Source organism: Shewanella sp. HL-SH2, assembly GCF_051164935.1.
Lineage (GTDB): Bacteria > Pseudomonadota > Gammaproteobacteria > Enterobacterales > Shewanellaceae > Shewanella > Shewanella glacialimarina.
In genome coordinates, this window is record NZ_CP195035.1 from 4,254,509 (window position 1) to 4,312,179 (window position 57,671).

The 57,671-nt window shown below is 42.3% G+C and carries 50 protein-coding genes and 2 pseudogenes (1 of these 52 cut by a window edge); 19 read left to right on the top strand and 33 right to left on the bottom strand.

Annotation, left to right across the window (positions count from 1 at the left end):
* Nucleotides 1–39 precede the first annotated feature (39 nt).
* The gene (locus ACRWP9_RS18705) at nucleotides 40–1,788 is read left to right on the top strand and encodes a GGDEF domain-containing protein (protein WP_434927240.1); all 1,749 of its coding nucleotides are present in this window, start codon (nucleotides 40–42) and stop codon (nucleotides 1,786–1,788) included.
* Here the strand turns inward: ACRWP9_RS18705 and ACRWP9_RS18710 are convergent.
* A complete protein-coding gene (locus ACRWP9_RS18710; RefSeq protein ID WP_434927241.1) occupies nucleotides 1,785–2,321 on the bottom strand; it encodes a DUF3016 domain-containing protein in 537 nt (178 codons plus the stop codon). The genes ACRWP9_RS18705 and ACRWP9_RS18710 overlap by 4 nt on opposite strands.
* Before the next feature lie 307 nt (nucleotides 2,322–2,628).
* Between ACRWP9_RS18710 and ACRWP9_RS18715 the strand changes: the two genes are divergently transcribed.
* Nucleotides 2,629–2,931, top strand: a complete 303-nt coding sequence (locus tag ACRWP9_RS18715) for a hypothetical protein (RefSeq protein ID WP_434927242.1) — start codon at nucleotides 2,629–2,631, stop codon at nucleotides 2,929–2,931.
* 124 nt (nucleotides 2,932–3,055) lie between these two features.
* Here ACRWP9_RS18715 and ACRWP9_RS18720 read toward each other — a convergent pair whose 3' ends face one another.
* Nucleotides 3,056–3,565, bottom strand: a complete 510-nt coding sequence (locus ACRWP9_RS18720; RefSeq protein WP_434927243.1) for a DUF4240 domain-containing protein — start codon at nucleotides 3,563–3,565, stop codon at nucleotides 3,056–3,058.
* 66 nt (nucleotides 3,566–3,631) lie between these two features.
* Here ACRWP9_RS18720 and ACRWP9_RS18725 point away from each other — a divergent pair, with 66 nt between their 5' ends.
* From ACRWP9_RS18725 to ACRWP9_RS18745, 5 genes are all read left to right on the top strand, one after another.
* Complete coding sequence (locus ACRWP9_RS18725) at nucleotides 3,632–4,027, top strand: hypothetical protein (RefSeq protein ID WP_434927244.1); 396 nt, start codon at nucleotides 3,632–3,634, stop codon at nucleotides 4,025–4,027.
* A gap of 102 nt (nucleotides 4,028–4,129) precedes the next feature.
* Nucleotides 4,130–4,927, top strand: coding sequence for a response regulator (locus ACRWP9_RS18730; RefSeq protein WP_226413123.1), 798 nt, complete (start codon nucleotides 4,130–4,132; stop codon nucleotides 4,925–4,927).
* Nucleotides 4,928–5,050: 123 nt separating this feature from the next.
* Complete coding sequence (locus ACRWP9_RS18735; RefSeq protein WP_188840938.1) at nucleotides 5,051–5,323, top strand: HU family DNA-binding protein; 273 nt, start codon at nucleotides 5,051–5,053, stop codon at nucleotides 5,321–5,323.
* Between the two features lie 331 nt (nucleotides 5,324–5,654).
* Nucleotides 5,655–6,341, top strand: a complete 687-nt coding sequence (locus ACRWP9_RS18740) for a TorF family putative porin (protein WP_434927245.1) — start codon at nucleotides 5,655–5,657, stop codon at nucleotides 6,339–6,341.
* A gap of 344 nt (nucleotides 6,342–6,685) precedes the next feature.
* Nucleotides 6,686–6,862: a PA3496 family putative envelope integrity protein gene (locus ACRWP9_RS18745; RefSeq protein ID WP_226413119.1), complete on the top strand. Its 177-nt coding sequence runs from the start codon at nucleotides 6,686–6,688 to the stop codon at nucleotides 6,860–6,862.
* 103 nt (nucleotides 6,863–6,965) lie between these two features.
* Here the strand turns inward: ACRWP9_RS18745 and ACRWP9_RS18750 are convergent, their stop codons facing one another.
* Nucleotides 6,966–7,928 (bottom strand): PDC sensor domain-containing protein, encoded by a 963-nt coding sequence (locus ACRWP9_RS18750; protein ID WP_434927246.1) that lies wholly within the window; start codon nucleotides 7,926–7,928, stop codon nucleotides 6,966–6,968.
* Between the two features lie 225 nt (nucleotides 7,929–8,153).
* Here ACRWP9_RS18750 and ACRWP9_RS18755 point away from each other — a divergent pair, with 225 nt between their 5' ends.
* Nucleotides 8,154–9,509 (top strand): flavohemoglobin expression-modulating QEGLA motif protein, encoded by a 1,356-nt coding sequence (locus ACRWP9_RS18755; protein ID WP_434929143.1) that lies wholly within the window; start codon nucleotides 8,154–8,156, stop codon nucleotides 9,507–9,509.
* A gap of 51 nt (nucleotides 9,510–9,560) precedes the next feature.
* On the opposite strand, the gene ACRWP9_RS18760 is transcribed toward ACRWP9_RS18755, so the two are convergent.
* The 8 genes from ACRWP9_RS18760 to metB form a co-directional block, all read right to left on the bottom strand.
* Nucleotides 9,561–9,944 (bottom strand): hypothetical protein, encoded by a 384-nt coding sequence (locus tag ACRWP9_RS18760; RefSeq protein ID WP_434927247.1) that lies wholly within the window; start codon nucleotides 9,942–9,944, stop codon nucleotides 9,561–9,563.
* 56 nt (nucleotides 9,945–10,000) lie between these two features.
* Nucleotides 10,001–11,365: an alanine/glycine:cation symporter family protein gene (locus ACRWP9_RS18765; protein WP_434927248.1), complete on the bottom strand. Its 1,365-nt coding sequence runs from the start codon at nucleotides 11,363–11,365 to the stop codon at nucleotides 10,001–10,003.
* A gap of 161 nt (nucleotides 11,366–11,526) precedes the next feature.
* The gene (locus ACRWP9_RS18770) at nucleotides 11,527–11,781 is read right to left on the bottom strand and encodes a cysteine-rich CWC family protein (RefSeq protein WP_434927249.1); all 255 of its coding nucleotides are present in this window, start codon (nucleotides 11,779–11,781) and stop codon (nucleotides 11,527–11,529) included.
* A 109-nt stretch (nucleotides 11,782–11,890) separates the two neighbouring features.
* Complete coding sequence (locus ACRWP9_RS18775) at nucleotides 11,891–12,949, bottom strand: c-type cytochrome (RefSeq protein ID WP_434927250.1); 1,059 nt, start codon at nucleotides 12,947–12,949, stop codon at nucleotides 11,891–11,893.
* Between the two features lie 9 nt (nucleotides 12,950–12,958).
* Nucleotides 12,959–13,594 carry a c-type cytochrome gene (locus tag ACRWP9_RS18780; RefSeq protein WP_434927251.1) on the bottom strand — a complete coding sequence of 212 codons (636 nt, stop codon included), beginning with the start codon at nucleotides 13,592–13,594 and terminating at the stop codon, nucleotides 12,959–12,961.
* A 268-nt stretch (nucleotides 13,595–13,862) separates the two neighbouring features.
* Nucleotides 13,863–14,747: a methylenetetrahydrofolate reductase gene (gene metF / locus ACRWP9_RS18785; protein ID WP_434927252.1), complete on the bottom strand. Its 885-nt coding sequence runs from the start codon at nucleotides 14,745–14,747 to the stop codon at nucleotides 13,863–13,865.
* 265 nt (nucleotides 14,748–15,012) lie between these two features.
* A complete protein-coding gene (locus ACRWP9_RS18790; protein ID WP_434927253.1) occupies nucleotides 15,013–17,406 on the bottom strand; it encodes a bifunctional aspartate kinase/homoserine dehydrogenase II in 2,394 nt (797 codons plus the stop codon).
* A 21-nt stretch (nucleotides 17,407–17,427) separates the two neighbouring features.
* Nucleotides 17,428–18,600, bottom strand: a complete 1,173-nt coding sequence (gene metB, locus ACRWP9_RS18795; protein ID WP_434927254.1) for a cystathionine gamma-synthase — start codon at nucleotides 18,598–18,600, stop codon at nucleotides 17,428–17,430.
* 207 nt (nucleotides 18,601–18,807) lie between these two features.
* Here metB and metJ point away from each other — a divergent pair, with 207 nt between their 5' ends.
* Nucleotides 18,808–19,122, top strand: coding sequence for a met regulon transcriptional regulator MetJ (gene metJ, locus ACRWP9_RS18800; protein WP_188840950.1), 315 nt, complete (start codon nucleotides 18,808–18,810; stop codon nucleotides 19,120–19,122).
* 173 nt (nucleotides 19,123–19,295) lie between these two features.
* Nucleotides 19,296–20,027, top strand: coding sequence for a sulfite exporter TauE/SafE family protein (locus tag ACRWP9_RS18805; RefSeq protein WP_434927255.1), 732 nt, complete (start codon nucleotides 19,296–19,298; stop codon nucleotides 20,025–20,027).
* 24 nt (nucleotides 20,028–20,051) lie between these two features.
* Here ACRWP9_RS18805 and ACRWP9_RS18810 read toward each other — a convergent pair whose 3' ends face one another.
* The 3 genes from ACRWP9_RS18810 to ACRWP9_RS18820 form a co-directional block, all read right to left on the bottom strand.
* A complete protein-coding gene (locus tag ACRWP9_RS18810) occupies nucleotides 20,052–20,993 on the bottom strand; it encodes a pseudouridine synthase (RefSeq protein ID WP_434927256.1) in 942 nt (313 codons plus the stop codon).
* A 43-nt stretch (nucleotides 20,994–21,036) separates the two neighbouring features.
* Nucleotides 21,037–21,615 (bottom strand): LON peptidase substrate-binding domain-containing protein, encoded by a 579-nt coding sequence (locus ACRWP9_RS18815; protein ID WP_434927257.1) that lies wholly within the window; start codon nucleotides 21,613–21,615, stop codon nucleotides 21,037–21,039.
* A 167-nt stretch (nucleotides 21,616–21,782) separates the two neighbouring features.
* The gene (locus tag ACRWP9_RS18820; RefSeq protein ID WP_434927258.1) at nucleotides 21,783–22,838 is read right to left on the bottom strand and encodes an alpha/beta hydrolase; all 1,056 of its coding nucleotides are present in this window, start codon (nucleotides 22,836–22,838) and stop codon (nucleotides 21,783–21,785) included.
* A gap of 91 nt (nucleotides 22,839–22,929) precedes the next feature.
* Here ACRWP9_RS18820 and ACRWP9_RS18825 point away from each other — a divergent pair, with 91 nt between their 5' ends.
* Nucleotides 22,930–23,391: a YhcH/YjgK/YiaL family protein gene (locus ACRWP9_RS18825; RefSeq protein WP_434927259.1), complete on the top strand. Its 462-nt coding sequence runs from the start codon at nucleotides 22,930–22,932 to the stop codon at nucleotides 23,389–23,391.
* 116 nt (nucleotides 23,392–23,507) lie between these two features.
* Here the strand turns inward: ACRWP9_RS18825 and ACRWP9_RS18830 are convergent, their stop codons facing one another.
* The gene (locus ACRWP9_RS18830; protein WP_434929144.1) at nucleotides 23,508–24,041 is read right to left on the bottom strand and encodes an NUDIX hydrolase; all 534 of its coding nucleotides are present in this window, start codon (nucleotides 24,039–24,041) and stop codon (nucleotides 23,508–23,510) included.
* Between the two features lie 255 nt (nucleotides 24,042–24,296).
* Here ACRWP9_RS18830 and ACRWP9_RS18835 point away from each other — a divergent pair, with 255 nt between their 5' ends.
* Entirely contained in the window at nucleotides 24,297–26,591 is a 2,295-nt protein-coding gene (locus ACRWP9_RS18835) for an aminotransferase class V-fold PLP-dependent enzyme (RefSeq protein ID WP_434927260.1), read from the top strand.
* 204 nt (nucleotides 26,592–26,795) lie between these two features.
* On the opposite strand, the gene ACRWP9_RS18840 is transcribed toward ACRWP9_RS18835, so the two are convergent.
* The 9 genes from ACRWP9_RS18840 to ACRWP9_RS18880 all read right to left on the bottom strand — a co-directional run bounded on the left by ACRWP9_RS18840 (nucleotide 26,796) and on the right by ACRWP9_RS18880 (nucleotide 35,906).
* Nucleotides 26,796–28,865, bottom strand: a complete 2,070-nt coding sequence (locus ACRWP9_RS18840; protein ID WP_434927261.1) for a PhoX family protein — start codon at nucleotides 28,863–28,865, stop codon at nucleotides 26,796–26,798.
* 334 nt (nucleotides 28,866–29,199) lie between these two features.
* Nucleotides 29,200–30,090, bottom strand: coding sequence for a cold adaptation protein AtcC (gene atcC, locus ACRWP9_RS18845; RefSeq protein ID WP_434927262.1), 891 nt, complete (start codon nucleotides 30,088–30,090; stop codon nucleotides 29,200–29,202).
* A gap of 11 nt (nucleotides 30,091–30,101) precedes the next feature.
* Nucleotides 30,102–30,863: a cold adaptation protein AtcB gene (atcB, locus tag ACRWP9_RS18850; RefSeq protein WP_434927263.1), complete on the bottom strand. Its 762-nt coding sequence runs from the start codon at nucleotides 30,861–30,863 to the stop codon at nucleotides 30,102–30,104.
* Entirely contained in the window at nucleotides 30,863–31,393 is a 531-nt protein-coding gene (atcA, locus tag ACRWP9_RS18855) for a cold adaptation protein AtcA (protein WP_434927264.1), read from the bottom strand. Before atcA ends, atcB begins: the two co-directional genes overlap by 1 nt.
* 7 nt (nucleotides 31,394–31,400) lie before the next feature.
* On the bottom strand, nucleotides 31,401–31,685 hold the full coding sequence (gene atcJ / locus ACRWP9_RS18860) for a cold adaptation protein ActJcold adaptation protein ActJ (RefSeq protein ID WP_434927265.1): 285 nt from the start codon (nucleotides 31,683–31,685) through the stop codon (nucleotides 31,401–31,403).
* Between the two features lie 465 nt (nucleotides 31,686–32,150).
* Nucleotides 32,151–33,344 (bottom strand): HD-GYP domain-containing protein, encoded by a 1,194-nt coding sequence (locus ACRWP9_RS18865; RefSeq protein WP_434927266.1) that lies wholly within the window; start codon nucleotides 33,342–33,344, stop codon nucleotides 32,151–32,153.
* A 315-nt stretch (nucleotides 33,345–33,659) separates the two neighbouring features.
* On the bottom strand, nucleotides 33,660–34,907 hold the full coding sequence (locus ACRWP9_RS18870; protein ID WP_434927267.1) for a DEAD/DEAH box helicase: 1,248 nt from the start codon (nucleotides 34,905–34,907) through the stop codon (nucleotides 33,660–33,662).
* A gap of 125 nt (nucleotides 34,908–35,032) precedes the next feature.
* On the bottom strand, nucleotides 35,033–35,521 hold the full coding sequence (locus ACRWP9_RS18875) for a GNAT family N-acetyltransferase (RefSeq protein ID WP_434927268.1): 489 nt from the start codon (nucleotides 35,519–35,521) through the stop codon (nucleotides 35,033–35,035).
* Between the two features lies 1 nt (nucleotide 35,522).
* Complete coding sequence (locus ACRWP9_RS18880) at nucleotides 35,523–35,906, bottom strand: hypothetical protein (protein WP_434927269.1); 384 nt, start codon at nucleotides 35,904–35,906, stop codon at nucleotides 35,523–35,525.
* 174 nt (nucleotides 35,907–36,080) lie between these two features.
* Here ACRWP9_RS18880 and ACRWP9_RS18885 point away from each other — a divergent pair, with 174 nt between their 5' ends.
* Both ACRWP9_RS18885 and ACRWP9_RS18890 read left to right on the top strand, forming a co-directional pair.
* The gene (locus ACRWP9_RS18885) at nucleotides 36,081–36,725 is read left to right on the top strand and encodes a DsbA family protein (protein WP_434927270.1); all 645 of its coding nucleotides are present in this window, start codon (nucleotides 36,081–36,083) and stop codon (nucleotides 36,723–36,725) included.
* A 24-nt stretch (nucleotides 36,726–36,749) separates the two neighbouring features.
* Entirely contained in the window at nucleotides 36,750–37,304 is a 555-nt protein-coding gene (locus tag ACRWP9_RS18890; RefSeq protein ID WP_434927271.1) for a protein tyrosine phosphatase family protein, read from the top strand.
* A 242-nt stretch (nucleotides 37,305–37,546) separates the two neighbouring features.
* On the opposite strand, the gene ACRWP9_RS18895 is transcribed toward ACRWP9_RS18890, so the two are convergent.
* Nucleotides 37,547–38,779, bottom strand: a complete 1,233-nt coding sequence (locus tag ACRWP9_RS18895; protein ID WP_434929145.1) for a glycerophosphodiester phosphodiesterase family protein — start codon at nucleotides 38,777–38,779, stop codon at nucleotides 37,547–37,549.
* Between the two features lie 439 nt (nucleotides 38,780–39,218).
* Between ACRWP9_RS18895 and mtgA the strand changes: the two genes are divergently transcribed.
* Complete coding sequence (mtgA, locus tag ACRWP9_RS18900; RefSeq protein ID WP_434927272.1) at nucleotides 39,219–39,893, top strand: monofunctional biosynthetic peptidoglycan transglycosylase; 675 nt, start codon at nucleotides 39,219–39,221, stop codon at nucleotides 39,891–39,893.
* 120 nt (nucleotides 39,894–40,013) lie between these two features.
* Complete coding sequence (locus ACRWP9_RS18905; protein ID WP_434927273.1) at nucleotides 40,014–41,948, top strand: B12-binding domain-containing radical SAM protein; 1,935 nt, start codon at nucleotides 40,014–40,016, stop codon at nucleotides 41,946–41,948.
* 724 nt (nucleotides 41,949–42,672) lie between these two features.
* On the opposite strand, the gene ACRWP9_RS18910 is transcribed toward ACRWP9_RS18905, so the two are convergent.
* From ACRWP9_RS18910 to ACRWP9_RS18940, 7 genes are all read right to left on the bottom strand, one after another.
* A complete protein-coding gene (locus tag ACRWP9_RS18910) occupies nucleotides 42,673–43,182 on the bottom strand; it encodes a hypothetical protein (protein ID WP_434927274.1) in 510 nt (169 codons plus the stop codon).
* 241 nt (nucleotides 43,183–43,423) lie between these two features.
* Nucleotides 43,424–43,729: a hypothetical protein gene (locus ACRWP9_RS18915; RefSeq protein WP_434927275.1), complete on the bottom strand. Its 306-nt coding sequence runs from the start codon at nucleotides 43,727–43,729 to the stop codon at nucleotides 43,424–43,426.
* A gap of 125 nt (nucleotides 43,730–43,854) precedes the next feature.
* On the bottom strand, nucleotides 43,855–44,790 hold the full coding sequence (locus tag ACRWP9_RS18920; RefSeq protein ID WP_434927276.1) for a substrate-binding periplasmic protein: 936 nt from the start codon (nucleotides 44,788–44,790) through the stop codon (nucleotides 43,855–43,857).
* 298 nt (nucleotides 44,791–45,088) lie between these two features.
* Nucleotides 45,089–45,844 carry a substrate-binding periplasmic protein gene (locus ACRWP9_RS18925; RefSeq protein ID WP_434927277.1) on the bottom strand — a complete coding sequence of 252 codons (756 nt, stop codon included), beginning with the start codon at nucleotides 45,842–45,844 and terminating at the stop codon, nucleotides 45,089–45,091.
* A gap of 307 nt (nucleotides 45,845–46,151) precedes the next feature.
* Entirely contained in the window at nucleotides 46,152–47,123 is a 972-nt protein-coding gene (locus tag ACRWP9_RS18930) for a hypothetical protein (protein ID WP_434927278.1), read from the bottom strand.
* Nucleotides 47,124–47,377: 254 nt separating this feature from the next.
* Nucleotides 47,378–50,086, bottom strand: coding sequence for a TonB-dependent receptor domain-containing protein (locus tag ACRWP9_RS18935; protein ID WP_434927279.1), 2,709 nt, complete (start codon nucleotides 50,084–50,086; stop codon nucleotides 47,378–47,380).
* 93 nt (nucleotides 50,087–50,179) lie between these two features.
* On the bottom strand, nucleotides 50,180–53,011 hold the full coding sequence (locus ACRWP9_RS18940) for a hypothetical protein (RefSeq protein WP_434927280.1): 2,832 nt from the start codon (nucleotides 53,009–53,011) through the stop codon (nucleotides 50,180–50,182).
* A 388-nt stretch (nucleotides 53,012–53,399) separates the two neighbouring features.
* On the opposite strand from ACRWP9_RS18940, the pseudogene ACRWP9_RS18945 reads away from it, so the two are divergent.
* From ACRWP9_RS18945 to ACRWP9_RS18955, 3 genes and pseudogenes are all read left to right on the top strand, one after another.
* Nucleotides 53,400–54,106, top strand: a pseudogene (locus tag ACRWP9_RS18945) (IS3 family transposase); the annotation flags it as partial.
* A 667-nt stretch (nucleotides 54,107–54,773) separates the two neighbouring features.
* Nucleotides 54,774–56,282, top strand: coding sequence for a group II intron reverse transcriptase/maturase (gene ltrA / locus ACRWP9_RS18950; protein WP_434926711.1), 1,509 nt, complete (start codon nucleotides 54,774–54,776; stop codon nucleotides 56,280–56,282).
* An 80-nt stretch (nucleotides 56,283–56,362) separates the two neighbouring features.
* Nucleotides 56,363–56,836 (top strand): annotated as a pseudogene (locus tag ACRWP9_RS18955) (IS3 family transposase); the annotation flags it as partial.
* Nucleotides 56,837–57,061: 225 nt separating this feature from the next.
* Here ACRWP9_RS18955 and ACRWP9_RS18960 read toward each other — a convergent pair.
* Nucleotides 57,062–57,671, bottom strand: the 3' portion of a protein-coding gene (locus ACRWP9_RS18960) for a TonB family protein (protein ID WP_434927281.1). The gene runs 608 nt beyond the window's last position; 610 of the gene's 1,218 nt are visible here — the last part of the coding sequence; its start codon lies beyond the right edge, outside the window; the stop codon is at nucleotides 57,062–57,064.

Genomic DNA, 57,671 nt, shown 5'->3' on the forward strand with positions numbered 1-57,671 from the left:
AGATTATGATAAGCCATCATCCGTTGTAAGATACCTCTCATGTCTTCTATCGATTTATGTAATACATTAAATGAAATCATTGATACACAAAATATTGATGCCGTGTTCCAGCCCATTTTTAATATCAGCACCAACAAGCTACATGGGTTTGAAGCATTAAGCAGAGGTCCACAACATAGTACTTTGCACTCTCCCGCTTCCCTGTTTAAAACGGCAGAACATTGCGACAAACTGAGTGAATTAGAAACGCTCTGTCGCGGTATATCAATTAACGCGTTTAAACAGCGGCAATTGCCGGGCAAGTTATTCATTAATATATCGCCAAAAGCGTTACTCGATCCTGCACATCCCAAAGGCGCCACCTTAAAGCTCATTAAGCAATTAGGCTTGTCACCCAATGATGTTGTCATAGAGCTATCGGAACAATATCCCGCAGATGATATCGACTTACTCAAATCCTGCTTAAATCATTATCGAAATCAAGGTTTCCTCACCGCCATTGACGACTTAGGCGCGGGGTATTCAGGCTTAAGACTATGGTCAGAACTCGCACCTGATTATGTTAAAATTGATCGTCATTTTATTCATCAAATAGATATTACCCCTGTAAAACAAGAGTTTGTTCGCTCAATTGTCGATTTATGCCAAAGCTTAACCTGCAAAGTGATTGCTGAAGGCATTGAAACAAAAGAAGAGCTCACTATGCTTTCTCAGTTAGGGATAAGTTATTGCCAAGGATATCTACTTGGCAGACCTGAAACCCAGCCGACACAGGAATATTATCAACCCCAGGTTATTGCGCCTAGCATGCCTCGCACCCGATACTGCGAAACAGCGGAAAGTATTTGTCATAGCGCAATTACCGCTTCAGCAACAACCCAACTAAAGCAACTTAGTCAGAAGTTTATAGACCAACCTGCACTACAAGCTATTGTTATAATCGAGGATGAAATTCCTCAGGGCATTATTAACCGCACAGCATTGTTAGAGCTATTTAGCACGCCATACGGACGTGCATTGCATGAAAATCATCCAGCAAGTGCAGTAATGGACACCCATGTATTACAAATTGACGCCAATAGGCCTTTATCTGAAGTCAGTCAATTATTAACATCAGAAAACGCTAATACAGTCGCTCAGCAATTTATTATTACCCGCAATCACAAACTCATCGGTATCGGTCATACCAAAGATTTACTGCAAAGAATCACTGAACACCGCATAAAAATGGCTCGACACGCAAACCCATTGACCAATTTACCTGGTAACGTGCCTATTCAAGAGGAACTTAAGCTGTTAAGAACTCAACGAAAACCATTCTATTTAGCCTATTTAGATTTGTGTCACTTTAAGCCATATAACGATATTTATGGGTTTTGTCGTGGGGATGAAGTTATTCAGGTGGTAGCGAAACTATTAATGCCGTATCAAAGCGACCGCTGCTTTGTAGGGCATATTGGTGGGGATGATTTTGTGATGATTTGCACTTGTGACAATACCATAGATCACAGCAAACACATTATTGAGCAATTTAATCAGCATAAGAGTGAATTTTATCGCGACGAACACTTACAAAGCCAAAGCATATTTACAGAGGATAGAAATGGACAATTGCAACATCACCCATTGATTTCATTATGTATCGGGGTATTACCTCCAAGCATTACCACTAATGCGACAGAGCATCAATTGTCGACATTAAGTGCTCAAGCAAAAAAACAGGCAAAACTCGCCGTTAGCGGACTTTACCTGTTATCGGACCAAATAATGGAATTACATGTCGCTTAAAGCGCTTTGGGTGCCTCAAGTTGTGGGGCAACCGTACGTTTTAGCCAATCATTTAGCATAGTCGTTTCCGCCGAAAAAGGACGTTCATTGATTCGACTTATACGGCTCAGAAAACTCATGTCAGTCAATTTTTCATCGCCACTAATAATGACTTTATTATCTTCCAAAATTTGATAAGTAAAGGTCATTTTTGGTGGGTATAGCTCTTTAACAACCCGCAAGTCGCCGGTTGTTGCACCAAAAGTAGGACGCATATCACCCGCTAAATCGACATTAGAAACCTGCATTTCAAGCTTTTGATTAGGCTTAAGTGTTTTCTCTGCCTGCTTATTAATATTTTTAGTTATGGTCTCAAAAAATCTATTTTCAAAACGCGATTGCAACTCATTTGAGGCCATAATGTCATTGTAGTTATCAGGCTCTAGCCACTCTACTTTAACAATGCCTGTCTCAGTGATAGGGCTAACCACTTCCTCTGCAATTGCCACGCTACTGACGAATGCCCCTACTACCAATAAATAGTTAATGTTCATAATATGCCTCCAGGCAAAATTTAAATAGATTTAGATAGCTTGTTTACTTGATGAAACTACTTTAACAAAATGAACCTGTACATTTGCTTAACATAAAGCATATTCCAAGAATATAAATTAAAGCACTGTTTTTAAACAGCTAAAAACGTAAAAATCTAACTCAGCTGTTTTTTTATGCTTCGTTCAGCTTTGGTTCAACAAACTGAAGCTACTATCACTCCAACAAAAAGACAGCATCTTTACACTAGCGATTGTTCAAGGAACTAACGTCGTGACTAATCAATATTAATGCTACGGAGTCATAACAATGAAACTGATCACTAATTCAACAAAACGTGTTTCTTTAGCCGCTTTATTCGCCACTCTTGTCGTGGGCCTAGCCGTTTCAGCTCAAAGCCAAGCCAATGAATCCAACCTTCACGGAGGCGTTATGGAGCAGCACAGCACTCAATTGAGTCAACAAATGCAAAATAATGAACAGCTATTAGAGTTAAAGTTAGAACAAAAACTTACTCAACAAGTAGCCAAAGCAGAAAGCCAGTATGTTGCTAAAATTTGTCAACAATATGATTTATCTTATGATAATGAGACATCTACTTGTATAAAGTAGCCGCGAATCCAACATAAAGCGACTCTCAATACGCATCTAAATTGCCCTGACTTGTCAGGGCAATTTCACTTATGGGGTGTGGGGCGACTCATTTAGGCCATGTTTAAACCTCAAACAGTCTGAGTTAAAATGGGAATCGCGCAGTTAATTTAGGGTAAGTCTGTTTTAACACTTTAGGCTTAGTCGAAAACTTTTTCCCCACAGGCGTATTATTGCCTGAAGGTACAAACGGTAATTCATCTTCATTACGGTTTTCATATAACTGACCCGCAACTAAATCGTAATCTTCAATAAACGGATAAGCATAATTATCTTTTAATGGCCATTGCGCCAAATCACCTAAGCTATCCGGTTGGGCAATAATTTTGTCATACCACTCTTGCCCTAATGACAAAATAAAACAACGAAACTCAGTAAAAGCATAATCAGAATCACAGCCCGTCACAATATAAGCTGCGCCCCAAATAGCCCACTGATAACTTCGGCGCAATTGCTGACCAAACATTTTATCAAATGCTTTTAATGACTCATCATCTAAAGGATCTAGTGACTGCTGTAATTGCTGTACGATTTGTTCAGAAGACTGGTCTGCATGGGTGCGGGTGACCAGTTGCCAAAATTGTGTTTCAGTCATTGAACTTTCCCAATATCCATTAAATTGCGATATTCTATCCTAAATACATCAAACCAAGTGAACAAAATGACACAGGTTAAGCGCCCCTTGGGCATTATATTACTGATTGCTTTATACAGTTTATTTACTATTATCGCCCTTTGGCGTGCAACTCAATATGCGACTTTTGACATATTAACCCTTGGTGTTTTACCCGTATTAGTGGGTCTATTGATCCGCGCGAAATGGGCTAAAATAGTGCTCTTTTTTCACCTAGGGCTGCAAACATTAGTGTTAATTGCAATGGGAACTACTGCGTTAATCGCGTATCAAATCACTCCCGAGGACGTGAAAATTGAATTTAATGGCCAAATCATTCCTATTTGGATAGTGGCAAGCGCTGCTATAAGTCTGGTCACTCTGCAGTGGTGGGCAGCACTAAACCATAAAGCGCGTCAGTATTTAAATAATATTGGCATTTAAAGACCACTTGAAACTGATTGTCGAGGACGTATTTGATAGTAATCTACTTATATGTCTATGCTATAGTCTATCTAGTGGTACAAAATAATAAGAGTTCAATAAATGCACAGTTTATCCCCTAGCGAATTATCTATTTTATTGCTTGAGCCTTCTGAGACTCAACGAAAAATAATTATGTCTCGATTACAGCAAGAAGGCGTTGTTAGCATTCAAACCGCTACAACTCTTGAAGATGCCAAAGCGATTATAGCTCGTCATAAGCCTGACTTAATTACTAGCGCGTTACACTTTCCTGACGGCGAAGCAACGGATTTACTCGCGTATATCAAGCAAAAACCAGAATACCAAGACATTCAGTTTATGTTGGTATCGAGTGAATGCCGCCGCGAGCAACTTGAAATTTTTAGACAGTCAGGTGTGGTTGCCATTTTACCTAAGCCTTTCAATTCAGATCATTTGGCTCGCGCATTAAACTCAACCATAGATTTAATCAGTAATGACGAATTAGATTTGAGCCATTTTGATGTGCATAATCTGAGAGTGTTGGTCGTTGATGATAGTCGTTTAGCACGTAACGTGATTAAACGGACCATTGGTAATTTAGGGATTAAAATTATTACTGAAGCAGAAGATGGTCAGCAGGCTATTAATCTAATGCAGCATAATATGTATGATTTAGTGATTACCGATTACAACATGCCCAGTGTTGATGGATTAGCGCTAACGCAATATATTCGTAATGAAAGCCAACAGTCACACATTCCTATTTTAATGGTATCGTCGGAGGCTAATGACACCCATTTAAGTAACGTATCCAGTGCTGGGGTTAATGCCCTTTGTGATAAGCCTTTTGAACCTAATTTAGTCAAACGGATCTTATATCAACTGCTTGAAGAGTAGCATAGTGGGTATTTGACAGTCTTTTTACCCTTTTATCGGACAAAATACTTTTAAAGCGTCAACGCTTATGGCATGTTAACCACGTTTTTAAAAACATTTCTATGGAAAGCAGAGAATATCAATATGAACAAAAGTGAACTGATTGCAAAAATTGCTGAAAACGCAGATCTAACTAAAGCAGAAGCTGGCCGTGCATTAAAATCATTTGAAGCAGCGGTAACTGAAGCGATGAAAAATGGCGAAAAAATTTCTATCGTTGGTTTTGGATCATTTGAAACCTCACAACGTGCTGCACGTACTGGTCGCAACCCGCAAACTGGTAAAGAAATTCAAATTGCCGCTGCAACTGTACCTAAGTTCAAAGCTGGTAAAACGTTAAAAGATAGCGTTAACTAAAAATAAGTTAACTGTTATTTTTAAAAGCCTCCTTTCGGAGGTTTTTTTATGCCCTATTTCTGTCAAATCGGGCAATCCTCAAATTAACATCGCCAGATCAGCTTACTGCACAACCCAAGTGCAATGCCGCACCATTACAAAGCAACCAATAGGCTTTTAACGTGTTCAAATTTTAATAATTAGTTGATATATATGATATTTAAACATTGGCACAACCTTCGCTTAACTCAGAGTAGATAAACCAACATTTAACACTCTGTCTCGATATATGAAGTTTTAAAGTCCTGACATACACAGTGTTAAATGCATAATAAAACTTTGAGGGAAGATGATGAAAAAATCACTATTACAAGCAGTTGCGTTATCAAGCACACTATTACTCAGCAGCACAGCTTTTGCCGAAGTATCCGCTAATATTGGCGCAACGTCTAACTACTTATGGCGCGGAGTCACCCAGACAGATGATGCGGTTGCTGTGCAGGGTGGTCTTGATTACGCACACGAGTCTGGTTTTTATGCTGGCACTTGGGCATCAAATGTCGACTTTGGTGATGCAGCAACCTATGAAGCGGACTTTTATGCAGGCTATGCTGGAGAGTTTGCTGAAGATTTCACTTACGACGTAAGCTATTTATATTACGCCTACCCTGATGCTGATAGCAGCTATGATTTTGGTGAAGTTTCATTTGTATTAGGTTGGAAATGGCTAGAATTAGGTTATTCAAAAGTGGTCAATGCTGATTCTGGGGTTTCTGGCGCTGACAGCGAAACTGATTGGAGTTACTTACAAGCTAATGCCAGCTTCCCTTTAACAGAGAAAGTCAGCTTAGGCGTTCATTATGGCTATTCACAGGGTGATGTCGTTAAAGACCTATTTAGCGAAACCTATTCTGATTACAACGTGTCACTGAGCGCTGACACAGATGTGGGCACAGTATCTTTCATGGTTTCTAACACAGATTTAGCAGATGACGATGCAAAAGTCGTTTTAGGTTATTCATACGGCTTTGATCTATAGCAGTACAACAATGTGAATTGTTTGCTAATCTAGTAGGTAAGCAATTTTCATTGGCATGTTAAGTTGCGTTAACGCTACCTTAGGGTGGCGTTTTTATTTTTAAACCTTACCCTAATAATGACGATTCCAATGTTCGTCAATCTTCAAATAAAAAGCCGTGTACTTTCCCTCTTTTATATCGCTCAACTAGCTTGCCGGAAAATAACTGCTAAGCTCAAATCGTGAAGGTAAAAAAAACTGTTCAGCTTGAACAATATATTTTGCTTTTCTAAGGATAATTTTTTGGTTAGAAAGAGCTCATTGGTTTAGTACTGTTGTTTACCATTGGTTATGAGGGTTTTATTATGGCTAATATCACTGAAAGAGTGCCTGACGATACAGAAATTGAAGCGATGACTTCACCAAGAAGTGCTAAAGGAGCCGAAAATTTGCAACATAAACGTCAAGTCAAAAGGCGTTTAGAAGATTTTCTTGAACAAGCACAACTTAGAAAAGCCATTGGTGATGACGACTTCTTTTAGTCATATAATCATCACACAAATAAAAAAACCATCGTTACAACCGCTGTCACTAAGCCGTTAATACGATGGTTTGTTTTTTAATAGCGGTAAATAAACTAAACTTTTAAGATAAGCGATTAAACTTTTGTTGCTGATTTTGAGTCAACAATTGCTCCGCCCTAGCCCCTAAATAAACATAAATACCTAGCCCAACTAACAAGCCAACTACAGCTAACATCATCATGATGGCCGGCTCAATATATTGTTTCTCTCCTAAAGAAGCTTTGAACATAGTTAGCAAAGCTTCTATCGAAATTGCGATTAAGATGGTGGAAATAAAACGCGTTATAGTCCGCCGTGTTGAACTATGACGAAATATATCTTTATGCATTAGCACTTCTTCTTCCAAAATCGTTTTACCCAAATCAAAAATCGCCAATGCGAGGGTCAGAAAAATAATAATACCAAAAGGCAGTAACGGATCATTTTGCGCCGGCTCAGACAGCAAGCGATAAATATCAGACACTACCGTCCACATTAATACACTCACCAAGACGAACAGCCCCAGCACAATAAAACTATATACGGCTTTAAATATTGGCGTCATTTTACGTCTTGCGCTGTCACCCATCATAAACTCAATCAACTGAGTAAGATTAATATCAACCACTACAATGACGCGCTGACTATTAGCATTTAACAGCTGTCTTGAGGCGCTTACACACAGGCCTCCACCCGTATTCGATAAATATGGGCTAGTAATATAGCGAGTACTGTCTTGCTCGGCTAAACCAGTAAAATAGGGACGATGGCTTCTGTCGGTATCGCGCCCTTTATCAGATAATTTAACTTTGCCTTTAGACACCACAAGGTTGTCGCTCACTTGAGTGCCATTTTCATCAAGTAGATACAGCAATTGCACAAAAGGGTAACTTCTAGCTAGCTCATTAAACACCTTATCTGAGGTCGGGTTCTGAAATATAGATGCGTCACTTAATCCTAATAAAATGGAATCCAATAATTCATGAATAACCGATTCATGCTCATGATAACGTTCGATAACACTTAAAAAACTCATTGCAGCCATATATCACTCCCTCTTTACCATAAGAGGTTAAAGCAGTGATTGTGCCAACTAATTACTATAATAAATTCATAACCTTAGTAATAAACACATCTTGTTTAGGTCATAAACCAGTGCAATTGCACCGATATAATCCATGGCAGATGAAAATTTTCGATTGGTGAATCAAAGCAATTAATGAGAACATTGATTAACTTTGCCCAGATTTATCAAACCATAGGTAATGCAATGTCTGATGCTTTAATTCGTTATCAACAAGATATTCGCCGCTTTTCGGATGAATTAATCCGTATACAAGCACCGATTAAAATCCTCGACACCATTAAATGGCCACGTGAAATCGAAGACAAATTTTTAGCCAAACAAACTAAAGTACTACCAGAAATAAGCACTGACTTTTACGATTCAATTCCCGTGTCTTTCAATACCGGTAAAACCCAGCAAGACTTGAAAAGTCTTCGCTCTGCGATTGAAAAGGGCTTAGGTAAGAAAGATAAACTAGGTAAAATACTCATTGCCAATGTTGACCAATATCGCATTGTGATCGACATGCTCAATAATCGTGGTAAACCCATGTTTGGCAAACTCAGCCAAGAACTTTATGGCAGTGCTAGTCATAAATTACACGGCGATCGCCATACATTACGCCAGCTAGGTGACAGGCTAAGTCATATTTTCTCATTACCCGCTGCAAGGCATATGAGTAAACAACATCCTAAAATCATCACCGCACCAGAGGCCGTAAACCAACTGAGTCAGCGACTGGTTAACTATTTTCATGATGATAAAATATACGTAAAACTCAGCGATGGTATTGTGTCAGATGCGGCGGTCGGCGGTGACACGGTTAAAATAAACACTCGCGCCATGTTCAGTGAATCAGATATGAATGTGTATGAAGTACATGAAGGTTGGGTGCATGTGGGCACCACACTCAATGGACGAGCCCAACCGCATGCTACATGGTTAAGTGTTGGTTCTCCGCGGGTTACCGCTTCACAGGAAGGTCTAGCGGTATTAATGGAGATGTTAACCCTTAGCTCTAACCCCGGAAGAGCTAGACGTATCAGTGATAGGGTGTCAGCCGTTGATATGGCGGAGCAAGGGGCGGACTTCATCGAAGTGTATCGATATTTCAGAAACCTACACTTAAGCTCAAAAGACAGTTACCGAGTCACCCAGCGTGTATTTCGTGGTGGCATGGTCCAAGGCGGCAGTTTCTTTACCAAAGATATTTCCTATGTCCGCGGCTATGTTGAAAACATCAACTTTATTCGCAGTGCTATTAGCACTGGTTTACCTGAACTTATCCCTATGCTGTTTTTAGGTAAACTGGCTATCGAAGATATTCCTGATCTCTATCAAGCTTATCAAGAAGGTGTGATTGCTGGGCCCAAGTATCTTCCACCTATGTTTGCAGACATTAGTGGTCTATATGCATGGTTTGGATTTGCTTCAGGTATTGGCAATATTGATTTAAAAGGAGTGCAACGCCACTTTGCGCGCTCTTTTGATAAGGTCACCATCAAAACCCCAGAAGCAGACTTATTTGATGATTCAGAATTTGATAATAACTCGGATTAAAATCCATAAATAAGGGCAACCATAGTTGCCCTTATTTTATTTCATGTCCTATCAATCAATAAGATATCCAGTCCCTCGACACTCAATCAATAAGCTACATTGTCCATAGCTTGAGCGTTTACACTCGTGCACTACCAAGGCATTTGCACCTCTTCGCTGGACTTGTGCTTTCAAAGACTTTATCAATGACTCATCACTGGGCGCCGTCTTATTTAAATCAGTCGGTCTATCCTGTTGACAATATGACGCGTCGACATTACCTAGGTCTTTGTATTGACGATTAAAGACGTATTGCTGGCTATAGACATCAACATCATTAGCCCTGATGTTTTGTTCACCAACATCAAATACATTAGTATTAAATTTAATTGATGAGCATCCTTGCAGTAACAATGACGCCATAAGCATTAACATTAAAACCATAAAAGCTGGCATTGCAACATCCTTATTATATGTGATCCTAATTAACGCGCACTGGGTGTGCTTTAACCTTATAACGCTTTTTTAAGCGCTTTTTGTTTCGCAAAATACTCACGTGTTAAGCCAAACACTACCGGGCTTAATAACATCAATGCGATCAAGTTTGGCAGCGCCATCATCGCATTTAACGTATCAGCTAATAGCCAAATAAACTCTAATGAACTAATCGCACCAATCGGTACGACTAAGGTGAATATTAAGCGGAATGGCTTAACCGCTTTATCACCAAATAAGTACTGCACGCACTTCTCACTGTAAAAACTCCAGCCTAAAATGGTGGTAAATGCAAATATAGCCAGTGCAATTGCCACAATGTAATTTCCCAAAGGCAAGGCATGGGAGAATGCCAGCGAGGTCAATGCCGCCCCATTTTCACCCGATGTCCACGAGCCAGTAACAACAATAGCCAAGCCGGTGATAGAACAAACAATGATAGTGTCGATAAACGTACCTAACATTGCCACTAAGCCTTGCTTAACTGGGTTGTTAGTTTTTGCTGCTGCGTGGGCAATTGGCGCACTGCCTAAGCCTGCTTCATTTGAGAATATACCACGGGCCACACCAAAACGAATTGCCGCCCATACTGCAGCGCCAGCAAATCCACCTTGTGCCGCAACAGGGTTGAATGCACTGTGAACGATAAGCTCGAACGCTGCTGGTACTTGATCAATATACACCACTAATACAGCTAGTCCGGCAGTGATATAAAACACCGTCATTAATGGCACAAGTTTACCGGCAACTTCTGCAATGCGTTTAATACCGCCCATCAACACAGCACCAACTAATACCATTAGCACCACACCGGTAATCCAACTTGGTACACCAAAGTTACTGCTTAATGCGTCTGCTACCGAATTTGATTGCACAGTATTACCAATACCGAACCCTGCAAACATACCAAAAAACGCAAAGGCTGTGCCTAACCAGGCCCATTTTTTGCCTAAGCCATTTTTGATGTAATACATAGGGCCGCCAACATGATCGCCATTGCTGTCGGTTTCACGAAATTTAACTGCTAATACCGCTTCTGCAAATTTGGTTGCCATGCCTACTAATGCAGTACACCACATCCAAAACAAGGCGCCTGGACCACCTATGACAATTGCAGTGGCAACACCGGCAATATTGCCTGTACCTATGGTTGCTGAAAGCGAGGTCATCAAAGCATTAAAAGGGCTTACATCACCTTTTTCGCTTTCATCAGTGACAGTTCTCCCTGACCATAATAATTTAAAACCTGTGCCTAATTTTAAAATTGGCATAAATTTCAAACCAATAGATAAAAATAACCCTACGCCTAATATCATCACCAGCATGGGAACACCCCAAACGATGCTGTTAATATTACTTACTAAAAGTGTGACCGCTTCCATTTAATATCCCATGATTAACTAAATTATTATGTTTATTGTTATTTATGTTTTATCAATGCTGAAATTTATCGAACTCGAAGCATTATTTTCAGCAATTTTTTAGAGTACCTTGATTAGTGTATTTTTTGCAACAATCTAGCAACTAAAAATAGGTGTTTGATTCACGATGTCGAAGGCTTAAAAATTTGTACTACGGGTAAGGCAGGTAAAGACATGCGTGCCATTTGGGCTAAACAGGATTGACAGACACATTGCTGCGCATTAATGCTGGCTTGAGGATACGCTAGCTGATAGCGCTTGATCAGTTCGACCGCTGAATAATCTGACAATACACACCAACAAGTTAAAACATCTTGCCCACTGGCCATCACACATTGGTTCATTTGATCACAGATGGGGCAGTTTTTTGCAGACAAAGTCATACCTTTGCTAGTTGTTATTAAATGCTGAATATTAATCGATAGCTGCTGAAAACTGACATCGCCCAGCTCAATCACTTCAAATTAGAACGATGTCAGTTATACACTATTTTTTTGGAAAATTAGCAGAAGAAGTACTGCCTAATACTGTTCCTGCAACACTTTGACCGTAAAAACCATCATGCTGATGATATTGGCTTTGTGTTTCAACCACATTGCCTTTAAATCTAGGGTCTTGAGGGCGATCTTGCGAATTAATATAAGCCGCGACGTCCCAAGCTTGTTGAGGAGTCAGTTGGACACTTTTACCCAAAGGCATGTTCTCATAGATAAAATCTGCCGCGGTATTGACTCTGTGCATGCCTGCGCCCCAATTAAAACTTTGTGCTCCCCATACTGGTGGCAGAGCAGCTACACCGGCAATGATTTGACCTTGACCATCTTGCCCGTGGCAAGATTGACAATGCGCTTGATATACCACTAAACCGCGTTCAGGAGAATAAGCTTGTTCGGCTTTAGGTACGGCAGGGTAACCGCGACCAGGTAATTGTGCCAATGCATCTTCATCTAAATGGATAGTCACCGCTATTGGCATAACGAAATCATCATGACGCGCACCTTTAATTAATTCAACATCACTTAATTCCGGCACGGGGCCTGCAACATTGTGCTGCAGCATCAAACCAGACATGCCCAACCAATATGAATAAGCAGATAGCGCCACTAACTCTTTACTGCCCGACTCTGGTGCTTTGCCGTTCATCGAATAAGTGAAACAACCTTGCAAGCGTTCTTCAAAGCTATTAACTTTGTCGTTTTTCTTACGATAAGCCGGATAAGCAAAATATGCTCCCCACAAAGGTGAGGCATTGGCTTTATTGCCCGCATTGAGGTGACAATTAACACAATTAAGCTGGTTGCCGACATACTTGTCACGTAGTTGCTGGGTATTAACAAATAATTGATAACCTAAGCGAACTTTATCGCCAAACTCACCTATTGGAATATCTGACAATGCCGCTGGCTGAAGGTAGGTTTGTTCAGCTTTAGGCACTGAAGGTAAAGCTTGTTGACGATCAGGTAGCTCTGTAGCAATAACAGCAGCATTCATATTCAAGCTAAACAATACTGCTGCGCCTAAGATGATGTTTAATTGGAATTTCATGGAGTGTCCTTACTTAAGCGATGCAAAATAGTGGGCAAGTTTGTCAATTTCGATTGCGGTTAATTTACTGGCAACATTACCCATCATATTATCGGCATCGCCTTTGCGGGTGCCTTTTTGCCAAGCTTCAAGCTGGCTTTTAATATAACTGGCTTGTTGGCCAGCTAAACGCGGAAATTGCTCAGCACCTATCGCAGAAGGACCATGACAAGTAAAGCAGGCGGGAATATCGCGCGCCCAATCTCCTTGATAAGCGAGTTTTTCGGCGGGATCTGCAATCGCCACTTTATCACCACGGTATCGCAGCGTAATGTCATCGACGGCTTGAGAGGCAAAGTAGTCAGCGGCTACTTGAATATTATCTCCTTGTACCGTCATCGCCATAGGCTGCATTAGTGCATTTTGCCGTTGCCCAACTTGAAACAACTTGATCTGTTTAACCATGTAGGATGCTGATAAACCAGCTAATTTAGGTCCTGCAACATCAAGTCCCTGCCCTTGAGCACCATGACAACTCACACATACCTGCGCCGGAACGGGCACAGTCTGTAGTAACTCTTTGGGTGAAGACTCTGGAATGGATGCGCTCACATGTAGACTTACCATACTGCTCACGAATGTTGCAGCGATTATTATTTTATTCATCATCTCGCCCTTAAGAAGTCCGTATCTATATTCATCGGACAAACTATAGATGATTATTTAACCTATTAACACCGACTATTTTTCATCCATTTTTAATAAGTCATCTCAACTCGGGTTAAGAGATGAATAAGCGATATTAAAAAATATAATATTCAATTGCTTACAGAAAAATTGAATTTTGCGCTGAGGTTAAATACTAATAAGCCTCCGTTGCTATTACAACGAAGGCTTAATAAGTTTAACGATTCTGTCATTAACTCAAGTGAAGTTACTTAGGGCGCACGCCTAAGGTATGGCAAATAGCATAAGTCAATTCGGCACGGTTTAAAGTATAAAAGTGGAAGTCTTTCACCCCTTCACGGGCTAATACTTTTACGGTATCAATGGCCACGTTTGCACCCACTAATTGACGCGTGGCAGGGTCATCATCTAAACCTTCAAACTGACGGTGTAACCATGCAGGAATAGCCACATTAGTCATATCCGCAAAACGCTTAGTTTGCTTAAAGTTAGTTACCGGTAAAATACCTGGCACGATTTCAACATCAATACCCGCTGTAACACAGCGGTCGCGAAAACGAAGATACGACTCTACATCAAAGAAAAACTGAGTAATTGCGCGGTTTGCTCCGGCATCAATTTTCTTCTTTAGGTGAATTAAATCAGCTTGAGCATTGCGCGCATCCGGATGCACTTCTGGGTAAGCCGCTACCGAAATATCAAAATCAGCAACTGAGCGAAGTAAACGCACTAAATCATTAGCAAAACGAGTCGGCTTTGGGCTGCCATCGGGTAAGTCACCACGCAGTGCGACAATATCTTTAATGCCTGAATTCCAATAATGTTTGGCAAGTTCAATCAGCTCTTCATCGCTGGCATCCACTAAGGTTAAATGCGGTGCTGCAATTAAATTAGTTTCACTTTGAATACGCTCAATAACACTGTGAGTGCGGTCGCGCACGCCTGAATTAGCACCGTAGGTTACCGATACAAATTTAGGGTTTAATGGTTCTAAACGACGAATAGAATTCCACAGAATGGTTTCCATTTCTGGTGTTGAAGGTGGAAAAAATTCAAATGACACTTTGATATCACTTAACTCAGATAGGCTCTGATTTAACGACTGTGAGTGCTGGGCGTGATGAAAAGCCATTTTATATTTCCTTCAACTGCTTCGATGCGAACATCGATGGATTTAATACTCGGATGATGACTGTCTATTACTTTACTGCGACTTTATAATGGACGTTTAGACGTCCATATGTCTATATAGTAATTTAACTGACCATGAAGTCAAGAATAAATATTCATTGAATACGTATAACCACGATGAAGAATGTTCAATTTGAAGATGAAAAAAAAGCAAGACTCAAAAGAGTCTTGCTTAATTGAACTGGGTTGTCGTCAAAGCAAAGTTATTATTCTTGCAATAAATCGCGACAAATATGCACTAGATCAGATTGAACAGCTGCCGCGGTGACTTCTCTACCCGCGCCTGGGCCACGTATAATCAGCGGATTACCTTGATAAAATGCACTGCGGATAACAAACACATTGTCGCCGGGCGTTAAATTGGCATAGGGATGATTACGGTCTACCCATTGAATGCCCACTTCCGCTTTCAATTTGCCACCCACTTTATCTAATGCCGCCACATAACGTAGCACTTTATTTTGCTCTGCGGCGGCCACAAATTGCTGCAACATTTCAGCATCAAGCTCATTAATGCGCTTTAAAAAGTCTGCTAATGTTAATTTAGCCAATGCTTCAGGCACTAATGAGTTTAGAGTAATGTCTTCTAACTCAATGGCTAAACCAATTTCACGCGCTAAAATAAGCAATTTTCGTTGCATATCTCGACCCGATAAATCATCACGGGGATCAGGTTCTGTAATCCCCAGCTCTTTCGCCTCAAGCACTAATTGAGAAAATGGTTTACTGCCATCATAGTTTTCAAATAACCAACATAAAGTACCTGAAAAAATGCCGCCAACCGCTTCAATCGTGTCACCGCTATTACGTAAGTCATTTAACGCATGCTGAATAGGCAACCCAGCACCACAACTGGCGTTATAGCGCCAAAATAAACGTCGATTACACAGTTGCTGCTTTAGCTCTCGATAAAAAGGCAATGGTCCTGAACCCGCCAATTTATTAGCACTGACCACATGAATACCTTTAGCAAACAATTGTGGGTATTGTAAGGTCAAGGTGGCACTGGCACTGATATCAAGCGCGACTATCTCATCGCAAGACAGTTGCTCTAATTGGTCAAACAAACTGTCATAGGTCCATTCTGTACCTTGTTGCTCATATTGTTGCTGCCAGCTGTCTAAATTAACCCCAGCGTTATCAACAAAAGCCTTTTTAGAACTCACCAAACCGACTAATTCGACTGTGGCTTCTAAGTCTTTATTTAGCCCAAAACGAGCACGTTTAAATAAATCTATCCACGCCTCACCAATATTGCCTATACCTAGCAGCAGTACGCCTATGCGCATTCTTGGGCCGGCACAGCGGCGATGTATTTTTTGAGTCAGTAAGCTAACCTGTCCCTGTGGTACTAATGTCACTAGGCTTAAGCCATCTTGATAAACAGGTTTGGCATCGCGACTTAACAAACGGGCAAAGCTTTTACGATACAATTCTGCATCGGCACTGACCAAAGCCACTAGCCCCAAGTCGCATTGCGCCTGCAATTGCGTAATACCAAACTCAGCAGTTTGGGACACTAATAAAGACTGCACTTGCTTTTGCCTTTCTAATGTAAAGGCTAATTCATACTTATGTTGCGCCAATGACCAATAAGCCAATGGCGTTAAGCCCGCTTCGGTCAGTAATGTTAACAAAGGCCCTATCGCTGCGGCGGCTTTAAAACTAAATAACACCACTTCATTTAAACTGGTTACTACAGGCGCACTAGCTGACGAACTATGGGGGGCAATCAAAGTAAAATCAGTGTGAGAGGCATAGCTTGAGCGTACGGCTAAACTCACTTCGGTATTGAACAAAGGCTGTAATGTACGTGAATGCAATACTGGAGAGCCCAGTCTAGCTAATCGATCGGCTTCAGCCAAAGACATACTTTTTAGCAGTTTGGCATCATTAATTTTATTCGGGTCAGCATTAAATACCCCTTCAACATCGGTCCAAATTGTTACCCGATCAATATCAGCCAAGCTGGCAATTAATGTCGCGCTAAAATCAGAACCATTTCGCCCAAGCAATAGTGTTTCACCCTGACTATTAGCACAAATAAACCCTGTAATGACTAAACGCTCATTAGGATGAGCCGCTAATAAAGCCTGCACTTTGGCTCGCGACTCTTCTACCCGAATATTAGGCACAGCACCTTCGTCAGCGACAAGTATTGAACAAGCGTCTACATGGGATGACGCTACACCAGATTCACGTAATAACGCCGCCATTAATCTTGCTGACCAACGTTCACCAAAACTCACCACATGGCTAATTTGATATTCATTGCGCTGTTCAAGTGATAATAAGCTAATCAATTGTGACTTGTCGGTCGACAAGCGCTCACGTAAATCACGTGCTTGCTCATTAGATAATAATTGTTCGATTAAGGTTTGCTGATAGCCGATTAATACTTGTAGCTCTTCTTGCCATAGCTGACCGGTTTCACGCAAATTGAGCAGCTTATATAAAAAGTTGGTACTTTTACCTGCCGCTGAAACAACAATTAAGTCATCGCTGTGACCATGGGTCAGTAAAATGTGGGCGACTCGGCGATAACAATCCGCATCTGCAAGACTTGAACCACCAAATTTATGTAAATGACCACGCGCCATGTATTACTCCTTAAACGACAACTACAGCGCTGCGACTGCAGCTAATGCGGCTTTAATATCTGCCACTAAATCTTCACCATCTTCAATACCAACAGATAGTCTCAATAATGTATCTTTAACGCCAGCCTCAAAACGGGCTTGGGCATCCATTGCTCTATGGGTCATAGTCGCAGGAACGGCTATTAAACTTTCCACTCCGCCTAAACTTTCAGCAACACTGAACAAGGTTAACGCATCTAAGAATGCTACAACCTCTGCTTCACCACCTTTCAGCTCGAAACTGAGCATAGCGCCAAAGCCTTTTTGCTGTTTTTTCGCAATTTCGTGTCCAGGATGATCCGTTAATCCTGGATAATATACTTTTGCGACCACAGGGCTTTGACATAGCGCATCAACTATCTGTTTGGCATTGGCTTGATGTTCACGAATTCGCACTGCTAAAGTACGAATACCACGCAGAGTAAGGTAACTGTCAAACGCTGATCCCGTTAAGCCTAAGGTGTTTGACCACCAATGCAGTAACTCGCCGATGTCTGGATCTTTAGCTACAACAGCGCCGCCAACCACATCACTGTGACCATTGATATATTTGGTCGTGGAATGGATAACGATATCAGCCCCTAAATTTAAAGGCTGCTGCAAAATAGGTGATAAAAAGGTGTTATCCACGGTAACCAATGCGCCAACTTCTTTTGCTGCAGTAGCAATGGCGGCAATATCAACCACACGCAGTAATGGATTGGACGGGGTTTCTAACCACACCATTTTAGGCTTTTTGGCAATGGCTTCCGCTAATGCTGCCGCGTTGGTTTGATCAACGACGGCCAATTTAAACTGACCTTTTTTGGCCAAGTTAGTAAATAAACGGTAACTACCTCCATAGCAATCATGTGGCACAACCAATAAATCGTCTGGGCCTAATAAATGGGTCACTAGCGTAATGGCAGCCATGCCAGTACAGGTTATCACTCCGGTAGCCCCTTGCTCTAATTTGGCTAAGGCTTCGCCTAAAATACAACGTGTTGGATTGCCTGAACGGCTGTAATCAAACTCACGCGGATTTTTATGGCCATCAAAAGAATAATTGGTCGATAAATAAATTGGCGGGACAACTGCACCATGTTGTGTGTCACTTTCAATCCCCTGTCGGACGGCGACAGTAGCATTGCTATGTTGTTTACAAGACTTGGTCATGATTGATTCCTAACATTACGAACACACAAAGAGATGTCTAGATGGCTAAATTTACCTAACTGAGCAGCTCAGGTCAACAAAAATAGACGTTTAGACGTCTAAACATAAAGAAATCTATTTGCAATGTGCACTAAAACACAGCAATAATTTGACTAGAAACTTTAAGGGTTTAAAATCTGCACCGTATTTAAAGTAAAGGGTGAGTTAATGACTGAGTGGAATGGCGACTATATTAGCCCATATGCCGAACACGGCAAGAAGAATGAACAAGTAAAAAAAATCACAGTTTCAATTCCGTTAAAAGTATTGAAAGTACTGACCGATGAGCGCACTCGTCGCCAGGTAAATAATTTACGTCACGCGACAAATAGTGAATTACTTTGCGAAGCTTTTTTACATGCTTACACGGGTCAACCATTGCCCGATGATCATGACTTATCAAAAGATGAGCCTGACAGCATTCCGCGTGAAGCGAAAGCATTGATGGACCAAATGGGTATTGAATGGGAAGACTTAGAGTAATTAATCACTTTTAAGTCATTTCACATCTGCTATTCATTCCATCAAGATGAATATCCTGCTTAGTCAGGGTAGTTATCTTGATGGAATTTTGTTTTTAGACACGATCAAACAATTGATATCAATCAATATACAAATGCTTGTGTTGAAAAACGTTAGTTACTAAGAGTCATTGCATGCCATTCATTGATCCCACCACGTTATTACTCGCCTCAGTTATTATTTTTTGCGGCGCATTAACCCAAAGCTTAATCGGTTTCGGTTTAGCCGTAGTCGCCAGTCCCTTACTGTATATTATCGACCCACAGTTAGTGCCCGTTCCAGTGATTGTGATGGGGTTTGCAATTTCACTAATGACCTTATTCAGAGAGCGTAGCCATTTAGAATTTAATGGATTGCAATATGCGTTACTTGGCAGAATTCCGGGTGGTTTTTTGGGCGCAAGCTTACTATTGCTCGCCCCCCAACCCATATTAGGACTCGCTATTGCGGGTATTGTATTTACAGCGGTTTTATTGAGTGTTTTTAAATTGTCCGCACCTGTGAATCGGATAACCTTATTTATTGCGGGTATTGTCTCAGGTATTTTTGGCAACATTGCCGCCATTGGTGGACCGCCAATGGCTATTTTGCTGGCCGGAAAAGATGCCAGCCAATTTAGGGCGGCACTATCAGCCTTTTTTATCTTTAGCTCAATGATTGCACTGGCTATTTTAGCCATTGTAGGTTTAGTTGAAGTGAAGCACATTTGGCTTTCTTTAATGCTGCTTCCATCGGTATTCGCAGGCTATGTTATAGCAGGGCGCATTGTCGGCAAAGTCGATAAAAACAAAACCCGCAAAGCCACCTTAATATTGTGTTCGTTAAGTGCGCTACTATTAACGGTAAAGTCATTAAATAGTCTTTAAAAACCTTTGTTAACATAGCTTAAATCACATAGTGAGTCCTTCACTGCACCAATCATTAACTTCATTAGTGATTGGGTCAACAAACTGCAAACGCTGCGCTAATAACTGTAATGGTTTGTCAAAATCATCATCGTCTTTAGCCTGCAGTCTGGGATAAAAACGGTCATGTAATAAAGGCATGCCTAAACTCTGCATGTGTACCCGTAACTGGTGGGTTTTACCGGTAACGGGTTCCAGTTCAAAAAGTCCTAGGTTATTGTTAATTTTGAGCAATGTAATCTCAGAATGACTATTACTAGGCCCGTCAACAATCTGCATGGTAAAACTAGGTGTTCCACGTTCTAGCCGATTCTTAATGGTCCAATGATATGGCAACATCATCTGATTTAAGGCGAAGTCTTGTGGTAACTCGGCCACTGCTTGGTAGGTTTTTTTAATTTTATCATCGAGAAAAAGTTGATGATAAGCATGTCGAGTCTCAGGATTTACCGTCATCAACATCACGCCAGCGGTGTCTTTATCAAGCCGATGAGCTGGAGCTATTGTGTCTATTCCAGTGCGAATACGTAAACGGTGTACTAAGCATTCATTCACATAATTACCACCAGGGGTAACCGGTAAAAAATGCGGTTTATAGACAATGATTTTATGATCATCTTGATAAAGAATTTGCTCGGTAAAAGGCACTTTTTTTTCAACTGCAACTTCACGATAATAATAAACCCGTTTGGTTGCGGCATATTCACTTTGGCAATCAATTAATTGGCCATCTTGCCAATGTACTTTGCCCTCTTTAATCCGTTGATCCCACGCTGAGGGTGATATTTGTGGAAACTTATCAATTAAAAAAGCCAACACTGTTGGATAAACTGTAGAGGATTCACTCGTGCGAGGTAAGACAACATAGGATGGCTGCGCCGCAATAGCGCCAGTAGGTAAAAGTGACTCGTGAGTAGATTTCGACATAAAAATTATCAGGGTACCGAATAGATACCCTTATATTATCAGGTTATACATCAACATGGGATTTTAGTAATTGCAGGACAAAGTCCATGGTTTTGTGACAATTGGGCTGATCCACCAAACGTAACTTATCACGACTATACATGGGCAAAACCTCTAACCAACGCTGACTCACCCAGGTCGCATCTTCTAAATGAATTTGTGAATACAAACCAAGTAAATCAGGGTTAACTTCATAAAACTGTTCAAGCGCTGCGCTGATAATTTCAAACTTACCCACTATCGGCTCATGGCGCCAATTCTGACAAGGAAGAGTCCGTGCTATCCATACGCCATTGTGCTGTTTAGCTGCCGATAATACTTTTAAGCGTTGCTTACCCTCTAACACAATACTTAGCGACTTATCTTCTAGTTGGTGAAAGTCGATAATTTCACACTCGGTAATACTGCGATAACAGGGAAGTTCACTTTTAGCCTTTAGCGCTGCCATGGCTAAACCGTATTCACCTTTAAGCACTGATGCCACCAGCGCCAATTCAGCAGGAAAAGCAACCCTAAACTCGAGCCGGCCATTTGGCAACAACACCGCATCTTGTATCAGTAAAGCCATTTCACGTGTTTGCATTTTCGCCTCCAACACCATCAAGGTGAAGCACCAAAAAAGCGAGCATCAATAAGATGCTGCTCCATATCAGTGTAGTCAACGATGAAAAAACCAACAGTAAATTAAGATAAATTAATGCTAATGTACGACTGAAAATGCAACTTACTTTGTTCCACAATACCAGTAATTTACCAAGCCTCAAGATGATCCATTACGGTACCATTGGCCACAATAGTTGCTAACTCATCAGCTAACTTTTGGCTCTGTTTAATACTTGTTTGCCAATAATCAATCCGAGATTGGGTATCAAGATGCTTAAAATCTTCACGATCTGGAATTTTTCCATAGGGTAGCGAGGCAATAAATTCAGCCGATGGCGCCAGAATGAGCGCGTTGTGATAATTACTGCGGGCCTTACGCCATATCAGTGACTTATCAAACCAACCAGGGCTCATATGCGGGTAAAAATGTGGATATAAGGTTAAGCCACTTTCTTTGGGTAGGGGTAAATCAAAATGATAATCGGTAATGCCACCATCGTAATACTTACCTTTTGGCAGACCATCAATGTCGCGCACTGGATCAAGTAATAATGGAATTGAACCGGTGGCGAGCAGTGCCTGGCGAATATTATTTTCAGTCAGTGCCATTTGCTTGGTTGGTAGGTCTTTTAAGCGCCCAAACGGAGATGCGGCATCTTTATGGCTCAGTAAAATACGTTCAAAATGCCATGCAATACTTTTACGGTTAACGCTATTACTGGCCGCAGCTAAGGCCAAACCAATGGCAATGCCAACCTTAGACTGGCTGCTATTCACATGACGGGCTCGACAGGCAATAATATGATCCCGAAATATCGGGTTAGCAATAATATCCGTCCCCGCTTTATCACCTAAAATACCATCAACCACACCCTGCACTTGTTGAGTGACTTGCTCTCTGGTGGGCACATCGTCATAACGCTGAGTGATATAAAAATGTTCTAATCGCTCATAGGCTGCTAAAGGGTTGTCTTGTCCTAAACATGCTAAACGCCATGCACCGGAAGACGCTCCCAGCATATATAACGGATCTTGACGGTTCTTAAAAAACTCACCAAAAATATACTTGTCTAACCCTGCAATACCAATCCACTTAGGACCGCCTGAAGCGGCTAATAGCTGGGTAAACATACCTTGCTGTAAACCTTGCGCTTCTATCTGTTTAAAAGCGGTTTCACCTGCAATAAGCCGTAATGCTGACAAATGTTGATCCTCTAATACTTGAAGAGTTAAAACAGTGATATTATTGCCATACTATGACACTTTCACTGCTGAATTATTCATTGGAACTCTTATGATTGTTGACACTTTAGCAAATCGCCATCTATATACAAAACTGCATCCACGTTTAGCCTTGGCATTAGCACACTTAGCTGAAACAGATTTTACCGCCAAAGCTGTTGGTAACTATGAACTAGACGGTAAAAACCTGTTTGTTATCGTCAATGATTATGAAACCAAACCAAGAGAAATTGAGCCATTTGAAGTACATCAGCAATATATTGATGTCCAATATGTGGTCAGTGGTGCAGAAGAGTTTGGTTATTTACCGTTAGCGGATCAAACACCGTCTAAGCCGTATTATGACAAACATGATTATGCCGAGTTTGACTTCGAATCAAATAAACAAGATGCGGCATTTATTGCCTTAAAAACCGGTATGTTTGCTATTTTCTTTCCTGGTGATATGCACATGCCAGGCACGTTTGCTACGCCGCAAAAAGTCCGTAAAGTGGTTATCAAGGTACGTATTTAACTGCCTATCTTGAACTTCAATCGTGTCAATGGAAAATGGAATAGCAGGCATTGAGTGGTGTCATTGACCGCGACTTTGACCATAAAGTCGCCGAAAGTTTAAAAGTCGCCTACGGCTTAGTTCAATAACTCTGCTTTAATCAACTGCAGTAAAAAGGTTTCTCTTTCTATCGATAAGCCTTTCTTGTCACTGCTAGCAATAGTTTCCAGGTTATGGGAAATCGCGGTATCAATATCAATCCACACCGGGGTCATACCATTACTGATCTCGTGTGCTTCAAACTGGGTGTCACCCAATTCATCTTCAATTTGACATACATAGCAGTAAGACAGCATCTTGACCGATTCAAAACCGTCACGTCGCCATGGACGGTATTCTTGATACAAACCAAATGGAATGATGTCACCAGTGACATTAGCACCGGTTTCTTCCCGCAGCTCACGCACTAACCCTTGCACTATGTCCTCACCCGCATCGACCCCGCCGCCCGGCAGTGAATAGTCATGATAACGCTGGGTGTACAACATCAAAATATGGTTGCCACGAAGCACAATGGCACGGGCAGCCAAACGTGTCAGCATAGTGGACGAATTATTATCAATAAATGCTGCCGGCGTTTCAGGATGATAACGAGTGGTTAAATGACGCATCTTAGGGCCTGCTGACAAAAAACGCATCATACGTTGCAAGGTGTTTTGGTTCAAGAAAGCGCTCGAAAAATACTTTAAACAAGGTAATCAAAGGTAAGCGTTCAACAAAGCTGATTAATAGAATCTTCAAAGATAAATCACCATAAGTTTAGGCTTGTAACTGATCACCAAACTGCTAATATAACAAAAAGAAATTAGATATAACAAAAAGAAATATGCAGTTTGACCTAATAATACCAAGCAGAGTTGATCTAAATGAATAATAACCACGACCTGAGCCAAATATACCTAGATGCCAATGCGACAACCCCTGTGCTACCTCAAGCCGCCCAAGCTGCACTGTCGGCCATGGAGCTGCTGTTTGGTAACCCAAGTTCAAGCCACATCACCGGCCTTCGCGCCAAAGATTTAATGGAACAGACCCGCAACAAAGCGAAGCAAATACTAGGTTCTGAAAATGGCAAAATCATTTTCACCAGCGGCGCAACCGAAGGCATTCAAACCGCTATTCTGTCAGCATTAATCAGTGCCAGAGAAGCCTTAAAAGCCACTCAACAACGGGGCGAAGATTGCTATTTACTCTATGGCGCAACAGAACATAAAGCCGTGCCAGAGTCGCTTAAACATTGGAATGCCTTGCTTGGTATCAATGCAAAGGTCATCGCCATTCCGGTTGATGGTTATGGCAACTTAGATCATGACTTTATTAGTCAGTATGCGCCTAAATCATTAATGATTTGTACCATGGCGGTGAATAACGAAACCGGGGTATATCAAGACCTAAGCGCCTTAGAAAATACCATTCGCCAAGCCAGCAGCACTATTTTTTGGTTAGTGGATTGTGTACAAGCCCTGGGGAAAATATCGCTTAATCTGGCTCAAACCACTATCGACTATGCTCCCTTTAGTGGCCATAAATTGTATGCGCCAAAAGGCATAGGGTTTATTTATATCAGAGAAAATGCGCCACTTACGCCGGTCATTGCCGGTGGTGGACAAGAAAGCGGCCAGCGCTCAGGCACCGAAAACCTGCCAGGCATGGCGGCGATTAATGTTATTTTTGACCAACTGGTTGCAACAGACTCATGCTTTGCCAGTCATCAAACCTTACATGCATACCGCCAACAACTTGCCGACACCCTAAGGCAAGCTTTTCCGCAAATTGTGTTTAATCACAGCTTTGACAATAGCGTGCCAACGACACTGAACTTTGCAATTAAAGGCTTTAGCAGCAAAGAAATAATGGACTTATTTGACGCCGCTAATATTCGCGTTAGTTCAGGTTCTGCATGCTCATCTAAAGTCACCCGTAGCTTTGTGTTAGATGCTATGGGCTTACCAGCCTGGCAAAGTGAGTCGGCTATTAGACTGTCTTTTGGCCCTGCCATGACACAAGCTGAAGTGAGTCAAGCTTGTCAGCGTATTATCAGTACCGCCCAAGCCTTAACCCAAAGTTGCATGGTGCTAGATAGTGCTAACATTGATGATAAAACCCCTTTAAATGGTTTAGTACAATTACGCTCAGGCGCTAGCTGCACCTGGGTTTATATCGAAGCGGCGTCAAAGAAAGCGTTTATTATTGACCCTCTGCCAGAGTTAACAGAGCGTTTAGATACCTTACTGCAATGTCAGCAGTTAGATTTAATCGCCATTATTGATACCCACGGCCACGCTGACCACGTTTCAGGACGGGTATTGCTGGCGGAAAAACATCCGCAAAACATTCAGTGTGACGGACTAGGTTGGCCCCAAACTGCCTTATCAGTGACAGAGAATGGCCGCCAATTGGAATACATTCAGTTGGCTGACAAATGGCTAGTCAAAGTGCCTACGCCTGGGCATACCGGTGACAGTATAAGCTTGCTACTGTGCCAGCCTTTAAGCGGCTCAGACACATTAGCCAGTAACACTTTATTTGCTTTTTGTGGGGACACTATTTTAATGGGCACCCTAGGGCGGACTAATTTCGACAGTAGCAGTGCAGTATCCATGTATGGCAGCATTCAATTACTCAGCTCTGTCTTAGCACCACAAAGCCTTATTTGTGCAAGCCATGATTATCAAAATGAATTTGCCACTCACTTAAGCGCTGAGTGCCTGCGCAATCCGTTATTACAACAGGTGAGTCAAAACACCATCACTGTGGATGAATTTGTGGCGCGTAAGTTAGCACTCGACAGCCAACTTAATGATCAAACCGGCAGTGAAATACTCTGCGGTGCTTTACCCACAGCGAGTTGCAGCAAACTTAAACCCATCATAGAGTATTCAGCAGCCAGTTTAGATATCGCCTTACATTCCTCTAAGGTTAAATTAATTGATATCCGCGAGCCCCACGAATATGCATTACACCATACGTCAAAGGCTTGTGAAAATGTGCCATTAACGCGTTTAGTGCAATTTATGCAACAACATCAGCATGATAAAGACAGTGAATGGGTGTTAGTTTGCCGTAGCGGAAGTCGATCTCTTGTGGCAGCTCAAGCTATGCAGCGCCTAGGGTTTTCACATATCGCCCACCTAAAAGGTGGTTATGCACTGGCTCACTAGTTAAGCCAGCACGGGCTTGCATCAACGGGATTGGAGTCGATGAGTTTTGGGGTAATACGTTGATATCTCTAAAGGTCAATAGACAAAATGTTTCTTTCGGCTAACAATAAAAAAGGCCCTTAGACTTTGCGTCTAGGGCCATTTTATTAACACGCTGCACTGTTAAATAGGTGCGACTAAGTAGGAGCTATTAAATCAGTCCGATTAAATGCCAATTTCGCCGCCATCGTTTTTACGGATCATCACAGTGGCCGCGCGGGGACGTAGCTGAGTACCCGCTGGAGTAACTTCAGTCGCGTTATTCGAGTATGGCCAGTTGCCTGGATGCTGAATGTTAACAAACGCGGTTTTATAATCTGGCGTAATTGCAAAACCGGTCACTTCACAATCATTAGGGCCAACAAAGAAACGCTTTAACTGCGCTTGTGTTTCAGCACTAATCACTTGCTGCTTACCATCCGCATCAACCAAAGTAGAGGGCACAACCGCTAGCATTTGATCATTGGTATAAGAGGTCACTTCATCGGCACCGTTATCGGTTTGCACCCATAAAATACCACGGGCATCAAACGCTAAACCATCTGGGCTAGCAAATTGATTTAAGTCGTCCAAACCTGACAAGTTAGTCTCTGCATCACCGTCGGTTGGTGAACCAAATACAAAAATATCCCAGCTAAACTCGGTAGCTTTATCGCCTTCGTCCCAACGAATAACATGACCAAAACTGTTGTTTAAGCGAGGGTTAGCTGTGTTTGCTTCAGTACGCTTAGTGTTATTGGTTAATGTTAAATAAACACTGCCAGTAAATGGATCAACCGTTGCCCATTCAGGACGATCCATCGGAGTTGCACCCACTAAATCAGCAGCACCGGCGGTGTTTAAAATAATCGCAGCCTGTGAATCGAAACTGCTGGCTAAAGTGCTGCCATCTTTTGTTACTGCATCTAAAGTTAATGGCAACCACTCACCCACACCGTCTTCACTAAACTTAGCCACATAAAGCGTACCCGCATTCATGTACTTATCACCCATAGCAATACGATTGCTGGTATTCGCATCTGCTGCTACCCACACGGCATCAGAGACAAATTTATATAAGTATTCAAAACGAGAGTCATGACCTGAATAGAACGTAATTGGTTTGCCTTCTTCTAACTTACCAAAAGTACAGCCTTCATGGCGGAAACGACCTAAGGCGGTACGTTTAACCGCGCGTGAATTAGGATTATACGGATCAATTTCAACAATATAACCGTGGCCATTAGCTTCATTACGGTAATCTTGACCCGCGCTATTACCTGACGGCGTAACGTCAAAACGCGCAAATTCATCAAGTCGTTCGTCATCATCACCGGCTAGGTGATCCCAGCCATAACGGGTACCTGATTTGGAAATACCAATACGTGTTTGGTCTGCTGGTAATGTGCCTTTATTGACAAAGTAACCTGGCCAATTTTCTTCACAGGTTAAATAAGTGCCCCAAGGTGTGCTGCCATTACCACAGTTATTTAATGTGCCACGGGCCTGACTGCCATCAGGTGAGTAACGTGTTTCTAAGTAACTGGTATAAGCCATAGGACCAGCAATGTCCATCACACTTGCGCCGGTAAAACGACGGTTATGGGCATCATTGCTAACCACTTCCCACATGCCGTTATTGAGCTTAATGCGCACAACTGATACACCGTGGGCATTAATTTCTTTGCGAATTTCATCAATTATGGTTCGCTTGCCATTGGCATCAAAGGTTGGTCCTGTTGGGTGCAGCGCATCTTCATCAATATATTCATGGTTAATACATAATAAACCATCATCATTTGAGTCATTAAGTGGGAAAAAATGCATACCATCATGATGCATACCCACTGAATTAGCCTGGTCTTCACCGGTATTGGTTCCATCTGCTTTCCAGGCCGCGGCTTTGGCGTTCAATGGAGTTCCCCATGGCGCAAGCACGTACGCTGAATAACCGGCAGGAATCGCCACTGCGTCGGTTTTTGAACCAGCAATAGAATCAAAACCTAATACCGCAGAGCTTTTTGTTGGCGGAGTTGGAGTCGGTGTAGGCGTAGGAGTCGGTGCTGGATCGGGTGTTACTGTATTGTCGTCTGAGCCACATGCGGTTAATCCCACGCCGGCGAATGCGGTCATAGCACTGATCCCTAGGCCTCTTTTAACAAAGTTACGACGAGATAAATGTTTTTCCATCACCTGTGCAAAAGGTGTGTTATCGCTGTTATTAAAACGTCGTGGATCAAATGTCGCTTTGCTCATAATATGTCCTTTGAATGTCTAGGTGTTTTCGAGATCGTTGTCATCTGCAACAAGTAAACTTTCTTTTTATAAGATTAGTTTCCGGACATAAGATAAGCGGGGTTTATGACAATTGAGCATAAATTAGATGACAGAAAAGTGGCAGTTTAAAGACAGCAGGCTAATGCTAAAAAAATAGCTAAAAAAATAGCGACTCAAGGTCGCTATGTTTATTGTTGGGACTAAGTTGGAACTAAATAAGACCTTAAGCGCCATTACGCTAGCAGCGTCTAAAATCTAGCTGTTTCTATAAATCTAACTCACTATAAGTCTAACTCACTATAAGTCTAACTCACTACAAATCTAAGTATAGCGGCCAACCCAGTAAGCCGTGTAGGCCTTCTTTTTGCTCGAATCGCTCAAGCTTCTCCAGGCTTGCGCCTTGCATTTGCAACTCGCGATAGCCTTTAGCAAAACTTAAGGTACGCAGTAAACCTTGAATGTAATGCTTGCTTAAATCTTGACGGATTATCTCAGCCAAATCTTGAGGCAATTTAGCAATGGCATTTTCAGTTTGTGCCATCAAGTAATCGCCATTAAACCAAGCATCATCAAGTTCAATTTTACCTAAGCGTTTTTTAAGATCTTGTCTTACGCCGCGATCAGCAAATAAGGTACGATAAATCACCGCTTCTGCCAATACAGCTTCAAGATTAAGACAATCTAAAGGGTCGTGATCTGAGGTAACATAAAACGCCTGCAATAGCGCTTTAATACCTTGCTGACGTTGATGCTCGGTTAACGCACTTTGATAACTTTGCCAGCCCAACCATTCTTCCATATCCGGCGGGCTAGACACATTTTCAAGTAAGCTTTCGCTCACATCACCATAAAGTGATTTGTTGGTGTTCAAACTGCTTGCGTGGGTGAGCAAGCTCCAGCCCTTTTGAAAGCACTTAAGTACCCCATCAGGACCTTGCAGCAAAGGTAAAGATGCTGCAGGTTCTTGTCCTGTTAAGGCAATAAGCCCTATGCTGACCACACCAATAACATCGTGTGCTGCATGTTCTAACAAGTGCACTTTATGCTTGTTGTAGAACTTATCAGCCAGCTTAAGGCTCATTAAAATCGCCTTAGCCTTTATTTGTTCGAGCTCATCTTGGCTTAGTTTGTTTTCGCTTTGACCGTAAGCTATCACTTTTGTCAGGTATGGCCCTTGATTTGGGTCCCGTAATGCCAGTTGCATAGTTGGAATCCTTAATCTAAAAAGCTAAACATATCGTCGACTTCCGCATATTCATCGGCCACTTGGTTTTTATCTTTCGCCTGTAAAACCAATTCATTGACGAACTTAGCGATGATTTGCTCCCAGCCAGAACTTTCGTTGCGCAGTAAGTTTTTAATCGACTTGGCAACCTCTGGTGTAAGCTCTTGAATAAGCGCCATTAAGCTGCGTGGGTCGTCCATGCTAAGGCTGTGCGACTCTTCATTGGCATGCCAATTGTCATAACCAACCGTAGTACCGTCGTCTTCATCGTCATAATGATCACGTTCAGGTGAGCCTTCCTCTACTTCACTGGGCGCAAGAATAAGCTCAATAAAAGGAATCGATAAATAAAACAGACCAGCAGGATCATCGGCAATACATTCCAAAATAGCGGCTTGTTTTTCTTCACTGCCTTGAATGCGGATTAAATACGTTAAAAACTCAAAGGTGTGAGCAAGCAGCTCATCGGCATTGGTCTTTATTTGCTCTTCCCAATATAAGGGCTGCTGACAAACGATGTCACGAATTTGCTCTGGGCTCATCAACTCAGACATGATTGACGGACAAGAAATGTCATGATGGCTGTTGATTTGCGTCAAGGTAACGATATCCATCAGCTCAATAACGTCCACAAGTTGGGCGTCTGTCATGGTATTAGCGATGATCTCAAAACGCTTGCTGGCTTGCTGTGGTTCAACGTCCGCAAGTTGCTTTATTTCTTGAGCGGTAATTTCAATCAAACTGGTGGTCATTATCTGTCCTCATCATCGTATTGATCGTAATAGCCTTCTTCGTCGCTATCATTATCGTCATCATCATAGTCGCTATTAGATTGACCGTATTCTTCATCGTCATCTTCATGTGCTGGCTTGGCTTTTTTCTTCGAGCCATTGGCTTCTTGATTAAGTAAATACAATACCGCGCAACTTTCAATCAGTAACGCCTCGCCTTGGGCGCGTACCGCTTGCACTAAAGGGATATCGCCATTATTAAAAGCGATACTCACCTTAAACTCGTCCCACTCTGGTTGAATAGCATTATCAATCCAGTGCGCCCATTTCAGTAAGGCGTCAGGGGCAAACTTAACCTGACCAAATAAGGCAACGGGTAAGTATTCTGGTACTGAAGACAGCATGCTGATATCAGCCAGTAAAATTTCTTTTATCTGACGAGAAAAATTTTCTAATGCCTTTGGGGTATCGGGGTCGTTATATGACTCGATATTGTCATAGGCATTGTTTTTAAGCTCATGGATACGAGCAATATTTAATGATTTGGCCATGGGATACTCAAGGGTAAAATTGGTCCCACAGCTCGCGCATTGCGGCGGTAGGATCTGTCACTATCACGTTATTAAAGTCTTTGATGAATGCGTTTCTGAGTTTTTTATCACTTAGCACGTCATAAGCTTTCTTGACTCTTTGCAGTTGCACTTCTGCTTGCTGCCGTTCTTCATCTGAGGCTAAGAGTAGTTTATCTGGGTGATACTTGTTGGATAAACGTTTATAGGCTTTTTTTATTTCATCTTCTTTGGCACTGGCTTTAACACCCAGTACAGTGAAGTGGTTAATCATAAAGGTTACCTGTAGGCGAAAAGCTGTCGATAGATATCACATATTTAAAGCGCGTATTCTAAGCACAATCCATTAATCGTTGAGGTTAATCTGCAACATTAGCGGGCGTAGAATATCGGATCAGTGATGATAACAGAAACAGCCCTAATTCAGCAATCAAGATACAAAGGCTAATTGGCCGATTAAGCCAGTATTATGATTGCAAATATTGAGACGTATTCATCATTTCAAACTTAAGACTACGATTGGTAAACGTCAGAATTACAACACTTTAAAGCTGTAATCAAGCCCTTTTTAACGTAACGCCTTTTCACTTCAGTGACGGTAACCTTTGTTATAATTCAAGTATAGAAACTGCATGGGATATTATCTAAAAACTGGGAGGTAAATGAAAGCGGTTAGCTATGTGACAAATCAAACGTTGAACTCACTTAGATTAAAGTTAAATTGGCACTATTTTACACGCTAGCCCTCATGAGCTAAATACTCAATAATTTGTTCCATATTGAGATTAAAATCATCTGCACGGACACATTTAACAATTAAGTCGTCAGTGACTGTAGCCAAATCAATCTTTTGTCCTGTTTCAAAGTGATTGGGTTTTAAATGATAAAACGGTTTCACAAGAGGGCGAATAGGGTCTTTCGGGTTATGGCCTTCGACAATAGCTAGCCTATTTGACTCGAGAAGCACCACTGAGCCAACAGGGTAAACCCCCATACAACGAATAAATTCATCAACTAAGTCTTTATCTAATTCATTTTTTTCAGCTAATACTCGTAAAATACTAAAGGCTTTTACTTGGGCATAGCCTTGCTTATAGCAGCGGTGTGAAGTAAGCGCATCGAAAATATCGCAAATGCTGATCATTCTTCCGTAAAGGGTAATTTTTTCTGCCGCGACGCCAAATGGATAACCTAACCCATTGATTTTTTCATGGTGTAAGCTTGCAACCTCGAGACTAAGCTGACTGATTCCTGGGGTATTTTTCATGATTTCAATCGAGTAATTGGCGTGAGTTTTCATAATATGAAACTCTTCATCGGTTAATTTATCGGGTTTATTCAGAATACGATCGGGGATCATAATTTTACCGACATCATGTAAAAAAGCACCGATAGCGAGTTGGTTAACAATCTCTTTATCGATTTTTTTATACACGGCAAACATAGTCATCAATACCGATACTGACACTGAGTGCTCAAGCAAATATTCATCTTTATTGCGAATATTAAGTACACACGAAAGCGCATTTGGGTTATTGAAAATTAAATCTGTCGATTCGGAAGTAATTTTTTGAACCGGGTCCATGTCTAACGGCAAACCATGTTGTGCATTATGGAATAACTTTTTTTGGATATTTTTAGATTCATCAAAAACTTGGCGAGCTTTGGCTAATTCGTGATTAAAAAAGTTAGTTGTAACAGGCTTAGTCGCTGTTATCTTTGGAGGTATTGGTACGTTTTTAACAATTTCAATTGTCTCTGTTTTACTGGTATCAATTAACAGCTTAGTGACAGATTTGCGCTTTAATGCTTCGATAACACGCTCACTTTTAAGCACCCCAGGCTTAGCTAACGAAAACGTATCTTTAGGTTCAGTGATTTCGACCACATACATCCCAACACATACGTCTGCAATGTCATGTTCAATCAGCATAAATGGTTCCTTGGGGCTATTTACTAACATTAAATAAATTAACAGCTCGGCATGTTCTGCATCCTGTATATTACAAGATAGCTTATTTATTAATGTAATATAAGCGAAATGACGATCCGCTCAAGCTTTGCCACAAGAATAACTCCACCTACAATCGCGGCAGGAACCATCGACAGCAGGTTTAGTTTTTCCAGAAAAAAATAGCTATGTTCTTAATTCATGGTGTCTTAAGTATAATAGGTAGTTGCTGCGCATCACAGAAGCGCTTATACCTAGTTTACCTGATTAACATCTACAGCCTTTTGAAACACCATTCTAACGTTTTGATTGCGCCAATGCTTTTTGCCTAGCTTGCTGCTTTAACGAGCCTTTCTTGGTTTTACGGGTTACGGGGGCAACTTTGGTTAAATCGGGCTCAAAACCTGGGTACCATTGTTGTGGCAAACGCTTATCTAAATAAGCTTCTAGTTTTATTAAAAACGGTTCATCGTCGACACTTAATAAGGTAATGGCATAACCAGCTTGGCCTGCTCTGCCAGTGCGTCCAATGCGGTGCACATAGTCTTCAAGTTTAAAAGGCAACTCCATATTCACCACATAATCCAACTGAGCAATATCAATTCCACGTGCGGCAACATCGGTGGCAACTAGCGCGGTTAATTCGCCAGCTTTAAAGTCAGTAAGTACTTGCTCACGTATTAATTGCGATAAGTCAGCATGCAAAGCCGCCACTTTTACCCCGCGTTGGCTCATTTGTTTTACCAACACATCGGCATCTTGCTTGGTACGGCTAAAAATCAATACTTGTTGCCATTTTTCAACGGTTATAAGCTTACACAGTAAATCACATTTTTTGTGTGCATCGACATTATAAACCCGCTCGGTAACCGTGACTGCGGTTTGATTGCGGGCGTGGGTTTCAATCACTTTAGCCTGGGTAAGTAACCGCTTACTAAATGAAAAAATACGGTCATCTAAGGTAGCGGAAAATAACAAGGTTTGCCGCTGTTTAGGTAAGCGTTTTAATACTTCGATGATTTCATCTCTAAAGCCCATGTCTAACATGCGGTCGGCTTCATCAATGACAAAGTAATCAACCGCAGATAAGCTGGTTGCCCGTCGACGTAATAAGTCCAGTAAGCGGCCTGGGGTGGCAACAATGACATCAACCCCTGCGGTTAACTCACTCACTTGAACTTGGGTGCTAACTCCCCCGTAAAGTAGCGCAGCTTTGAGATCAGTATCAGCCATTAACTGAATTAAATTATGGTGAACTTGTTGAGCTAATTCGCGGGTTGGGGTTAACACTAATGCTTTCACCTTTCTAACTGGGGTTGAACTAGCTGTGTCAATTTGACTATCTTGCAGACTGAGTAATTGATGCAGGATCGGCAGGCAGAATGCTGCGGTTTTACCCGTGCCAGTTTGAGCGCCTGCCATGACATCTTTACCCGATAAAATAACCGGTATTGCCTCAGCTTGAATCGCCGTAGGCTGGATAAAATTAAGCGCACTTAAACGTGATAATAATTGCGGATGTAATGCTAGCGCGCCAAAAGACATGTGGTTCTCCCAAAATGAAGGCAAGATTTTAGCACTAGCGGGTTAAATCATAAATGCCCTTTAGCCATTAGCGAGATAAAAGGCACCTAATCCATCACTATGAATGACTTTTATTAATGGATTTATTAGTCGGCTTTTTTATATAAACCTAATCCTTCTGGCAAGTCTCTGGTTTGTTCTGCCGTCAACGCCACAGGCATAAAACCATATCGCTTAATCACCTTTAATGAGCCAATATTATGCGCGGCTATATAGGCAAATAATGGCGCTTTGGGCAGTAAAGGTAAAAACAGCGCTAAAGCTTGGGTGGCTATGCCTTGTCCCCAGTATTCACGGTCGATCCAGTAACCTATTAAACGTCCATTTTGAATGAGGCTATCTTTTGGGTTGTACCAACTGAGCATGCTGCCTATAAGCCGGCCTTGTAGCCAAATCCCTTGCGCTATCGCGTCAGGTGAACTAATGACTTTTTGTTGCCAATGTAAATAAAAGTCGGCTTTATCTCGTGCAGGAAAGTGTGCCATTTGGCTGGCTATAGGGTCACTTTCAAAAGCAAACAGCGTGGCTAAATCAGCCTCGGTTATTGGCGTTAAACTCAACTTTTCACGGCTCATATTAAGCGTTTTTCGCTAATGATTTAGACGAAGGTTTAGTCGATGATTTAAGTGATAATTTAGGCGTTAGTAAAGATAAAATCTTTTCAGTCCACTCTTTAGGTGAATTCAGAATAAAACGAAACTTTTGACTATCTAAAGTAATCACTTGAATAGAGTCAGCATCCACAGGAATCACTCCTGTACCGCGGCTCCAGCAAGTGGTTACCGACTTAATATTATCCAACTCTATTGCATAAGGACCGTAAGCGAGGTCTTGATTAAAAGGTTCAAAATGTAAGTACTCTTCCTCAATCCATAGCGTACCCTCAGCACGAAATGCGCCTTTTTGAATGGTTGCGTCAATTGAATCAGTGACATCGTTGGACAAGCCCATTACGAACATACGTCTCTCCTTTTGTGATCAAGATCATTATTATAACGACTGTTAAGGGCTTCTCAAGCTTTACATTATTTATTTAGTGCTTTGAAAAATAGCTAATTTCCGACCTCCTTTCAGCACTATTTAAACAATACTTAAAAGATGCGTAAACTATGTCATTATGTGGATAAGTGTCAGATGATTAGCAAAATAACCATGAATAAAGCGATTCTATATTATGTTTACGACCCTATGTGCAGCTGGTGCTGGGGCTACCAACCAACGTGGATAAAAATACAAAATCAGTTAGCAATGTTTACCGATAAGCTAGCCATTGAATTAACAGTCGGTGGTTTAGCGCCCGACAGCAGTGCGCCTATGCCAGTAGAGATGCAGCAATTTTTGCAGCAAACATGGCATAACATACACCAGCAACTCGGCACTGAGTTTAATCACGATTTTTGGACTGTGTGCCAGCCAAGACGCTCAACCTACCCAAGTTGCCGCGCAGCTTTGGTGGCAAGAGCATCAGGCTTAGAAGCGCAAATGATTAATGCCATTCAACAAGCCTATTATTTACGGGCAAAAAACCCGTCTGATATTGCTGTGTTATCTGAGCTGGCGGTCAGCATAGGCATGGATAAAAACCATTTTGAGCAACAGATGCATAGTGAGGAAGTGGAGCAACAGTTAATGGCCGAAATAACTCAAGCAAGGCAACTGCCTATTCAAGGATTTCCGTCATTAGTGTTGCAATATCAACAGCAGTTTTACCCTATAAAGCTTGATTATCAGGATGCAGACACGAGTCTAGATAACATCAAGCGCATTATTGAAGGTTAAATAAAAGCCAAAGCAGGATAACAAATGAAATTATTACACATCATCATCCATCTCGTGGCATCACTTCTTTTTATAAGCACACATACTATGGCCAACAACGACAACTTAGATACCCGAAAATTACAGCAGATTAAAGCGGTTAAGTTTAACCAAAATCAAGTTATTACCGCAGGTTTACCTACGCCGGAGCAATTTGCATTATTGCAACAAGCTGGCGTTAAAACCGTCATAAACTTAATCCCCGATAACAACCCCAATGCGCTTAAAAATGAACAACAAATAGTGACTGGTTTGGGTATGGGTTACCACAATATCAGCGTTGATTGGCAACAACCGACACTTGAAAATGTTGAGCAATTTTTTGCATTAATGAAGGCCAATAATGATCAACCTGTGGTGGTGCACTGTGCTGCCAATTATCGTGCCTCGGCGTTTTATTATCTTTATTTAGCCACTAAGCAAGATCAACAGGTCGATATTAATGACACTTTGTCGCCATGGGGAGACTTACAAAAAAGTTTCGAAGAGTATCCGCAGTGGCAAGCTTTGATTGAAACCGTAAAACAGAAATATAAATAAGCCCGCCAGGTACTTTGATGCTAGATGCCAATTAAAAGGGGAAATTGATTAACGCTGCAACTTTGCTATAAAGCGAATAAATAGCCATAAAAAAGCGGGATGATTATCCCGCTTTTTACTATGTTAAATCAGCCAACCTACTCGCGCACTACCTACTACATACCAATCAATTAAATAATCAGGCACTAATAGTAAAATCAACAAATAGGCAAAGCGACTCAGTCTACAAAGCTCGCTATAGCTTACTTATCCATACAGTTAGCATAGTAAGTTACCGTAGCGGGCCAGTCTGAAAATACGCCTATTACCCCAACATCTTTTGCTAACACATCTAACAGCTCAAAGGTGTCACCTTCATTATCAATCGCATCGGCAATGCTTTGATAATACCAACCTCCAGCGCCTTGGCTAAGGGGCCCTGAACGCTCAAGTGACCAGGCAATTATTTTAAGACCTGCTGCAGTCGCTGCTTTGGCATATTCAGAAGGGACTATCGCCTTATTCTCATCTAAAGTGACTAACACCCATAATGGCGGTGCAATAATCTTCACACCATCTGCCGCCAAAGTCTCCATGCTCGGTGACCAGGTGGCGCTATTTTGGGGATCAAAACCACTGCTAAAATCATAACGATCATCTAAATACACAGCTTGATCAGCAAACTCTGGCGCATTGGCTATCCAGTATTTAACATCATCTAAATTAAATGACTGTGGGAACACCTGCGAAGCATCAACCCCAGCCGCCGCATATTCATCTAGCATTTTTTGGGCGTAATCTTGTTGAGTAAAGCCATCATAGGGCATGCTCACACTGGCCGATTTAAGCTCTGGCGTCATCTTTACCCCGGCAGCTTTAAACAAAGCAATACTTTCAGCGTGGGTCATTAAGGTGCCATTACCTGCGTACAAGTCTGTGCGCCAATTTGGTGTACCATCAATAAACTCTGCAACTGTGGTCGCTTTTGGATTAAAGCCATCCATCTTGCCTTTTAAGGTTTTAAATTCAGCTAGGCTGATATCACTGGTACAGCACGTAGCTGTAGCGCTAACACCGTTGGCAACATCGGCAGGCGAGAAAGGCACTGAACATTTATTGGCAAGCGCTGGAATGGCCAAAATATTAGTGGTGGTGGCTAAGTCACACTGTGAGTGGCGACATACGAGTTCTTTGTCAGCGGTAAAGGTAACGTCACATTCAACAATACCCGCACCAGAATCAATCGCTGCTTGATAGGCTTCTTTAGTGTGCTCTGGAAACTGCATTGATGCACCACGATGCCCAATCGAAAAGTCCGTGCGATAAAATGGCCCCGACTCACACTGGGTAAGTTGCGTTTTTAGCTCGCTGGCTTGCATTTGATCGACTAAAAATAGCGGTCTAGGACCAACTTGAGCACTAACACTTTTATCCATGCCTACTGAGCTAGCATCATCATTATTATCGTTACTGTTGCAGCCTGAAACCCATAGCATACTGGCCAAAACAGAAATAACTCCCAGTATTACGCTTTTTTGCCTTGTCATCTTATTGCTCCATATTGTCGTGCTGTCATGCTTGCTGTTATGCTTGCTGTTATGCATTTTTACATTACCGCACGCTGAGTTAACTTTTTGTCAGCACTAGCTTACGCAGTGAATATGACGAAAATATCGAATTAATATGACAAGATTAATGGCGCCCAGATGAACGTTAATTGTGAGCTATCCTGTATTGATATGTACAGAAATAGCAGCCGATAACAGATACTAATTAAAGCAGAATCAATCACTACAGCTATAATAAAGCCAGCTAACCTTAGAAAAAATTTAAACAAGGCAGATTAGAATTTGGTCTTAATGCGCTTATCCTATACTCTTGCGCGTCGATAGCGACCAGCACAAGAATCTGGCTAAATATAACAAAGAGGCGTTAATGCAAAATCGTACACGGGGAGTTTTCGGCTGGACATGGTATGTCATGTGGCGATTAATGCTGGTACTCGCGTTATTGTTACTTGCATTAAGGTTTATTGCACCGCCCACTACGTCATTTATGCTGCAAAGCCCTTACCCTGTGAGCTATCAGTGGATAAGCATTGATAAGCTACCATCGCATATCCCGTTGGCAATGGTCGCCTCAGAAGACCAACTGTTTACTAAACATTTTGGGGTCGATTTAAGCGCCATCACTAAAGCCCTTGACCAACATGATGATGGCAAAGGCCTTCGGGGTGCTAGTACACTCACCCAACAAACCGCCAAAAACCTTCTATTATGGCCAGGGCGAAGCTTTATTCGCAAAGGCTTAGAAGCCATGTTGGCCATTAGCCTTGAAGTCATTTGGGGTAAAAAACGTATTCTAGAAGTGTATATAAACGTGGCTGAATTTGGCCAAGGAATTTACGGCGTAGAAGCCGCAAGTCAGCACTATTTTAATAAATCGGCTCGTTATCTCAGCAAAAATGAAGCCGCACGACTGGCCGTGCTACTGCCCAGCCCTCGCAAACGTAATCCTAATAATTTAAGCCCTTATCTAAGCCAAAGAGCGGTTTGGGTTGAGCGACAAATGAAACAGCTTGGTAGTGGCTATCTAGAGACCATTCTTTAATTTACGGGGCTTTTTTACAGGCCATTTGTTAGAATTGATTATTATTTTATCGCAGCAATATTTGCTGCCAATATTCTGTTTCGCAATAAGCATTCAGGTTTTACTATTTAAAGGCAGGCTATGACCGTTCTTCTAATGACTCCACCCATGACTCAACTTAATACGCCGTACCCAGCAACGGCGTATTTAACGGGTTTTTTACGCTCACGGGGCTATGAGGCGGTGCAGCGGGATCCTGCTATTGAGTTATTTCTTGAAATGATGACAGCGCCAGCGCTAGAGATTATTCGCCAGCATGTCGAAGAAAACTTTGAACACTTTGAAGACGATGAACTGCCCGATGTTATCTTCAACTTTCTAGCTGAATACGATCGTTACCTGCTGGCCGTTGAACCCGCGATCCGCTTTTTACAGGGTAAAGACCCAAGCTTGGCGATGCGAATTAACTCACGCCGTTTTTTACCCGAAGGCCCTGCATTTGACACCATAGCCCAGATGGAAGAAATATCTGGCGATGTATTGCAAGCGGCCTTTGGTAATTTAGGTGTGCAAGATAAAGCCAAATATCTGGCCACCCTGTTTATAAATGATCTGTCGAACGTGATCACCCAAGGCGTCGACCCTTATTTTGAAGTTAGCCGTTATGGTGAGAAATTAGCCTCAGCCAACCCAAGCTTTGACAACCTCTACGACACCTTAATGGGTGAACCGAGTTTCAGCTCTGAAATTTTGGAGCAGTTGGTCGAGATGTATCTGGAAGACACGCAGCCAAGCGTAGTCGCACTAACCGTGCCGTTTCCCGGTAATATGCTCGGCGCGTTACGTATTGCGCAAACCTGTAAAGCTATTAACCCTGACATCCCTATCGTTATGGGCGGCGGGTTTGTTAATACCGAGCTGCGTGCACTTAAAGACCCTAGGGTATTCGAATTTGTCGACTATATCTGTCTTGACGACGGCGAACGCCCGCTTATCACCCTGCTGGAATACTTTGAAGGCGAGCGCGCGATAGACGAGTTAGTGCGCACTTACTTCCTTGCTGAAGATGAAAATGGTGAGCCCTATGTGCATCTAAATCAAAACACCGAACTGCACGATATTCCACAGGTCGAAGTTGGCGCCCCTATTTACGATGGCCTACCACTAGGCGAATACCTGTCGTTATGTGAAATGCTTAACCCAATGCACCGTATTTGGAGTGATGGCCGCTGGAATAAACTGACCATAGCCCATGGCTGTTACTGGCGAAAATGCAGTTTTTGCGATGTCAGCTTAGATTATATCGACCGCTACGACACTGCTGGCGCTGATATTCTAGTTGACCGCATCGAAGCACTTATCGAAGAAACCGGACAAACAGGTTTTCATTTTGTCGACGAAGCCTTACCGCCAAAAACCTTATTTGCCTTTGCAAAACGGTTGATTGAACGCAATGTGGTCATCAGTTGGTGGGGCAATATCCGCTTTGAGCGCACCTTTAGCCCAGACCGCTGCCAATTGCTGGCAGACTCAGGCTGTATCGCGGTCAGCGGCGGCCTTGAAGTGGCTTCAGACAGACTACTTAAACTGATGAAAAAAGGCGTCAGTGTTGAGCGCGTCGCCCACGTGACTAAAGCTTTTAGTGACGCGGGTATTTTGGTGCATGCTTATTTGATGTATGGCTTCCCCACTCAAACCGAGCAAGAAACCGTTGATTCACTGGAAATGGTGCGCCAATTGATGCAACAAGGCTGTTTTCAGTCAGCCTACTGGCACCGCTTTGTCGCCACCATCCACAGCCCTATCGGCATGAATCCTGAACAATTCGGTATTACCCTAGCTGAACGGCCAGAGATTTTATTCGCTGAAAACGATGTTGATTTCACCGACCCAACCGGCACGGATCATGACATGCTAGGGGAAGGGCTACGTAAAGCGCTTTACAATTATATGCACGGCATTGGCTTTGATCAGCCAATGAGCTTTTGGTTTAACCAGAACGTTGCCCGCACGACAATGAAAAAAGATTTGATTTCAAAAGCGGTGAACAATTTTATTTTGAGTCAAGAAGAGTAGATAAGCTGACTTGGGGTGAAATCCAGCGGTCGTTTCATGATTCTCGTATTTCCTGACTCCGTCATTCCGGCAATAATTTTGAGCCGGAATCCAGGTGTTTGTACTTATGGCTTGCAGCCACTAACGTCGTGGTGCTTCGCTTAGTCCAAGAGCTGGAACAGTCACATTTAGTAATACAGGCAAACCATGACATTCACTCACCGACACGCTGCACTTCTTTTGGAATAAAAAGTCCCTATAGCTCAACCGACTTTCTGATGTGAAGGGATTCACAAATGCCGCGATGGCATGGATGCCAAAGAGCGGCCATGGGGCGGACGGTCGTCTCGTAAATCATCATGATTCACCTTTGTGACATTGCCTTAACCTGCTGGTTTTAAAAGACTAGGTTAAAATTTAACAATGGGTGGCATGGTTAATTTATTTGCAAGAAAGATCGGGATTAATTTTAAAGTTTTCATATACATTCCATTGTTAGAATTATTCACATAGCGCAGCGAACACAGGCCGAGTGACTGCAAGGCCCAAATCCCGTCATTGCGGTCGATATTCTTGGTTTTGTTACATTTTTAGGCAATTTAAAATTATGTTTACCCTGACCCTACTATACAGACCCTACTATACACGCAAAGTTGACAGGCCATATTCAGTTCATTTCCTTGAGAGCTAAAACCACCTTCACTAGGCTTTAACTGCGTGGTGGATGTCTAAATTTGACAATAGCTTAGCTATTATTGTTTGAAGAAGGGACTTCCGTCACCGTGTATTTAACCGATACAATTTTCCAATTTTCTCCGTCTTTGACTAAATCCCAGGCTTCTGTACCGTATGCTTTTTTTATATCATTACGATGATCACTGTAATGAAAATGAACAGAGGCCAAATAGCCGTCGGTATCAATTTTAATATCCCACATTTTTTCTTCTTGTTTCTCATCATCGGATATCATGTTTGCTGGTGAGCCAAACTTTCCAAAATTAACCGTGTTAGGGAAGCTGGCATTTGTTGTTCGTTTGGCATTGACCATTTCGTTGCTGAAAACCGCGACCCATGGAGTACTTTCACTGTAAAAAAGTGTGTTAAAGGTTTCTTTATCTTTGTTAATGATGGATAACCTGAACGTTTCAATCACATTTTTAATGTCTTGCTGATCGTTTAGGTGATTCTCATTTGCTACTGCGGTGCCCGACAGACCATAGGCAAAAACAATTAATGTAAGGTTAGCTAGTTTCATTTTTTTTCCATTTTGTAATGTCAATGCTAACAACTGTTAGCTGGTTTTTTTATGGGTGAACGAAAGAAACAAACTGCGAAATGCAGTTACCACAATTCTTTGATTAAGGAGATTTTGTCATCACTGAAGCCAAAGAGAACGAGCAAGGGCTCTGTTGCCTGCCATGTTCCATCTTGTTGGATAATACCGTGGGAATATTCAATGGCGATGTAATTATTACCGAATATTTGCTTTGTGATCCTTATTTTATTTTTACCTGTGTTTTTATACGCACTCCGTTCAAGGTTTCGTACAAACGCTTGGCGCCAACTACTTTAGTAAAATGTGCACCATAGGCAACGTGAATGTATTCGACATCGTCATGAGTCAAACTCAAGAGGGTATCAATATCATTGATGGATGAGCCTTTACGACTCATTTTGTCTAAGGCTGTGAAATAAGCTTCGATCTGAGTTAGCTGACACTGCGAGTTACAATCTACCGCCAAAACTATATTTGATAGGATTAGACAGATGGCAACACACCCTACTTTTAAAATGCACTTCATGACATTAGTACCCTATTTAAAGTTATGGTTTATTTGAGTCGAACGATAAGGTGCGTATCGGAATTAGTTGGGTCAGGGGAAACTTTGTAGGATAGCCGAATAATTTATGTGGGTAGCTCGATGTATCAGTCATTGATTTCGGGTAACAACTCACGTATTGCCTGATTCAAACGTGCCATTGTCTCGACATCTACGCTTTTGGAACACATAAGATAACGATTCAGTCCTGACGGCATGTCAGAATAATACATTGGCAGCAAACCCATGGCACTGATTTCACCCATTCGGTTGATATAATCATAATCTTCCCTGTCTATAAGCATATAGTCGGCCCCATGATTGAATGACACCATCTTAGCCAGACTCTCCACGGATCGCGCCGAATCGGTTACACGTTCAAGTTTACTCGCTATTACCAGATCAAGCTCAGGGCCATAGGACACGTGGGCAACCACGCCGAGCTTGAGTCGTGGATCTCCGAACAATGAACTTAAGCTATGGTGTTGTTTTACAAGCTCGATAACCCTGGGGGCCACTAGCACCATGTGCTGCCTATCTTTATGGATCACCAGTGAAAAATTTGCATATAACTCCCGGTCGGCCAGCTTATACCAGCTTGGGGAACAGATAGCTGCACTGTCGTTCTGAATATTAGCAAAAATACGCTTAACCGGGACTTCTGAATAAGTCGCTGCAACACCGGCACGGCGAAAGATCTCCTGGGTCATATCGATAATAAAGCCGCGAGGTTGGCCACTTTCGCTATAAGTGTAAGGAGGCTTATCACGATACTCAACTCTTACCCCTGGCGTAGCCCAAGCTTCCAGAGCAAAGCAAACAAGAATTAGAAGTGCGAGCTTTCGCATATTCAGAATATCGAAGGTGAATAGAGTAGCTGAACAATAAACGACAATGCTCATTTTCGCAAATAGAAACCAAGTGAGGGGAGTTCGGTATAATTTTACACACTCACCAAGTTTGTTGTTAACGATTAATAGATAGCGCTGTACAACTAATGCTAGCCCTAACAGGCAAAGGATAAGGTTGGTTCTAATTCTCATGGGTTGACATTGAAAGACGCAGTGGTAAGAACTTCATTGAGGCCAATCCATTCAAAATCATGCATAGCCAACCTCTTTGGTAAACATCAGCTCAGTACAACCGCTTCTAGCGGGATATGAGTCGCATAAACAGAACAACAAGGGCAAGCGGTTAAATAGATAACTCAGGTCAAAAGCCTTCGGTGGGAGACTATTGTCTTAGTTCACCGAAAGTGTCTATGTGAGTGACTATATATTGCCTTGAGTATCTTGCTCGCACAAGGCTGAATGGATTTAGAATGACTATAATGACAAACAATTACTGCCAATCACTGATCCCATAAGATGATAAGATTTTTTCGAATTCGCCCGATTCCCTTAGTTTTGCAGTCCCTTCATCAATCAACTTGATGTAGCCTGCAGAAGTCGCTTTTGCCGGACTGCAGGCTATGTACATTTCAGTTGCCTCGCCCAAAGAGCCCGCTGCAACTATGCCACTGACGCCCATTTCTTTAAGTTTTGCCTCCATAACACTGGGGGATTCGGCAACAACATTTACTCTTCCCGCCACGAGCTTTTTAATGTTGTTTTCAAGGCCGTTATTTGCGCCTATTGCATCAAACATACTTGGGTTATCAATAACATATTGATCAAATTCATCACCGTAAGCATAGCCTTTAATTATAGCAATCTTATTTCCTTGAAATGATGCCAATCCGCTGTAATTCCAGCTATCGCCTGCTTTAACAAAAAATACCGTACTGTCCATTCCCCAAGGTGCCTGAGGATAGACAAAATCTGGCGCATCATCTTTGTAGGCGCCAACCACACAGTCAAATTCTCCTTTGCGCACTGAGTCGACAGCACGTTCCCAAGGCATTAATTTATAATCAACCGTATGACCGGCAGCAGTAAAAATATGAGTTGCTAATTCAATCATATAACCTGGTTGCTGAGCGTTGGGTTGGCCATTCATGGGAAACCAATTGTCAGCTCGGATGCTAATGGTATCGGCTAATACTGCGCTACTACTAAAAACAGAAACTAATATTAATGACTTTGTAAATGCCTGCATAACAAGTCCTTTGATGAGTTTTTTGAATTGCCTTGGATTAAAAGTAGACTGCATAGTGACACTTAGCAACATTTAGGTTTTATAGCAAAGTAGTATCGGTTCATTTTTCGTTACGATAAATTGAATATCTTGATGGGTCGGCATGAGTATGACTAAGCCATTTTTATAATGAAGTAACACAACTTCTTTAGTTAATATTATCAACAACTTGAGTCGTTATCACTATAACCAAGAGACACAACCACTTTCACTTTTCGCCCACAGCATCAAGACGTTAGTGGCCTCTGGCCCCAAATAAAAGTGCTAGTTAATGCTGGGGCTGATAGGGCTTCAAATCCACTTTATATAATGGCGCTGGCAGCCGTTCTGAGGTGATGTAAATGCTGTGACCATCTTGACTGAACCCCACAGCTTCGGCTTGGGTTATTGATGGTAAGTTAATTTGTTTAGGCGCTGTCGACAACAAAGTTAGCCAATCACCGGGCTGTGATTGGCTAAAATAAAATGCGTGAGTATAGGTTAACACCACAGCAGATAATCCATCTGCGGATATGTCCATTGCAGTGGGTTTTCCGGCAAAACCTATCCAGGTATAGATACTCGCATAATCAAGTACGGCCGTGGGTAACGGCGCGATTTCACCCAACCTTTTGGCCTGCTTGTTAAATGTTTGAACCGATTGACTGCTTGACAGGCCTTGCTTTGAGGTCGGACTGATTAAAGGTAATTCGTATAAAATGGGCTGTTTATCGCGTTTTGTCAGTAACAGTATTTTTTGCTTAGCCACATCAACCGCGACTGATTCACTGTCGCGAGCGCCGTCTTCATAAGTAAATGCCATGCTCCAAAGAGGGGTTACCGACAGTGTTTTTTGGCCATTCAGCTGGCTTAAATCAGGTTCTTTTATAAGGTGTAATTGATATTGTGTTCGCTGCTGTGAGTTGTCACCAATATCGGCTATTAATAAATACGCTTGTCCCTGGTAAACAAACGAGGCGATATCTTCCCAATCGGTATTTTTTACGCCTTTAACATTCAGTGTGACCAACTGATTACCGCAGGTGTCTATTGCAAATAACCTTGCGGTGTCGCCACTGTCGTTATGTGTCCAAAGTATTTGTTCATTCAAACGTGATACTGCTAGGCCGCTGGCTTCATCAATTAATGGTGCGTTAATACTGCCCGTTTGAGTCACTCCCGTCTGCATAGCACATGCATTGGTCGACAGTGCTAATAGAACATACAACAGGTATTTAAGGCGGTTAAACATAGTCGTCATTCACTTAAGGCTTAGGGGTTAATCGGTATTTGTCAAGATTGGCAGTAACAATTAGCAGCGACGCATGATCTAGTAAAAGTGATTTTGATGCAACTGCGGTAAACAAAAAGAAAAAGGCCACTTTCTCGTTCCAAAGAAAGTGGCCATACACATTTTTAGCAGCTGAAATGATGAGTAAAAGCGGCTAAAAATCAGTACTTGGTTTTACTGCGTTCAACTTATATTGCTCGCCAACTAAGGGGTCACAATGAGTATTAATACTCGTAACTGAACTGCACTGTGTATTCTGTGCCAGGGTCTTTGGCATACACTTGAATATCTTGTTGATCGTATTCGGTCACTTCACCCAACAGATTTTTCGCTTTTAACTTAACCGCCAAACTGGTGGTGGGGAAAAAGCTGTAAGTAAAATCTAAGCTGTGGAATGGTTTTTCATACACATCATCTAGACCACCACGGCCGCCGTAAGCAATACGCTCACCAAACACGTTATAAACCAAAGTGGCGCTGTGATAACTGTTAGATGAATCGTAACTTAACTGCACGTTGGCAACCCAGGCTGAATGCCCTGTCATGCGGCGCGTATTGTTAGTCGGGTCAATTTCACCATTAGGGGCAATGGTAATTTCTGAATCACCTAAGGTCACGTTACCGGCAACAAAGAAGTCTTCCAACATGCTGCCTTCACTGATGAAGTCTAGCGTTTGTAAAAACTCGGCTTCAATACCATAAACATAACCCGACTCAGCGTTATAAAACTTAAGCTGGCGACCGGCTTCTGAAATACGTTGTATTGGCTCAATTGGCGCGTCTACGTCTTTATAAAACCCGCCTAAGCTGTAGTTGTCACCGGCTTCTGAATAGTATTCCCAGCGTAAATCAAGGTTATACATGTCTGAGCTTTTAAGTTCTGGATTACCGAAGAAATCAAAACCTGTGACTGGATCTTGGAATCGAACCGGCGACACTTCACGTAAGTCTGGGCGCACTATGGTTTTACTTGCCCCTAAACGCCATTGGGTGGTGTCGGTTTGCTTCCAGGTGAGTGACATTGATGGGAACCAGCCGTCTTCGGCAATGGCGTAATCTTCTAAATCGTAGCGGCCGCCCTCGTCAGATATTTCTCCTTCTGGGGTTATCGGCAATGTGACTCGACGAAAATCTTCATATCGCAAACCTGCATAAACGCGCCATACATCGTCAAAGTCGACATCAAAACTGATAAAGGCGGCATCATTTATCTCTGCTGCAACATAGTCTTCGGTGTCGGTTGAGGCATCTTTCAACTCAAGCCCTAAGGTGTCATTATTGATATTGTCATTAGAGAAAATATCATCAAAATCTTGAGATAAAATATTACCATTTGGGTCAGTTGGGCTTAAGTCTACATCTAACCCTAAACGTGTCGCGAAGCTTTCACGGGTGCGTTCGTAATATTGATAGCCTACTTTCACTTTCATTAACGCATCATCAAACTGTACCGGATAAGCAAAGTCCCAACCGTAGTTTTGGCTTTCGTCCTGTAGATTTGAATACACGTATTTAGGGGCATCTTGGGTATTTAGGTTACGCGAAACCGGCTGGTTAGCCTCATCTAAAATAACGTTATAAGTGTATGATAATTCGTTAGGGGCATTACGCTCTGATTTAGCGTCAGAGAACATCCAATTAAACTCGGAATCATTTAATGCTTCAACAAAGTGATGACCTTTAATTTGATTGCTGATTAATGATCTTTCTTCATAATCAATTTCATACACTTGCAGCGCATTAGGTTCACCTAGGGTGTCTATGGTTTCTTCAATACCGACCGACACGTCATTAGAGGTGTCGCGCAGGTAAGTGGTGAAAGTTTCAATTTTATGGTTGTAGCCAATTTCTAACCCAAGGTTAAGCATGGTAGACATTTGCACAATTGAATCTGTCCCCATAACATCTTTTTGGTTTTCAATTTGAGCTTGTTCGCTGTCGCCATCTAACTCCACTTCATACTTGGTGTAGTTTTCAGCTTGCTGTTTATATGAATAAGCCGCCAGCGCACCAAACACGATATCGTCGGAAAAGTCCCAGCGATCACCTAGGGCAACGTCGCCTCTAAAGCCTGGGTCGGTACTTTCCGTTTTTACCGCCATGTCGCGGTACATGTCTAAGGCTAATTCACGATTCATTTTTTGCGCAGCGGGGTAATTTATTGCCCCGTTTGAGCCACTAACTATGTCTATTGGGCTAATGCCGCCATATTGATTAATGGCGTTATTAATACTTGATGGCATAGCACGAGTGCCATCATCTTTGCCGGTCCAATCATCACCGCCACCGTTGTAGGTATAGGTGTCATTGCTGTCATTAGTATTGAAACGTCCACCAGCAGAGGCTTTGAAAAAGAAGTTAGCCGGAATCGCTTTAGTGCGAATGTCGACATGACCACCACCAAATGCGGCGGGCTTTTCTGCCGAGGCTGACTTTTGTACTGATAAAGATTCAATAATTGATGCCGGAAACATGTCTAATGGCACCACATTTCGGGTTGGATCAGGTGATGGCACTGTTGCACCGTTGAGTGAGGTGCTTGAATAGCGCTCACCTAAACCGCGAACATAAATGAATTTTCCATCTTTTAAGGTTAATCCGGTCACACGGCGCAGCGCTGCTGCGGCATCACCATCACCGGTTCTAGAAATTTGTTCTGAGCCCATAATATCGGCTACAGCAATTTGTTCGCGACGCTCTTCTGTCGCGGCCGAAGCTGAGGTACGTAGTCGCCCAGTAACAGAAATTACCTCAATCGGTTCTATGGGAAAAGATTCTCCAGTCTTATTTGTCGACGCTTCATTGCTTTGTGCTTGCTGTGGATTCGCTGTGTCATCTTGAGCTAAAACCGGTGCGGCAAATGAGGTAACAGAAAGTACCGATATAATTGCGAGGGTTAATTTGTTGGCGGTAAAACTCGGCTTGGTTTTCATACGTTAACAGTCCTGTATGCGGTTCAGAGATAGCCGCTGCTAACATTGCGCATTAGCGAGCGGCTATAAACTTAATTTACGATTAGATTAGGGTTACTGTGGAAAGTAAGCCCAACCTTGACGCCAGTCATTCTGGCCATCGAATGCACCAATAAAGTTGGTTGATTCGAAGAAGTTGTCATCGGTACTTAAGTCTTTACCTGTGCCAATAAGTGCTGCATCTGTTGCCGCTGGCATACCGTCAGTGAGGGTAACCGCTGTTGTAGCGTTACCTTCTTGACCCATAAACCAGGTTTCAACATTGACAGCATTGGCTGTAGCCGCATTATCAGAGCTATATTTGAATGGCTCATTACAGTCGATAATTGAGTGAGACATAGTCAAGGTATTGTTGTTAACGTTGTCGACTAAGCCAGCATAGCTGCCATCTAGTTCTAAACATTCACCTGACTCTGTAGTGCTTGTGCTACCTTTACGACCTTGCACTAACACGTTATAAAGCTCACCTGCTGTGGCTACGCGAAGTAAGATCCCCTCGCCTTTATCACCGCTAGCATTTTCAATGTCTGTACCTGGTAAGATAGTGAAGTTAGCCAGCTTTGGCTTAGATACTGGTGTATCTGTTGCACCTTTGTGGCTGTCGCCTTCAATACCACGGTTTGCATTGCCATCTTCATGGGTAATGTACACAAACTGTGCTTTACCGGTCCAACCGTTGGTCCAATCTAAGCTGTCATCGAAGTTGTGCGTAAGGTAAACATATTTCAAGTTAACCGCGCCACCCCAGAACTCAACACCGTCATCGCCATTAGCATGGACTTGAATGTGGTCTACTTGTGTACCGCTACCCACTGCGGCAAATGAAATACCGTTCATTTCCTGGGTGTCGTTCACTTTAAAGCCAGCATATTTAATCACTACGTAGCTGATTTGACCGCTGTTATCAGTGTTGTCGTTACCACCATACGGGAAATCACCGACTTCAAATGACGCATCACAGGCATTTTTATCAGGACAAGTATTGGTTAAACCCTTACCTAAAATCACTAAGCCGCCCCATTGACCGCGTTCGCCCGTTGCACCAGCAATAACGTCCTGCTGTGACGTCATTTCAATTGGGTGCGCAGCACTGCCCTGAGCCATGATTTTTGAACCACGGCTAACCGCTATGTAGCTGTTATCCGTTGCAAACAACTTAGTGCCCGCTTGAATCGCTAAGGTAGCAGAGTTAGTTTTATCACCACCAACCACTACCGCACCGCCGTCAATTTTGTACATCACGTTTTGACCGGCAAGCAGTGTAGTGTTGCTCAGTACGTTACCCTGTAAAGTACACACTAAAGTGACTGTGTCATCTTTGTATAAACCGGCAACCACTGTTTCAGCAGTTGTGCCTACAGGACAAGATGTTAATGTCGGAAGTGTGGTCGGTGCAGGTGCTGTGTCACCGTGGATCGCAGTGGTCCAGCCTAAAGTCCAATCGGTAGTACCGTCGAACGCGCCAATATAAGGTGCATCAACTAAGCGGTCATCAAGATTACTTAAATCGGCTTTGCCACCGGTTAATGCTACAGATGATGAATTTGGCATATAGTCTGTTAAGTCTGATGCGCCCACTAAGTTACCGCTTTGACCTTGATACCAAGCTTTAACATCTAATGCTAAAGTGCGGCCTTCAGCAGCATCTGCCTTAGCATTTTTAAATGGCTCAACACAATCGACTAAGCTGTTTTCAACGGTTAACTCGCCTGTATTCGCATTGTTGACTGTGTTGTCATCGTTGACTTCTAAACATTCGCCAGAATCAACATCGCCTTTCACTAATAAGTTATAAGCTGTTACGCCTGTACCAACGCGGAATAAGATACCTTCAGCATCGTCACCACCGGCGTGAGTACCGTTAGCCACCTGCATGGTAATGTTAGCGAGTGTTGGTTTAGACATTGGCGTTGCGCTAGCGCTTTTATTGCTGTCAGCTTCGATACCACGGTTTGAGCCGTTGTCAGCTTGACGAATATACACGTGCTGTGCGCTACCTTGCCAACCGTTTGTCCAATCTAACGAGTCATCAAAGTTTTCTGTTAGTACCACGTTTGAAATTGACACGTTACCGCCCCAAAATTCTACGCCGTCATCGTTATTTAAATGCACTTGAATATGGTCAACTTGAGTGCCGCTACCTACACCAGCAAAGCTGATACCGTTCATTTCTTGGGTATCGTTAATTTTAAAGCCGCCAAACTCAACGCGGACGTACTTAATCACACCAGAGTTGTCCTGGGTGTTATCACCGCCGTAACTGTGGTTACCCACTTCAAATGACGCATCACAATTTGTTAAGTCAGGACAAGTATTAACCGGTGCATTACCCAGTAACACTAAGCCGCCCCATTGACCCGCTTCGCCTGGTTGGCCTAATGCAGTTTCTGCTGAGGTGAATACGATAGGCGCGGTAGCCGAACCTTCGGCCATTATTTTTGAACCACGACTAATGACTAAATATGAATCACTGCCGCCTAAAATTTTAGTACCAGGCAGAATAGCTAACTCAACTGATTTTTCATTATCGCCACCGGCAACGACTGCGCCATTTAGCAGCCATACAACGTCGTTACCAAGCACGATTTTATCGCCGTTTTGGCCGCCAGTAGAAATGGTTGATGCCGCTGTAGAGGGAGCTAATGTGCCTTTTAATTCCCAAACCTCTTTGCCATCAACTGATGCAAAGGTGGTGCTTTTAGTTGCAAAGCCACTATAAGATTTTTGTTGAGCCGTTTCTGTTGGCGTTGTTGGTATTGTTGGAGTCGGTGTCACGGTATCGCTACCTGTGTTGATATTGATATCACCACCACAACCCGCAAGCCCTAAAGTTGCTGCTAAAGCAGTAGAAAGCGCCGTAAGTTTAAAAAGGTTTTTCAGTTCCATTGTCATCTCCGAAGACGGATTGCATTTCAAGTTAGTTAGGGTTTAGTGCGCGCCATAGGCATACGCATTTGCTGGTGCATAAAACTAACGAGTAAAAATGACAAAAAGACTGCTTAAAAATGACAATAACATTTCCGCAACATGACAGAATTATGTAAACCCTGTGGGGATGCGGCTTTGAGTATGTTTTAAGGGAATTATTTTTTTCACAAATATGTCGTAAATGTATCGTATTTTGACGAAATTACGCTTATTGATGATAAATTTAAGCTTAATAGAAATAAAAGTAATCACTAAGGAGGTAATACTTTAAACAAGCATTGTTCTGGTCTAATTCCATCGGACACTTAATTTTGAGACAGTATGGTCAATAAATTAAGAGGTCAATATGAGTCTAAAAAAATCACATAAGAGTTATCCGCAGGTATTTAAAGATGAAGCCGTCTTGATGGTGCTAGAGCAAGGTTATAGCGTTGCTGATGCAGCAAAGTCTCTTGGGGTTAGCACTAGCCTGCTTTACAACTGGAAGGAAAAACACCAAGCCCTGCAACAAGGTATCACCTTAGAAGAATCTGAGCGTGATGAGTTGAAACGATTGCGTAGAGAAAACAAAGAATTACGCATGGAGAAAGAAATACTAAAAAAGGCAAGCGCCTTCTTTGCGAGAGAAATGAAGTAAAATTTCGCTTCATCAAACAGCAATCTAACCGGTTCCCTATCGCACTCTTATGCCGAGTAATGAGTGTCAGTAAGTCAGGCTATTACGATTGGCATAAACGCCCAGCAAACGTGATAAGCCTTGAAACACTGAAGCTTTATCGCCTTGTTAGACAGCTATTTAAGCAAAGTCGAGGCAGCTTAGGAAATCGTGAAATGGTGAAGAAATTGCGCAAGGAAGGCTACCAGGTTGGTCGCTATCTCGTTCGTAAAATTATGCACCGCCTTCGACTCAAAGCTACCCAGCGACGAGCTTACAAGGTGACTACACAGCGCAAACATTCAGATGCAGTGGCTGATAACCTGTTAAACATGAACTTTAACCCAGTATCGGCTAATGAGGTTTGGGCGGGTGACGTGACCTATTGTGTGCCCGGAGTTCAGCACTAGCATGGAATGCTTTAATGAACCACGAGTCTATCTGAAATACATGAACACTACGGCAGGAGCTACATTGTTTATGGCACTATCTGGTTGTGCAGATAGTTGAGTCTGAGCGGCAGTGACTTATCGTATGCTGATAAGGTGATGTAACTCGCTGACAACGGGGAGTGAGGCGAATTCGTTAAGCCAAGATGCTCCTCTAGACTAAGTATTGGACGGATGAAGAACATGAACCGATTAACCCGCATCTATGGGCTGAAACGTCGCCATTGCCTACACGAATTAATAGGTAATATGGTGCTGCAATAGTGCTAAATGTATGGGCACTATTGCCGAGTTAATGAGTAATAAATATGTACTTATTAATGGATAAACGTTAAATCACAATTCTGCGTTTAAGCATCATCACCTTACAGTACGATAAGGTCAAAGACTGCGATCGGCATCCACCCCAATATGGTTGAGTTCAGGTAGGTAAACCGGGGAAGGTTTGTTTTGAATGCTAAGGGAGTATGACCCCGATGACAAACAAGCTGGCGGAGCGTTCGTAGTAGTCTGAGATGGGGAAAGCCCATTACATGGCGAAGGGACGCAGTTTAATTGATTTGCGTGAGCAAATTATCTGACCTTAATGAGGTGAATACCTTTGATAATCAGCGAAATGCAACGCAAATTAGCAACATGGACAGCAACCGATAAAGCGCACCGCGTTAATCGACTGTTGCGCCTTATCAGTCATCCGCATTGGCTTAGCCAAGCGGCACAAGTAACGCTTTCTTCAAAAGGTGCTAAAACGCCTGGTGTTGATGGGTTAACGAAGATTCATTTACAGATGAATTTGGTAGGTTACCTTGATGAGATCAGAGATGATTTATTGTCAGGTAACTATCAACCGAAACCTGCTAGAAGAATTTATATCCCCAAGGCCAATGGAAAGCAACGCCCCTTAGGCATACCAACGCTTAGAGACAGAATAGTACAACGTGCCATGCTCATGGCCATGGAACCAATATGGGAAAATGATTTTCATTCATTATCCTACGGTTTCAGACCCGAGCGTAGCGTCCATCACGCCATTAGAACAGTTAAGCTACAAATGACTGAATCCAAGGAGCCTAGAGGCCGCTGGGTAGTTGAAGGTGACTTATCAAGTTATTTTGATACAGTTCACCATCGATTATTGATGAAATGTGTACGTAAACGAATCAATTGTCGTCGATTTAATGAATTGCTTTGGCGCTTTATTAAAGCCGGACATATTGAACGTAACCTATTTTGTGCAACAAGCGAAGGCGTACCACAAGGTGGTGTAATTTCTCCGTTATTGTCAAACATAATGCTTAATGAGTTCGATCAATATTTGGATAAATGTTACTTGAGCAAGAAAGCCCGTAAAGACCGCTGGTACTGGAACCACAGTATCAAAATCAAGCGAAAACCTGCGGTTGAGGAAAACAGACAATGGAAACCTGCCGTTGCTTATTGCCGTTATGCTGATGACTTTCTAGTGATTGTCAAAGGCAATAAACAACAAGCAGAGGCAATTCGGGACCAATGTCGACACTTCCTAGAAGGTAAGCTGCAACTCACGTTAAATATGGATAAAACTCATATTACACATGTGAATGACGGTTTTATATTTCTCGGACATAGGATCATTCGAAAGCGTGGACCTAAGGGAAATATGCGAGTGGTGTCTGGTATTCCAAACGGTAAAGCCAAAGCATTTTCTCATTCATTGAGTCAGGCTTTATCAGGGGATCATAGCTGTAGCAAGATAGACAAAGTGGAACAACTCAATCGCAAACTTAAGGGTTGGGCACAATTTTATCGACATACTGATTACACCGCAAAAGTTTACAGCAAAATTGATCGTATTATTTTCTGGAAACTCGCTAAGTGGTTGGCTAGGAAATATCGTTGTTCTATTAAATCGTTAATGATGAAATGGATCAAACGTCCGACACCAAATCAGGCAACGACATGGGTGTTATTTGGTAAAAGCAATCGTGGAAATTTATGTGGCGCGTCACTATTTAGATTAGTGAGTAGCCCTAAATTACCCTTTAGATGGCGATCACCAGAAGCAAACCCCTACCTCAGAGATGAAATTAGAAATACTGTCACGTCTCGCTATAGCGATGTTGCCATGGCTGTTAGCCACAATTAAGCGGAGAGCCGTATGCGCTGAAAGGTGCACGTACGGTTCGGAGAGGAGAAGCAGAGAAATAGTTCGACTACGCTCTGCCTCTTACTCTACTAAAGACAGGTGAAGGCTGGATGTATTTAGCAGTGGTAATGGATTTATATTCACGCCGGATTGTTGGGTGGCACATAGACAAACGCATGACTACAGATTTGGTATCCAAGGCATTAATGAAAGCCTACAACCTGCGCCAACCGGCCAGAGGGCTGGTATTTCACAGTGACCGAGGCTCACAGTATACCAGTAAGCAATTCGGTAGGCTGCTATCGAGCTATGGTATCCGAGCCAGTATGGGTGATGTGGGTGCGTGTTGGGATAACGCAGTCGTTGAGCGTTTCTTTGGCAGCTTGAAACACGATTGGATTTTTAACGTTGCTCAACCAACAAGGGAGTTTATGAAGCAAGATGTGACTGCTTACATGAAATATTACAACTTGGAGCGACTTCATTCTGCTAATGGTGATCTGTCACCGGTAGAGTTTGAAAATTCTCAACTAAAAGTGTCCAGTTTGGCTTGACCAGTACACATCAATAAAACTGACTCGGAAGGAAATACAGAAAATTCATCTCAATATTGATTAAGTGTAAGGTTTAGTTGATCAAGCCAAACCTAAACAAACGCTAGTGCAATGTTAATACAAGGCACATTATTATTTACAGGCTCAAGCTGACACCTCAGCGTTGTACTTAACCTGCTAATTTAGCCAGACTAACTTAGCCTTAATAACTTAGCTTTAGCCATTTTAGCGGACCTGTATTCTTTCCACTGAAGCATCTGGCTGATGAATAACAAAGTCTAATTGAACCTGCGCACCTTTCATGCCATTAGCGGAGGTTTGATATTGCCACTGCTCAAGTGCTGTCACCGCGGAGTCATCAAATACCCCTGCAGGAGATGACTTAATCACCATCACATTTGATACCTTTCCTGCTGGATTAATATCAAACGACAATTGCACATAACCATTCATCCCTTCTTTAGCAGCCTCAATAGGATAAACAGGTTCAATACGAATTGTAGGGTATATTCCATCAGCTTTAGCTTGCGTATGGCTTTGATTGTCGCCTGCTTGCGCTTGCTGATTTAAGGTTAGCGCACTAACACTGAGTAATAGCGTCACTCCCATTAATACCAAGATATTTTTTCCATGTTGTTTTTTCATTTGTAAGATCCTTTCTTTAAGTATGGTTTTGTCGCCATAGTGAGTATGTAACATGCTTAACGGTGCATGCTGCGAATAAGCCAATAGCGCTTTGCTATAGGCAATTTTAGAATCTGTTTCCATATTGGCAGTCACTTGTGCGTCACATGACAGCTCTTGATCTTGCCTAAAACGGCGGTAAGCGCACCAC

Bases quoted from the DNA above. Each gene is read 5' to 3' on its own strand.
- ACRWP9_RS18715 (WP_434927242.1), top strand. From the start codon at position 2,629: ATGAAACTGATCACTAATTCAACAAAACGTGTTTCTTTAGCCGCTTTA.
- ACRWP9_RS18740 (WP_434927245.1), top strand. From the start codon at position 5,655: ATGAAAAAATCACTATTACAAGCAGTTGCGTTATCAAGCACACTATTA.
- ACRWP9_RS18885 (WP_434927270.1), top strand. From the start codon at position 36,081: ATGATTAGCAAAATAACCATGAATAAAGCGATTCTATATTATGTTTAC.
- ACRWP9_RS18760 (WP_434927247.1), bottom strand. From the start codon at position 9,944: ATGCCAGCTTTTATGGTTTTAATGTTAATGCTTATGGCGTCATTGTTA.
- atcJ (WP_434927265.1), bottom strand. From the start codon at position 31,685: ATGATTAACCACTTCACTGTACTGGGTGTTAAAGCCAGTGCCAAAGAA.
- ACRWP9_RS18730 (WP_226413123.1), top strand. From the start codon at position 4,130: ATGCACAGTTTATCCCCTAGCGAATTATCTATTTTATTGCTTGAGCCT.
- ACRWP9_RS18755 (WP_434929143.1), top strand. From the start codon at position 8,154: ATGTCTGATGCTTTAATTCGTTATCAACAAGATATTCGCCGCTTTTCG.
- atcA (WP_434927264.1), bottom strand. From the start codon at position 31,393: ATGGCCAAATCATTAAATATTGCTCGTATCCATGAGCTTAAAAACAAT.
- ACRWP9_RS18870 (WP_434927267.1), bottom strand. From the start codon at position 34,907: ATGTCTTTTGGCGCGCTAGCATTACATCCGCAATTATTATCACGTTTA.
- ACRWP9_RS18865 (WP_434927266.1), bottom strand. From the start codon at position 33,344: ATGCTGATTGAACATGACATTGCAGACGTATGTGTTGGGATGTATGTG.
- metJ (WP_188840950.1), top strand. From the start codon at position 18,808: ATGACTGAGTGGAATGGCGACTATATTAGCCCATATGCCGAACACGGC.
- ACRWP9_RS18895 (WP_434929145.1), bottom strand. From the start codon at position 38,779: ATGCTATGGGTTTCAGGCTGCAACAGTAACGATAATAATGATGATGCT.
- ACRWP9_RS18910 (WP_434927274.1), bottom strand. From the start codon at position 43,182: ATGAAACTAGCTAACCTTACATTAATTGTTTTTGCCTATGGTCTGTCG.
- ACRWP9_RS18735 (WP_188840938.1), top strand. From the start codon at position 5,051: ATGAACAAAAGTGAACTGATTGCAAAAATTGCTGAAAACGCAGATCTA.
- ACRWP9_RS18775 (WP_434927250.1), bottom strand. From the start codon at position 12,949: ATGAAATTCCAATTAAACATCATCTTAGGCGCAGCAGTATTGTTTAGC.
- ACRWP9_RS18930 (WP_434927278.1), bottom strand. From the start codon at position 47,123: ATGACGACTATGTTTAACCGCCTTAAATACCTGTTGTATGTTCTATTA.
- ACRWP9_RS18825 (WP_434927259.1), top strand. From the start codon at position 22,930: ATGATTGTTGACACTTTAGCAAATCGCCATCTATATACAAAACTGCAT.
- atcB (WP_434927263.1), bottom strand. From the start codon at position 30,863: ATGACCACCAGTTTGATTGAAATTACCGCTCAAGAAATAAAGCAACTT.
- ACRWP9_RS18830 (WP_434929144.1), bottom strand. From the start codon at position 24,041: ATGCGTCATTTAACCACTCGTTATCATCCTGAAACGCCGGCAGCATTT.
- ACRWP9_RS18720 (WP_434927243.1), bottom strand. From the start codon at position 3,565: ATGACTGAAACACAATTTTGGCAACTGGTCACCCGCACCCATGCAGAC.
- ACRWP9_RS18940 (WP_434927280.1), bottom strand. From the start codon at position 53,011: ATGGAACTGAAAAACCTTTTTAAACTTACGGCGCTTTCTACTGCTTTA.
- ACRWP9_RS18935 (WP_434927279.1), bottom strand. From the start codon at position 50,086: ATGAAAACCAAGCCGAGTTTTACCGCCAACAAATTAACCCTCGCAATT.
- ACRWP9_RS18745 (WP_226413119.1), top strand. From the start codon at position 6,686: ATGGCTAATATCACTGAAAGAGTGCCTGACGATACAGAAATTGAAGCG.
- ACRWP9_RS18750 (WP_434927246.1), bottom strand. From the start codon at position 7,928: ATGGCTGCAATGAGTTTTTTAAGTGTTATCGAACGTTATCATGAGCAT.
- ACRWP9_RS18835 (WP_434927260.1), top strand. From the start codon at position 24,297: ATGAATAATAACCACGACCTGAGCCAAATATACCTAGATGCCAATGCG.
- metF (WP_434927252.1), bottom strand. From the start codon at position 14,747: ATGGCTTTTCATCACGCCCAGCACTCACAGTCGTTAAATCAGAGCCTA.
- ACRWP9_RS18920 (WP_434927276.1), bottom strand. From the start codon at position 44,790: ATGAGAATTAGAACCAACCTTATCCTTTGCCTGTTAGGGCTAGCATTA.
- ACRWP9_RS18840 (WP_434927261.1), bottom strand. From the start codon at position 28,865: ATGAGCAAAGCGACATTTGATCCACGACGTTTTAATAACAGCGATAAC.
- ACRWP9_RS18705 (WP_434927240.1), top strand. From the start codon at position 40: ATGTCTTCTATCGATTTATGTAATACATTAAATGAAATCATTGATACA.
- ACRWP9_RS18805 (WP_434927255.1), top strand. From the start codon at position 19,296: ATGCCATTCATTGATCCCACCACGTTATTACTCGCCTCAGTTATTATT.
- mtgA (WP_434927272.1), top strand. From the start codon at position 39,219: ATGCAAAATCGTACACGGGGAGTTTTCGGCTGGACATGGTATGTCATG.
- ACRWP9_RS18725 (WP_434927244.1), top strand. From the start codon at position 3,632: ATGACACAGGTTAAGCGCCCCTTGGGCATTATATTACTGATTGCTTTA.
- ACRWP9_RS18810 (WP_434927256.1), bottom strand. From the start codon at position 20,993: ATGTCGAAATCTACTCACGAGTCACTTTTACCTACTGGCGCTATTGCG.
- ACRWP9_RS18875 (WP_434927268.1), bottom strand. From the start codon at position 35,521: ATGAGCCGTGAAAAGTTGAGTTTAACGCCAATAACCGAGGCTGATTTA.
- ACRWP9_RS18925 (WP_434927277.1), bottom strand. From the start codon at position 45,844: ATGCAGGCATTTACAAAGTCATTAATATTAGTTTCTGTTTTTAGTAGT.
- ACRWP9_RS18815 (WP_434927257.1), bottom strand. From the start codon at position 21,615: ATGCAAACACGTGAAATGGCTTTACTGATACAAGATGCGGTGTTGTTG.
- ACRWP9_RS18915 (WP_434927275.1), bottom strand. From the start codon at position 43,729: ATGAAGTGCATTTTAAAAGTAGGGTGTGTTGCCATCTGTCTAATCCTA.
- ltrA (WP_434926711.1), top strand. From the start codon at position 54,774: ATGCAACGCAAATTAGCAACATGGACAGCAACCGATAAAGCGCACCGC.
- metB (WP_434927254.1), bottom strand. From the start codon at position 18,600: ATGACCAAGTCTTGTAAACAACATAGCAATGCTACTGTCGCCGTCCGA.
- ACRWP9_RS18880 (WP_434927269.1), bottom strand. From the start codon at position 35,906: ATGTTCGTAATGGGCTTGTCCAACGATGTCACTGATTCAATTGACGCA.
- ACRWP9_RS18765 (WP_434927248.1), bottom strand. From the start codon at position 11,365: ATGGAAGCGGTCACACTTTTAGTAAGTAATATTAACAGCATCGTTTGG.
- ACRWP9_RS18890 (WP_434927271.1), top strand. From the start codon at position 36,750: ATGAAATTATTACACATCATCATCCATCTCGTGGCATCACTTCTTTTT.
- ACRWP9_RS18905 (WP_434927273.1), top strand. From the start codon at position 40,014: ATGACCGTTCTTCTAATGACTCCACCCATGACTCAACTTAATACGCCG.
- atcC (WP_434927262.1), bottom strand. From the start codon at position 30,090: ATGCAACTGGCATTACGGGACCCAAATCAAGGGCCATACCTGACAAAA.
- ACRWP9_RS18790 (WP_434927253.1), bottom strand. From the start codon at position 17,406: ATGGCGCGTGGTCATTTACATAAATTTGGTGGTTCAAGTCTTGCAGAT.
- ACRWP9_RS18710 (WP_434927241.1), bottom strand. From the start codon at position 2,321: ATGAACATTAACTATTTATTGGTAGTAGGGGCATTCGTCAGTAGCGTG.
- ACRWP9_RS18780 (WP_434927251.1), bottom strand. From the start codon at position 13,594: ATGAATAAAATAATAATCGCTGCAACATTCGTGAGCAGTATGGTAAGT.